At 72.0% G+C, this 57,149-nt stretch carries 48 protein-coding genes and 1 pseudogene (1 of these 49 running past the window's edge); 17 read left to right on the forward strand and 32 right to left on the reverse strand.

The genetic code is table 11. From position 1 onward, the window contains the following. Positions 1-847 precede the first annotated feature (847 nt). The 5 genes and pseudogenes from IG88_RS0128000 (at position 848) to IG88_RS0128020 (ending at position 8,712) form a co-directional block, all read left to right on the forward strand. A complete protein-coding gene (locus IG88_RS0128000) occupies positions 848-2,020 on the forward strand; it encodes an LCP family protein (protein WP_031046962.1) in 1,173 nt (390 codons plus the stop codon). Between the two features lie 267 nt (positions 2,021-2,287). Then, a pseudogene (locus IG88_RS39180) lies at positions 2,288-3,665 on the forward strand (LCP family protein); the annotation flags it as partial. A gap of 148 nt (positions 3,666-3,813) precedes the next feature. Beyond that, positions 3,814-5,535: an LCP family protein gene (locus IG88_RS0128010; protein ID WP_031046966.1), complete on the forward strand. Its 1,722-nt coding sequence runs from the start codon at positions 3,814-3,816 to the stop codon at positions 5,533-5,535. 208 nt (positions 5,536-5,743) lie between these two features. Continuing rightward, positions 5,744-7,342: an LCP family protein gene (locus IG88_RS0128015; protein ID WP_234332335.1), complete on the forward strand. Its 1,599-nt coding sequence runs from the start codon at positions 5,744-5,746 to the stop codon at positions 7,340-7,342. Next, positions 7,252-8,712 carry an LCP family protein gene (locus IG88_RS0128020; protein ID WP_234332336.1) on the forward strand — a complete coding sequence of 487 codons (1,461 nt, stop codon included), beginning with the start codon at positions 7,252-7,254 and terminating at the stop codon, positions 8,710-8,712. Before IG88_RS0128015 ends, IG88_RS0128020 begins: the two co-directional genes overlap by 91 nt. A 6-nt stretch (positions 8,713-8,718) precedes the next feature. Here the strand turns inward: IG88_RS0128020 and IG88_RS0128025 are convergent, their stop codons facing one another. Next, on the reverse strand, positions 8,719-9,774 hold the full coding sequence (locus IG88_RS0128025) for a glycosyltransferase family 2 protein (RefSeq protein ID WP_031046972.1): 1,056 nt from the start codon (positions 9,772-9,774) through the stop codon (positions 8,719-8,721). A gap of 285 nt (positions 9,775-10,059) precedes the next feature. Between IG88_RS0128025 and IG88_RS0128030 the strand changes: the two genes are divergently transcribed. Continuing rightward, positions 10,060-11,436, forward strand: a complete 1,377-nt coding sequence (locus IG88_RS0128030; protein WP_031046975.1) for an LCP family protein — start codon at positions 10,060-10,062, stop codon at positions 11,434-11,436. Between the two features lie 29 nt (positions 11,437-11,465). Here the strand turns inward: IG88_RS0128030 and IG88_RS0128035 are convergent, their stop codons facing one another. Continuing rightward, a complete protein-coding gene (locus IG88_RS0128035; RefSeq protein ID WP_199807511.1) occupies positions 11,466-12,743 on the reverse strand; it encodes an LCP family protein in 1,278 nt (425 codons plus the stop codon). A gap of 119 nt (positions 12,744-12,862) precedes the next feature. Between IG88_RS0128035 and IG88_RS0128040 the strand changes: the two genes are divergently transcribed. Continuing rightward, entirely contained in the window at positions 12,863-13,429 is a 567-nt protein-coding gene (locus tag IG88_RS0128040; RefSeq protein WP_031046983.1) for an acyl-CoA thioesterase, read from the forward strand. Positions 13,430-13,462: 33 nt separating this feature from the next. On the opposite strand, the gene IG88_RS0128045 is transcribed toward IG88_RS0128040, so the two are convergent. Together IG88_RS0128045 and IG88_RS0128050 are read right to left on the reverse strand one after the other, a co-directional pair. Then, positions 13,463-14,503 carry a vWA domain-containing protein gene (locus tag IG88_RS0128045; protein WP_031046986.1) on the reverse strand — a complete coding sequence of 347 codons (1,041 nt, stop codon included), beginning with the start codon at positions 14,501-14,503 and terminating at the stop codon, positions 13,463-13,465. A gap of 142 nt (positions 14,504-14,645) precedes the next feature. Beyond that, positions 14,646-15,803: an acyl-CoA dehydrogenase gene (locus IG88_RS0128050; RefSeq protein WP_031046989.1), complete on the reverse strand. Its 1,158-nt coding sequence runs from the start codon at positions 15,801-15,803 to the stop codon at positions 14,646-14,648. 180 nt (positions 15,804-15,983) lie between these two features. On the opposite strand from IG88_RS0128050, the gene IG88_RS0128055 reads away from it, so the two are divergent. Continuing rightward, on the forward strand, positions 15,984-17,327 hold the full coding sequence (locus IG88_RS0128055; RefSeq protein ID WP_031046991.1) for a UDP-glucose dehydrogenase family protein: 1,344 nt from the start codon (positions 15,984-15,986) through the stop codon (positions 17,325-17,327). 137 nt (positions 17,328-17,464) lie between these two features. Here IG88_RS0128055 and IG88_RS0128060 read toward each other — a convergent pair whose 3' ends face one another. From IG88_RS0128060 to IG88_RS0128075, 4 genes are all read right to left on the reverse strand, one after another. After that, positions 17,465-18,595 (reverse strand): dipeptidase, encoded by a 1,131-nt coding sequence (locus tag IG88_RS0128060; RefSeq protein ID WP_031046993.1) that lies wholly within the window; start codon positions 18,593-18,595, stop codon positions 17,465-17,467. 120 nt (positions 18,596-18,715) lie between these two features. Then, positions 18,716-19,894, reverse strand: a complete 1,179-nt coding sequence (locus IG88_RS0128065; protein WP_031046995.1) for a dipeptidase — start codon at positions 19,892-19,894, stop codon at positions 18,716-18,718. Between the two features lie 56 nt (positions 19,895-19,950). Further along, positions 19,951-20,493, reverse strand: coding sequence for a 5-(carboxyamino)imidazole ribonucleotide mutase (purE, locus tag IG88_RS0128070; RefSeq protein WP_031046997.1), 543 nt, complete (start codon positions 20,491-20,493; stop codon positions 19,951-19,953). Beyond that, positions 20,490-21,629: a 5-(carboxyamino)imidazole ribonucleotide synthase gene (locus IG88_RS0128075; protein ID WP_199807512.1), complete on the reverse strand. Its 1,140-nt coding sequence runs from the start codon at positions 21,627-21,629 to the stop codon at positions 20,490-20,492. The genes purE and IG88_RS0128075 overlap by 4 nt, the downstream gene beginning before the upstream one ends. A 165-nt stretch (positions 21,630-21,794) precedes the next feature. Between IG88_RS0128075 and IG88_RS0128080 the strand changes: the two genes are divergently transcribed. Next, positions 21,795-22,367, forward strand: coding sequence for a GtrA family protein (locus tag IG88_RS0128080; protein ID WP_037836872.1), 573 nt, complete (start codon positions 21,795-21,797; stop codon positions 22,365-22,367). Between the two features lie 14 nt (positions 22,368-22,381). Here IG88_RS0128080 and draK read toward each other — a convergent pair whose 3' ends face one another. After that, positions 22,382-23,656: a two-component system sensor histidine kinase DraK gene (draK, locus tag IG88_RS0128085; RefSeq protein ID WP_031047003.1), complete on the reverse strand. Its 1,275-nt coding sequence runs from the start codon at positions 23,654-23,656 to the stop codon at positions 22,382-22,384. 49 nt (positions 23,657-23,705) lie between these two features. Then, on the reverse strand, positions 23,706-24,383 hold the full coding sequence (locus IG88_RS0128090) for a response regulator transcription factor (RefSeq protein WP_019329973.1): 678 nt from the start codon (positions 24,381-24,383) through the stop codon (positions 23,706-23,708). Between the two features lie 553 nt (positions 24,384-24,936). On the opposite strand from IG88_RS0128090, the gene IG88_RS0128095 reads away from it, so the two are divergent. After that, positions 24,937-26,433 (forward strand): MFS transporter, encoded by a 1,497-nt coding sequence (locus IG88_RS0128095; protein ID WP_031047006.1) that lies wholly within the window; start codon positions 24,937-24,939, stop codon positions 26,431-26,433. Positions 26,434-26,901: 468 nt separating this feature from the next. Here IG88_RS0128095 and IG88_RS0128100 read toward each other — a convergent pair whose 3' ends face one another. Then, positions 26,902-27,447 (reverse strand): ATP-binding protein, encoded by a 546-nt coding sequence (locus IG88_RS0128100; RefSeq protein ID WP_031047009.1) that lies wholly within the window; start codon positions 27,445-27,447, stop codon positions 26,902-26,904. A 196-nt stretch (positions 27,448-27,643) separates the two neighbouring features. After that, positions 27,644-28,021 (reverse strand): STAS domain-containing protein, encoded by a 378-nt coding sequence (locus IG88_RS0128105; RefSeq protein ID WP_031047012.1) that lies wholly within the window; start codon positions 28,019-28,021, stop codon positions 27,644-27,646. A gap of 240 nt (positions 28,022-28,261) precedes the next feature. Between IG88_RS0128105 and IG88_RS0128110 the strand changes: the two genes are divergently transcribed. Further along, on the forward strand, positions 28,262-29,188 hold the full coding sequence (locus IG88_RS0128110; protein ID WP_031047015.1) for an RNA polymerase sigma factor SigF: 927 nt from the start codon (positions 28,262-28,264) through the stop codon (positions 29,186-29,188). An 81-nt stretch (positions 29,189-29,269) separates the two neighbouring features. Here IG88_RS0128110 and IG88_RS0128115 read toward each other — a convergent pair whose 3' ends face one another. The 5 genes from IG88_RS0128115 to hutU are packed head-to-tail and all read right to left on the reverse strand — an operon-like array spanning position 29,270 to position 35,125. After that, a complete protein-coding gene (locus IG88_RS0128115) occupies positions 29,270-29,602 on the reverse strand; it encodes a hypothetical protein (protein WP_031047018.1) in 333 nt (110 codons plus the stop codon). A 36-nt stretch (positions 29,603-29,638) separates the two neighbouring features. Next, complete coding sequence (gene hutI, locus IG88_RS0128120; RefSeq protein WP_031047020.1) at positions 29,639-30,814, reverse strand: imidazolonepropionase; 1,176 nt, start codon at positions 30,812-30,814, stop codon at positions 29,639-29,641. 50 nt (positions 30,815-30,864) lie between these two features. Then, the gene (locus IG88_RS0128125; protein ID WP_031047022.1) at positions 30,865-32,214 is read right to left on the reverse strand and encodes a formimidoylglutamate deiminase; all 1,350 of its coding nucleotides are present in this window, start codon (positions 32,212-32,214) and stop codon (positions 30,865-30,867) included. Next, positions 32,211-33,428, reverse strand: a complete 1,218-nt coding sequence (locus IG88_RS0128130) for an allantoate amidohydrolase (RefSeq protein WP_031047025.1) — start codon at positions 33,426-33,428, stop codon at positions 32,211-32,213. Before IG88_RS0128130 ends, IG88_RS0128125 begins: the two co-directional genes overlap by 4 nt. Further along, positions 33,425-35,125 carry a urocanate hydratase gene (hutU, locus tag IG88_RS0128135; protein ID WP_051852102.1) on the reverse strand — a complete coding sequence of 567 codons (1,701 nt, stop codon included), beginning with the start codon at positions 35,123-35,125 and terminating at the stop codon, positions 33,425-33,427. The genes IG88_RS0128130 and hutU overlap by 4 nt, the downstream gene beginning before the upstream one ends. A 180-nt stretch (positions 35,126-35,305) precedes the next feature. On the opposite strand from hutU, the gene IG88_RS0128140 reads away from it, so the two are divergent. Continuing rightward, positions 35,306-36,679: a diaminopimelate decarboxylase gene (locus tag IG88_RS0128140; RefSeq protein ID WP_037836882.1), complete on the forward strand. Its 1,374-nt coding sequence runs from the start codon at positions 35,306-35,308 to the stop codon at positions 36,677-36,679. Positions 36,680-36,806: 127 nt separating this feature from the next. Here IG88_RS0128140 and IG88_RS0128145 read toward each other — a convergent pair whose 3' ends face one another. Together IG88_RS0128145 and IG88_RS0128150 are read right to left on the reverse strand one after the other, a co-directional pair. Next, a complete protein-coding gene (locus IG88_RS0128145; RefSeq protein ID WP_031047034.1) occupies positions 36,807-37,394 on the reverse strand; it encodes a hypothetical protein in 588 nt (195 codons plus the stop codon). Positions 37,395-37,488: 94 nt separating this feature from the next. Then, positions 37,489-38,349, reverse strand: a complete 861-nt coding sequence (locus tag IG88_RS0128150) for a MurR/RpiR family transcriptional regulator (RefSeq protein WP_031047038.1) — start codon at positions 38,347-38,349, stop codon at positions 37,489-37,491. A 163-nt stretch (positions 38,350-38,512) separates the two neighbouring features. Here IG88_RS0128150 and IG88_RS0128155 point away from each other — a divergent pair, with 163 nt between their 5' ends. Then, positions 38,513-38,938 (forward strand): hypothetical protein, encoded by a 426-nt coding sequence (locus IG88_RS0128155; protein WP_031047042.1) that lies wholly within the window; start codon positions 38,513-38,515, stop codon positions 38,936-38,938. Between the two features lie 366 nt (positions 38,939-39,304). Here IG88_RS0128155 and IG88_RS0128160 read toward each other — a convergent pair whose 3' ends face one another. Further along, positions 39,305-40,690, reverse strand: a complete 1,386-nt coding sequence (locus tag IG88_RS0128160; RefSeq protein WP_031047046.1) for a cystathionine beta-synthase — start codon at positions 40,688-40,690, stop codon at positions 39,305-39,307. A 167-nt stretch (positions 40,691-40,857) separates the two neighbouring features. Here IG88_RS0128160 and IG88_RS0128165 point away from each other — a divergent pair, with 167 nt between their 5' ends. The 3 genes from IG88_RS0128165 to IG88_RS0128175 all read left to right on the forward strand — a co-directional run bounded on the left by IG88_RS0128165 (position 40,858) and on the right by IG88_RS0128175 (position 44,480). Beyond that, positions 40,858-41,898, forward strand: a complete 1,041-nt coding sequence (locus tag IG88_RS0128165) for an SGNH/GDSL hydrolase family protein (RefSeq protein WP_031047049.1) — start codon at positions 40,858-40,860, stop codon at positions 41,896-41,898. A gap of 280 nt (positions 41,899-42,178) precedes the next feature. After that, positions 42,179-43,399: an acetyl-CoA C-acetyltransferase gene (locus IG88_RS0128170; protein WP_031047052.1), complete on the forward strand. Its 1,221-nt coding sequence runs from the start codon at positions 42,179-42,181 to the stop codon at positions 43,397-43,399. Positions 43,400-43,679: 280 nt separating this feature from the next. Continuing rightward, positions 43,680-44,480, forward strand: a complete 801-nt coding sequence (locus tag IG88_RS0128175; protein ID WP_037836875.1) for a hypothetical protein — start codon at positions 43,680-43,682, stop codon at positions 44,478-44,480. Positions 44,481-44,505: 25 nt separating this feature from the next. On the opposite strand, the gene IG88_RS0128180 is transcribed toward IG88_RS0128175, so the two are convergent. Further along, positions 44,506-44,817: a hypothetical protein gene (locus IG88_RS0128180; RefSeq protein ID WP_199807513.1), complete on the reverse strand. Its 312-nt coding sequence runs from the start codon at positions 44,815-44,817 to the stop codon at positions 44,506-44,508. Positions 44,818-44,919: 102 nt separating this feature from the next. Here IG88_RS0128180 and IG88_RS0128185 point away from each other — a divergent pair, with 102 nt between their 5' ends. After that, a complete protein-coding gene (locus tag IG88_RS0128185; protein WP_031047071.1) occupies positions 44,920-45,150 on the forward strand; it encodes a DUF4287 domain-containing protein in 231 nt (76 codons plus the stop codon). A gap of 108 nt (positions 45,151-45,258) precedes the next feature. Here the strand turns inward: IG88_RS0128185 and IG88_RS0128190 are convergent, their stop codons facing one another. The 11 genes from IG88_RS0128190 to IG88_RS0128240 form a co-directional block, all read right to left on the reverse strand. Beyond that, entirely contained in the window at positions 45,259-47,475 is a 2,217-nt protein-coding gene (locus IG88_RS0128190) for an FG-GAP-like repeat-containing protein (protein ID WP_051852103.1), read from the reverse strand. A 162-nt stretch (positions 47,476-47,637) separates the two neighbouring features. Continuing rightward, entirely contained in the window at positions 47,638-48,555 is a 918-nt protein-coding gene (locus IG88_RS0128195) for a Bax inhibitor-1/YccA family membrane protein (protein ID WP_031047077.1), read from the reverse strand. A gap of 170 nt (positions 48,556-48,725) precedes the next feature. Continuing rightward, the gene (locus IG88_RS0128200) at positions 48,726-49,895 is read right to left on the reverse strand and encodes a 4-hydroxybenzoate 3-monooxygenase (RefSeq protein ID WP_031047079.1); all 1,170 of its coding nucleotides are present in this window, start codon (positions 49,893-49,895) and stop codon (positions 48,726-48,728) included. A 194-nt stretch (positions 49,896-50,089) separates the two neighbouring features. After that, positions 50,090-51,439 carry an ammonium transporter gene (locus tag IG88_RS0128205; RefSeq protein WP_031047081.1) on the reverse strand — a complete coding sequence of 450 codons (1,350 nt, stop codon included), beginning with the start codon at positions 51,437-51,439 and terminating at the stop codon, positions 50,090-50,092. Between the two features lie 23 nt (positions 51,440-51,462). Beyond that, the gene (locus IG88_RS0128210; protein WP_031047083.1) at positions 51,463-52,404 is read right to left on the reverse strand and encodes an urease accessory protein UreD; all 942 of its coding nucleotides are present in this window, start codon (positions 52,402-52,404) and stop codon (positions 51,463-51,465) included. Between the two features lies 1 nt (position 52,405). Beyond that, a complete protein-coding gene (gene ureG, locus IG88_RS0128215) occupies positions 52,406-53,026 on the reverse strand; it encodes an urease accessory protein UreG (protein WP_030404357.1) in 621 nt (206 codons plus the stop codon). Between the two features lie 157 nt (positions 53,027-53,183). Next, positions 53,184-53,888: an urease accessory protein UreF gene (locus tag IG88_RS0128220; RefSeq protein WP_051852104.1), complete on the reverse strand. Its 705-nt coding sequence runs from the start codon at positions 53,886-53,888 to the stop codon at positions 53,184-53,186. Positions 53,889-53,958: 70 nt separating this feature from the next. Beyond that, positions 53,959-55,683, reverse strand: coding sequence for an urease subunit alpha (gene ureC / locus IG88_RS0128225; protein ID WP_031047087.1), 1,725 nt, complete (start codon positions 55,681-55,683; stop codon positions 53,959-53,961). A gap of 1 nt (position 55,684) precedes the next feature. Then, entirely contained in the window at positions 55,685-56,107 is a 423-nt protein-coding gene (locus tag IG88_RS0128230) for an urease subunit beta (RefSeq protein ID WP_031047089.1), read from the reverse strand. After that, entirely contained in the window at positions 56,104-57,069 is a 966-nt protein-coding gene (locus IG88_RS0128235; protein WP_234332337.1) for a sirohydrochlorin chelatase, read from the reverse strand. Before IG88_RS0128235 ends, IG88_RS0128230 begins: the two co-directional genes overlap by 4 nt. A gap of 3 nt (positions 57,070-57,072) precedes the next feature. Further along, positions 57,073-57,149, reverse strand: partial view of an urease subunit gamma gene (locus IG88_RS0128240; protein WP_030404362.1) — the 3' end only. The gene runs 229 nt beyond the window's last position; the window shows 77 of its 306 coding nt (coding positions 230-306); the start codon falls outside the window, past its right edge; the stop codon is at positions 57,073-57,075.

A 57,149-nucleotide genomic window follows, 5' to 3' on the forward strand; every position in this document is an offset into this window, starting at 1 on the left:
CGGGTGGGCGGGCCCGTGCCGACTTGTACTCCTTGTCTGTGCCGACGTGGGTGGGGTGGGACGCGTGGCCCGGCGCTGACGGGGTGCCGCCTGCGCCCACCCGTGCCGCCCCAGGCGGCACGAATGCCCGCAGTCCGGAGGGCGTCACGAACGCCGGCAGCCCGGAGGGAACCGCGCGATTGCCCACAGCGGGGAGGGAACCGCACGATTCCCACAGCCCGGAGGGAGCGACGCGCACACCCGCAGCCTGCGGAGCCTCACGAACGCCCGCAGCCTGGAGAGGACCGCGTGACTACCCACGGCCCGGAGGCGGCAACGCGCACCATCCTCGACCCGGAGGACGCGGCGCGCACACACGCAACCCACAGGACGCGGCACGCACACACGCACCCACAGGACGCGGCACGGACACCCGCAACCCACAGGACGCAGCGCGGACGCCCGCAGCCTGGAGGGCCTCACGAACGCCGCAGCCTGAAGGGGACCGTGATTACCCCCAGCCCGATGGGACACCGCGCACACCCGCAGCCCGGAGGCCGCGCACAGCCCCCACGCCCTGGGGTGCGGTGTGGGTGCGCGCGGGCTTGAGGGAGCGACGTCAAGCACAGGCAGGCTGGAGGGAGCACCGCCAAGCACACGCAGGCCGAGGGAGCAGCGGCAAGCGCACGTGAACTGGAGGAAGCGGCGCCAAGCACACGCAGGCCGAGAGAGCACCGCCAAGCACACGCGAGCCGAGGGCCGTGTGACACGTTCGGGTTAGTTCCGTGCTGGGTCCCGGGCTCCCCCGGGGCATGGTCGTAGGAGCGCGCGGGTGTGGACGGAGGCTGGCGTGGGCGGTGATGCGGGTATGGCGGCCTCCGGCGGGGAGGCGGGGGGCGGGGCGTCCGCGAGCGGTGGGGGGCTGAAGCGGCGGCGGCGCAGGCGGCGGCTGCGGATCGCCGGGATCGCGGTCGTCGTACTGGCCGGGGCCGCCGCGGGCGTCGGCTGGGCGGTGTACGCCAAGCTGAGCGGCAACATCACGGCGGACGAGGCGGCCGCCGCAGAACTCGCCCGGTACGAGAAGGAGCGGCCGGCCTCCCAGGCGCGCGGCGCGCAGAACGTCCTCCTGATCGGGTCGGACTCGCGGTCCGGAAACGGCAACTCCCGCTACGGACACGACTCCGGAACCGAGCGGTCGGACACCACGATCCTGCTCCACCTGGCCGCCGGCCGGGACAGCGCCACCGCCGTCTCCCTCCCCCGCGACCTCATGGTGAACGTCCCCGGCTGCCACCGCCCCGACGGGTCCCTCACGAAGCCGGCGTTCGCGCAGTTCAACTCCGCCTTCGCGGCGGGCGGTTCGGCGTGCACGATCCGTACGGCGGAGAAGCTGACCAGCATCCGGATCGACCACCACGTGGTCGTCGACTTCGAGGGCTTCAAGGAGATGGTCGACGCGCTCGACGGCGTCGAGGTGTGCCTGCGCGAACCGGTCGACGACAAGGACGCCGAGCTGAAACTGCCCGCGGGCCGGGTGACGCTCGACGGGGAGCAGGCGCTCGGGTACGTCCGCGCCCGCAAGTCGCTCGGCGACGGCAGCGACACCGACCGGATGAACCGGCAGCAGCGTTTTCTGGGGGCCCTCGTGAACAAGGTGCAGAGCAACGGCGTACTGCTGAATCCGGTGAAGCTGTACCCCGTTCTCGACGCGGCCACGTCCTCGCTCACGACGGACCCGAAGCTGGCGAGCCTGCGCGGCCTGTACGACCTCGTGCGCGGGCTGCGCTCGATTCCCACCGAGCGTGTGCAATTCCTGACCGTCCCCCGGGAGTCGTACGCGGGCGACGCCAATCGGGACCAGCTCGTGCAGCCCGACGCCGGAAAGCTCTTCGCCCGCCTGCGGACGGACGAGCCCGTGACGATCACGGCCGCCCGGCGGGACCCGGCAGGCGGTACGGGGAATTCCGGGGAAGCCCGTACCCCCGAATCCCCGGCACCGACGTTCAGCGGGAACACCGCCGACGAGGACATCTGCGGGTAAAGCGCATTCCAAGAAGGGGCAACTCCGAGTGCAAGATGACATGCGCGAGCGGACAATTGTCCGAGAAATGCGCCGGATTGCCCAGTTGTAAGGTTCGTGGAATGCGTCACTGCCGTCGCCCTGCGCCCAACGGGGCGGTTAATGTGAGCGATCCGGTGTGCCCGGCCGCGGACTTCTGCCCTGGCCACGCACTGAACTGACGTGAGCGAGACCGGGCGCCCGGTGGGGAGGGGCGCCGCGTGGCCCCGACGGAGGATTCGGACAACCGTGGACGCGCAAGGCCGTGGGCAGGCGGAGGGCATCGACCCCGCAGACCAGTGGGTGCTCAATCCGGACACCGGTGACTACGAACTGCGACTGCCCTCTTCCGCACCGCAGTCGCCCGTCCCCGGCCCCCGCCGGGCCGCCCCCGCCCCGGAGCGCGAGGTCCCCGCACCGCGCAGGCGCCGTACGACGCCCGAGGAGCCGCCGCCGGGACGGCGCGACCGCCGGCGGCCGGCGAAGAAGGCGGCGAAGAAGAAGTCGAGGGCCAAGAAGATACTGCTGTGGACCGGCGGCACGATGGCGTTCGTCGTCCTCGCCGTCGGCGCGGCCGGGTACCTCTACCTCCAGCACCTCAACGACAACATCGACTCCCTCCCCGACGACGGCGCGAGCACCGGTGGGTTCCGCAAGGACCAGGCGATCAACATCCTGCTGATCGGCACCGACAAGCGCACCGGTTCGGGCAACGAGGGCTACGGCGACAAGGGCAGCGCCGGGCACGCGGACACCAACATCCTGCTGCACGTCGCCAAGGACCGCTCCAACGCCACCGCGCTCAGGGACCGTCACCGAGCTGACCGGGGTCAAGCCCGACAACTTCATGGTGGCCGACTTCAACGCGGTCAAGACGCTGACCTCGGCGGTCGGCGGGGTCGAGGTCTGTCTCGCGAAGGACATCGACGACCCCGACTCGCACCTGAACCTGCCGGCGGGCAAGCACACCATCGAGGGCGAGGACGCGCTCGCCTTCGTCCGCACCCGGCACTCCGTCGGCTTCGGCGGCGACCTGAGCCGTATCGAACTCCAGCAGCAGTTCCTCAGTTCGCTGATGCGCAAGCTCAAGTCCAACGACACGCTCACCAGCCCGACGAAGATGGTGAAGCTGGCCGAGGCGGGCACCAAGGCGCTGACCGTCGACGCCAAGCTGGACGACATCGGCAAGCTGAAGGACCTCGGTCTGGAGCTGGGCAAGCTCAACATCAAGAACCTGACCTTCGCCACGGTGCCGGTCAAGGACAACCCGGCCGAGAAGACCCCGGTGACCGTCGTCCTCAAGGACGGGGACGCCCAGCAGGTCTTCGACATGGTCAAGAACGACGTCTCCTTCACCGAGGTCAAGCAGAAGGAGAAGGAGAAGCAGAAGAAGGAGGACGCGGCCGTCGCCGCCCGTCTGGAGGGCGAGAAGTCCGAGCCCGCCGAGGTCCGCGTCCGCATCCTCAACGGCGGCGCCTCCTCCGGCAGCGCGGGGCGCGAACTGACCTACCTCCAGAACGAGGCCGGGGTCACCAAGTCCGAGAACGCGGGCAACGCCCCGGCCGACATCGCCAGGACCACCCTGGAGTACGCCCCCGACCAGGCCGACCAGGCCCGCGCCCTCGCCGTGACAGTACGACAGTCCGTCGGCCGAACGGTCCTTCGGTGAACAATCCACCGTCCTCCGTACAGCCAACGACGGGCTTCGTACGTCCAACTGTGCGAACAGGTCGCGTGCCGCAGCGTGTTCGCGGGCCCGAGGGTGGGAGAGGGACATGACGCAGAGCAGTGTGCGCGGGGAGGCGACGCGACCGGAAACGGTCCGGCACGCCCGCGGCCGCCGGTCGGGACGCGGCGGCCGGGACGCGGACGGCACGGGTGCGGCCGGGCAAGGAGACCCCGGCGGGCCGCGGGGCGGCGGAGGCGGACACGGCAGGCGCTCCGGCCGGCGGCCCGGACGCGGGCACCGGGTGCTGAGGTGGTCCGCGACCACTCTCGCGGTGGTCGTCCTGGGCACGGCCGGCGCCGGATACCTCTACTACCGGCACCTGACCGCCAACATCGACAAGGGCGAGCGCAGCAGCGGCGACTCCAAGGCGCACAAGGCCGAGCCGAACGCGGCCGGACAGACGCCGCTGAACATCCTGCTGCTCGGCTCCGACAGCCGGGCCTCCGCCGCCAACGTGGCCCTCGGCGGCGGCAGGAACCACCGCGACAACCCGCCGCTGGCCGACGTGCAGATGCTGATCCACCTGTCCGCGGACCGCAGGAGCGCCTCGGTGGTGAGCATCCCCCGGGACACCCGGGTCGACATCCCCGCCTGCAAGGACCCCGACACCGGGGAGAAGTTCCCAGCGACCAACGACATCATCAACACCTCGCTGGCCCGCGGCGGCGCCGGCTGCACCCTGGCCACCTGGGAGAACCTCACCGGCGTCTACATCGACCACTGGCTGACGATCGACTTCGCGGGCGTCGTCTCGATGGCGGACGCGATCGGCGGGGTCGAGGTCTGCGTGAACCAGAACGTGTGGGACCGCCCGCTGCCCGGCGTCCCCGGCGGCTCGGGCCTGAAGATGACGGCTGGCGCGCACAAGGTCGAGGGCGAGGAGGCGCTGCAGTGGCTGCGCACCCGGCACGCCTGGGGCAGTGACCCGCTGCGGGCCCGGGCCCAGCACATGTACATGAACTCGATGATCCGCACGCTCAAGGACCAGAACGTCTTCACGGACGCCGGACGGCTGATGGACCTCGCCGAGGCCGCGACGAAGTCGCTGACCGTCTCCGAGGAGGTCGGCACCCCCAAGAAGCTGTACGACCTGGGCATGCAGCTCAAGACGGTGCCCACGGACCGCATCACCATGACGACGATCCCCACCGTCGAGGACCCGCAGGACAGGAACCACCTGCTGCCGGCCGAGGACGCCGACAGGATGTGGGCGATGCTCCGCGACGACGTCTCCTTCGACGACAAGGGGAAGCGGGACGGGAAGGGCTCCGCCAAGAGCGACGGGGAGGGCGCGGCCGGGGACGGTTCCGCCGGGGCGGGCGGCGCCGTCGAGCCCTCCGACGAGCCCGCCGCCGATGCCGAGATCGGCGTCCTGGTCCAGAACGCCACCCGCTCCGCCACCCTCGGTCCGGTCCCGGGCCGGGCCGGCGCGGTCGCGGGGACACTGGTGGACAAGGGCTTCGTGAAGGCGGCCAAGGACACCTCGGCGGCGCTCTCCGAGGAACGGACCGTCGTGCGCTACCCGAGCGACGGGCTGGCGGGCGACGCACGGCGGGTCGCCGAGGCGCTGGGCATCCCCGCCAACGCGGTGCGCAAGAGCGCGGACGTGTCCGGGATCACTCTCGTCGTGGGAGCTGACTGGCGCGACGGCGCGTCCTATCCGAAGCAGAAGACACCCGAGGCCGGGGACCTTCCGGAGAACAGCGACGCCATCAACGGCTCGGACACCGGCAAGTGCATGGACGTCTACAAGCCCTACCGATGGTAGGAGTTCACGAAAATAGGAGGGAATGCCCTGTTGTAGGGGTGACGTTCGTGACACCAGTGTCGTTCGACGCCGAACCGGGCGGATAGTGTGAGCGCTCCAGTGCCGCCTGCCGCGAGGTCCGCCCTGGCGTCGTGCACTAGTTGGCTTTTCATACCGTGCGCCTTCAAGGGAAGGTGCCGCGTGGCCCCCGACGGAGGATTGGGAGACCGTGGACGCGCAAGGACGTGGGCGGGCAGACGACGTGGATCCCGCAGACCAGTGGGTGCTGAATCCGCGTACCGGTGAATACGAACTGCGGCTGTCCCCCTCCGCGCCCTCCGCGCCGGAGCCGTCCGTCCCCGGCCCCCGCACGGCGGGCCCCGGCACGGCGGGCAGCCGCCGCACGGCCGCTCCGGGCCGCGAGGTGCCGCCCCAGCGGCGCCGCCGCCCCGCGCCCGAGGAGCCGGTGCCCGGCCGCCGCGGACGCCGGCCGGAGAAGAAGAAGTCCCGGGGCAAGAAGGTCCTGCTGTGGACCGGCGGCACCATGGCCTTCGTCGTCCTCGTGGCCGGCGTGGGCGGCTACGTCTACCTCAAGCACCTCGAGGGCAACGTCTCGACGACGGACGTCGGCACCGCCGGAAGCAGCAGCTTCAAGAAGGACGAGGCCTTCAACATACTCATCATCGGCACCGACAAGCGCACCGGTGAGGGCAACGAGGGCTACGGCGACAAGGGCAGCGCCGGGCACGCGGACACCAACATCCTGCTGCACGTCGCCAAGGACCGCTCCAACGCCACCGCGCTCAGCATCAAGCCGGACCACTTCATGATGGCCGACTTCAACGCGGTCAAGACGCTGACCTCGGCGGTCGGCGGCGTGGACGTGTGCGTGGAACACGCCGTGGACGACCCGAAGTCGCACCTCAAGCTGCCCGCGGGCGAGTCCACCGTCGAGGGCGAGCAGGCCCTCGCCTTCGTCCGCACCCGGCATGCCTTCGGCAACGAGGGCGACCTGGACCGCATCAAGGTGCAGCAGCAGTTCCTGGGCTCGCTCATGCGGAAGATGTCCTCCAGCGACACCCTCACCAGCCCCACCAAGCTGGTGAAGCTCGCCGAGGCCGCGACCAAGGCCCTCACCGTGGACAGCGCCATCGGCAACGTGGGCACGCTCAAGGACGTCGCCCTGGAGCTGAAGAAGGTGCCGCCGAAGAACATCACGTTCACCACCGTGCCGGTGCTCGACAACCCGGCCGAGAAGGTCAAGGCGACGGTGGTCGTGAACGAGGCGAAGGCCCCCCAGGTCTTCGACATGATCAGGAGCGACATCTCCTTCACCGAGGTCGAGCAGAAGAAGAAGGCGAAGCAGAAGAAGGAGGACGCGGCCGTCGCCGCCCGCCTGGAGGGCGAGAAGTCCGAGCCCGCCGAGGTCCGCGTCCGCATCCTCAACGGCGGCGCCCCCTCCGGCAGCGCGGGACGCGAACTGACCTACCTCCAGAACGAGGCAGGGATCACCAAGTCCGAGAACGCGGGCAACGCCCCGGCCGACATCGCCAGGACCACCCTGGAGTACGCCCCCGACCAGGCCGACCAGGCCCGCGCCCTCGCCGCGCGTCCGAGCGCGAGAAGCACGTCCGGGAGGACGCCGACGAGACCGCCGACGAGGCCGTCGACGGCACCGGGGACGGCACGGAGGGAGCCCGTCCGCGGCGGCGCCGCCGCGCCCTGCGCTGGACGGCGGTGCTGCTCGCCGCGGTGCTGGCCGGTACGGCCGGGGCCGGTTACCTCTACTACGAGCACCTCAACGACAACATCCGGCAGGACGCCCTGAACCTGGGCGACAGCAAGGTCGCCGCGCCGACACCGAACGCGGCCGGGCAGACCCCGCTGAACATTCTCGTCATCGGCTCGGACGCCCGGGACAGCGAGGAGAACCAGCAACTGGGCGGCGCCCGCGAGACGTTCGGCTCCACGCCGCTGGCGGACGTGCAGATGCTGGTGCACCTGTCCGCCGACCGCAGCAACATGTCGGTGGTCAGCATGCCGCGCGACACCCTGCTGGAGATACCCAAGTGCACCGACCCGGAGGACGGCACGGTCTACCCGGCCAGCGAGGGCCGGGTGATGACCAACCAGAGCCTCGGCCACGGCGGTCCGGGCTGCACGGTGGCCACCTGGCAGGAGCTGACCGGCATCCACATCGACCACTTCGTCATGGTCGACTTCGCGGGCGTGGTCTCGATGGCCGACGCCGTGGGCGGCGTCCCGGTCTGCGTGGACGCCAACATCCACTCGCGCGACGGCGAGGGCCACGGTTCCGGCCTGAAGCTGGAGAAGGGCACCCACCCCGTCAAGGGCGAGCAGGCCCTGCAGTGGCTGCGCACCCGGTACGGCTTCGAGGACGGCAGCGACCTCGCGCGGGCCAAGGCGCAGCACATGTACCTCAACTCGATGGTGCGGGTACTGCGGGAGAACGCGACCCTCAGCAGCCCGAACAGGCTGCGCAGGCTCGCCGAGGAGGCCACCGAGGCGCTCACCGTCGACCCGGCCCTGGACTCCGTCAAGAAGCTGTACGACCTCAGCAACGAGCTGCGCACGGTGAAGCCCGAGCGCATCACCATGACCACGATGCCCAACCGGTACGTGGGCGCCCGCGTCGAACCGACCGAGGACGCCGAGCAGTTGTTCCGGCTGGTGCGCGAGGACATCGCCCTGGACGGCAAGGACACCAAGGACGCCAAGGAGAAGCCCGACGCCGAGCCGGAGCCGCCCGCCGACCCGGCCGCGCCCGACGACGAGCTGGCGGTCCAGGTCCGCAACGGCACCCGCACCAACGAGCTGGGCACCGCCCCCGGGCGCGCGAACGCGATCGCCGGGCTCCTGGTGGAGCGGGGCTTCACGAAGGCCGTCGCGGACCCCTCGGTGCTGCCCAGCGAGGACCGCACGGTGATCCGCTACCCGAGCGCCGACCTGGAGGGCGACGCACGGCGCGTCGCCAAGTCCCTGGGCATCCCGGCGAGTTCGGTGAAGCGGTCGACGGACGTCTCCGGCGTCACGCTCGTCGTGGGCGCCGACTGGCGCGAGGGCACGGCCTACCGGGAGCCCGGGAGCGACGACAGCACCCCCGAGTCGGCCCAGGCCCTCAACGGCGCCGACGACAGCGCCTGCATGCACGTGAACCCGGGGTTCACCTGGTCCTGAGCGGCGTCAGCGCGCCCCGGCGGCGTCCGTGGCGTCCGCGTCCGGCCGCACCGCCGGGCGCCGCGAGGCGATGACCTTCCTGGCCAGCGACTTCGGACTGGTCAGGAAGCCCCAGCCCCACGACATGTGCATGGTCGCCAGCGCCACCGGGATCTGCGCCCGCGCCTTCAGCCCGAGCCCCTTGCCTGCGGGCAGCGAACCGGCCACGATCGCCGCGAGGTAGCCGCCGGGCACGACGAAACCCCACGGGGTCAGCGCGGCGCCCACCACGACACCGGCCGCGATGGCGCACACGGCGGCCGGCGGGGCGAGGTAGCGCAGGTTGATGGAACCGGAGTGGTAGCGGGCGACGACGTGGCGCCAGCGGCCGTAGTCCTTGTACTGCTTGGCCAGCGCCCGCACGGACGGCCGGGGGCGGTAGGACACCTTCAGCTCGGGCGAGAACCAGATCAGGCCGCCGGCCTCGCGGATGCGGAAGTTCAGCTCCCAGTCCTGGGCGCGGATGAACTCCTCGTTGTACCCGCCCTGCCGCTCCAGCGCCTCGCGGCGGAAGACACCGAGGTACACGGTCTCGGCGGGCGCCGCCCGGCCGCCGGTGTGGAACGCGGCGTTGCCCACGCCGATCTTCGACGTCATCGCGGCGGCGACGGCGTCCTCCCAGGCGTTCTCCCCCTCGGCGTGCATGATGCCGCCCACGTTCTGCGCGCCGGTCTCCTCCAGGAGCCGTACGGCCGTGGAGATGTAGTTCGGCGACAGCATGCCGTGGCCGTCGACGCGGACGACGACGGGGTGGCGGGAGGCCTTGATCGCGGCGTTCAGCGCGGCGGGCGTGCGGCCGGTGGGATTCGGCACGGTGTGCACGCGCGGATCCTCGGCGACGAGCTCGGCGGCGATCTCTTCCGTACGGTCCGTGGAGGGACCGACGGCGATCACGACCTCCATCTCGCCGGCGTACTCCTGGGCGAGGATGGCGCGGACGGCGCCGCGCAGGTGCCGCTCCTCGTTGAGGACGGGCATGATCACGGAAACGGCGGGCAGCCGCACGTCGGACTTGGCGTTCATCGGTGCTCACGTTACCGCGAACGGGGGACACGGGTGCGCGCCGCGGGGGTCACAGCACCGGTCAGCAGATCGTATGGGCCTACGGTGCTGACGAATCCCACGTCCGGCCTCACGCTCCACGCCCAGGGGCCCGTCCCCGCGGAGGTGTCCCCCTTGTCCACGCCGCCCCGCTCGTCCCGGGTCCCGGCCTCGCCCGGCCGGGGCGGACCACGGCCGCAGCGCGCTCCCGGACCGCCCCGGCGCCCGCCGAGGCCCCCCGTACGGCGGAAGAAGCCGCGCTGGGCCATGCGGGCGGTGACGGCGCTGTCGGTGGTGGTCCTCGGGTCCGCCGGGATCGGGCACGCGGTACTCAGCGGCCTGGACGACGACATCTCGCGGGTCGACGCGTTCAAGGACATGAAGAACCGGCCCAAGGCGGGCGGCGGCATGAACGTCCTGCTGGTCGGCACCGACGGGCGGGACAGCATCACCGAGGAGGAGCGGCGCACGTACCGGCTGGGCGGCGCGCCCTGCCACTGCACCGACACCGTCATGATCGTGCACATCTCGGCGGACCGGGAGCGCGCGAGCGTGGTCAGCCTCCCGCGCGACTCGTACGCCGAGACCCCCGGCCACACCGACCGCACCACGGGCGAGCACCACGAGGGGCACCCGCTCAAGCTGAACGCCGCCTACGCCGAGGGCGGCCCGCAACTGACGGTCCGCACCGTGGAGCACATGACGCACGTGAAGATCGACCACTATCTGGAGGTCGACTTCACCAGCTTCATGAAGACCGTCGACGTCCTCGGCGGCGTGAAGATCTGCACCGTCCAGCCGCTCAAGGACAGCTACACCGGGCTCGACCTCGCCCCGGGCACCCACACGCTCATGGGCGGGCAGGCCCTGCAGTACGTGCGCTCCCGCCACCTCGACGGCGCCTCGGACCTGAGCCGGATGAAACGCCAGCAGCGCTTCCTGGCCGCCCTGATCGACCGGGCGACCTCCTCGGGCATCCTGCTGAACCCCCTGAAGTTCCGTGACGTCACCCGGGCCGTGCTGGGCTCGGTCCGCGCCGACCAGGGCTTCGGCACCGACGAGCTGCTGACGCTGGGGCGGGCGATGCGGAACTTCTCGCCGTCGTCGTCCGAGTTCACCACCGTGCCGATCGGACAGATGGGATACGCCGTCAAGGGCGTCGGATCGACCCTGAAGTGGGACCCCGTGAAGTCGAAGCGGATCTTCGACGCCCTGCGCGAGGACGAGCCGCTGTCCGCGCCGAAACCGAAGCCGAAGGGCCCGGCACCGGTACGGGTCCCGGTGGACCCGCAGCAGATCCGCGTCCAGGTGGAGAACGGCACCCGCACACCGGGCCTCGGCAAACGGGTGGACGACGCGCTGGCCGCAACCGGCTTCCGCACCACCAAGGCGCCGCGCAACGCCACCGGCCCCGCGGCCGGGCGGACCGTGGTCGCCTACGACCCCCGCTGGGACCAGTCGGCGAAGTCGCTGGCCGCCGCCCTGCCCGGCAGCGAGCTGAAGCCCGTCGAGGGGCAGGGGGCGACGCTGAAGGTGATCGCCGGGGCCGACTTCGAGAAGGTCGTCAAGGTACGCCCGGCCGACCCGCCGCAGGAGTCGGGCACGGTGGTGCGGGGCGACGAGGTGGTCTGCGGCAAGGAGTGAGGCGCGCCGGTCCGCCGCCGCGCCCCCGCTCAGTTGCCGGAGACGGTGACCTTCTCGTCGTTCTTCAGCTCCTGCACGAGCTTCTTCACCTTGGCGTCGTCCCACTTGAGGTTGCCGCCGACGCTGCCGGAGATCGGCATGTTCATCGAGGTGCCGTCGCCGCCGCTGACGCTCTTCATCGCCCAGAACATGCTCGCCAGGTCGAACAGGCCCATGTCCTTGTCTACGATGAGGGAGTCCAGGCCGGCCCCCATGGTCGGGTACAGCTTGAACGGGTTGAGGACCGTCGACGGGGTGGCCACCTGGCTCGCCAGCGCGGACAGGAACTTCTGCTGGTTCTTGGTGCGGTCCAGGTCGGAGCCGGCCAGCGCGTACCGGGTGCGGACGAAGGCGAGGGCCTCCTGGCCGTTGAGGGTCTGCTTGCCCTTCTTGAGGTCGGCGCCGGACTTCTTGTCCTTGATGTCCTGCGGGATGTCGATCTCGACGCCGCCGACCGCGTCCACGATGTTCGCGAAGCCGCCGAAGCCGATCTCGACGTAGTGGTCCAGGCGCAGACCGGTGTTGTACTCGACGGTGCGCACCAGCAGTTCGGGGCCGTCCTCGGCGTAGGCGGCGTTCAGCTTCGTACGCCGGCCGGTGGCCGCGTACTTCTTGCCGGACTCGGAGCCGACGAAGCTCGGGATCTCCACGTCCGAGTCGCGGGGCAGGGAGATCAGCGTCGACCCGCTGTCCCCGGTGTGCAGGATCATCATCGAGTCGGTGCGCTTGCCCTCGGCGTAGCCGGTGTGCAGGTCCTTCATCTCGTCCTTGGACATGCCCTCGCGGCTGTCCGACCCGACGATCAGGTAGTTCGTGCCCTCGCCGGCCTCGGGCCGGTCGATGACCTTGGACAGGTCGACCTCGCGGTTGAGCTTGGAGTCGGCCCAGAAGTAGGTGCTGACGGTGGTGACGACCAACACGGTCACCACCGTGATCGCGGTCCACTTGATCCGGCGGCGCCAGTTCGGCGCGGGCCTGCCCTGCGCCCGGCCGCCGGGGCCGTGGCCGGCGCCGCTGCCCCCGTAGACCTGGCCGGTGTTGTAGCCGCTGTCGTAGCCGTCGCCGCCGTACCCCTGGCCGTCGGTGTACGACGGCTGCTGGGGCACCCCGGCGCCGTACGGCGGGGCCGACGGGCCCGGGCCGGGCGGCGTCGCACCGCGGCGGACCTGACGCATCACGCGTGCGCTCTCGGGCCGTGCGCTCGCGCTGCCGCGCCCGTATCCGCCGCCGCGGTTGTCACCGGACCATCCCTCGGGCCAATCATTCATGCGCCCAGTGTGCCGGGCTGCCCTGTGGGCGGTACAAGGTATGTCGGGAAATCAGGGCAGCGCTGTTGCGAACCCGACACAAAACCACGTCCGTGTGACCCCGGCATAAGGTGGACGGCATGACAGACCAGGCACAACAGGCCTCGGCCGCACACCCGGCGCCCCCGGAGATCCCGGGCAAGCCGACCTCGGCCTCCCGCACCACCCTCAGCCACATCATGACGCACGGCGACACCAACCTTCTGGGCACCGTGCACGGCGGCGTGATCATGAAGCTCGTCGACGACGCCGCGGGCGCCGTGGCCGGACGGCACTCCGGCGGACCCGCCGTCACCGCGTCCATGGACGAGATGGCGTTCCTGGAACCCGTCCGCGTCGGCGACCTCGTCCATGTGAAGGCCCAGGTCAACTGGACCGGCCGCAGCTCCATGGAGGTGGGCGTCCGGGTCATGGCCGAGCGCTGGAACGAGTCCACCCCGGCCACCCAGGTCGGGTCGGCCTACCTGGTCTTCGCCGCGGTCGACGCGGACGGCAAGCCCCGCACGGTCCCGCCGGTGCTGCCCGAGACCGAGAAGGACAGGCGCCGCTACCAGGAGGCCCAGATCCGCCGCACCCACCGCCTGGCCCGCCGCCGCGCGATCATGGAGCTGCGCGAGCAGCGGGCGGCGGAGGGCTTCGAGGACTGACCGGCCGGGACGACCGGCCGGCCGGGGCGCCGGTCAGAGCATCAGCAGCAGCCGTGTGTTCGGCACGAGCTTGCGGTTCACGCTGGTGCTCTGCACGAAGATCGTGAACTCGTCGTTGTGGTCCGGTTTGATGCGGACCTCGACGTCCGGCAGACCGAGCAGGGCCCGGGCCTCGGGCCCGGTGTACACCCGGTCCGTCTTCTTCTCCAGCACCGATATCTGCTTCTTCGGCTGGACCTTCTCCGACTTGCTGAGCTGGTAGAAGGCGCCGCCGGTGCGGTAGGTGTGCCCGCTCTCGACGACCCACTCCCGGATCGCCACGTCGCGGGGCACGTCGATGAGCCGGTACTTCGAGGTGTCCACCGGGGTGAGGCCGGCCGCCCTGACGGTGTCCTTGTTGACCGTGTCCGCGCCGGTGGAGAACACGGTCCGCGAGCCCCGGATGCCCCTGGTGCGTCCCACCATGAACTTCTCGGTGGCCTCCTGGATGACCTGTCCGGCCTCCTCCAGGCCCTGGGTGCTCGTGGCGTCCCAGATCGCGATGTTGTCCTTCGGGAAGCCGTACTGCATGGCCTCGCGCTTGCCCATCTGGTCGGGGACGAGGACGGCCAGCGTCCAGTTGTCCTCCTGCGTCTCGATCATCGAGGACACGGCCCGGACCAGGGCCCGCGGGTCACGGGCGGGGGCGTCCGGGCAGCGGTGGCTCACGTTCTCCTGCCCGTCGGTGAGGACGAAGGTGAGGAAGCTGTGGTCGCCGTAGAGCTGGGCGGTCTGCGCCAGCTCGTGCTGCGACTTGAGCGTGGCCGCCAGCAGCGCCGTCATGCCGCCGACCCGGTACATCTCCTTCAGCGAGGGCATCCGCAGCACGTCCTTGTCGTAGATGACGCACTCCACCTGGTCGGCGAAGACGTACACCGTGACGCGGGTCTCCTGGTCCAGCTCCTGCGAGCGGCGGGCCAGGTAGGCGATCTGCTGGTCGGCGACCTCGACCACCTTGTGGCTCAGGCGGCGCATGGACGAACTGGCGTCCAGCACGAGAGCGACGTGGTTGATGTAGTTCTGGCTTGTGGACATGGCGGCTCCCCCTCTTACCGATGGCCGTTCACCGGCTTCCCGACTCGATGGATCCACCGTCTCACCCGCCACTGACAACGGGTCACGACGAGCGAGGGGCGCCCGGCCCGCGGACGCCCCTCGCCGTACGACTCCCCCGCCGCTACGGCAGGTTGCGCGCCATCACGATCCGCTGGACTTGGTTCGTACCCTCATAAATCTGGGTGATCTTGGCGTCGCGCATCATGCGCTCCACCGGGTAGTCGCGGGTGTAGCCGTAGCCGCCGAGGAGCTGGACGGCGTCCGTGGTGACCTCCATGGCCACGTCGGAGGCGAAGCACTTGGCGGCGGCGCCCTGGAAGGTGAGGTCGCCGTCGCCGCGCTCGGACTTGGCGGCCGCGGCGTAGGTGAGCTGGCGGGCGGCCTCGATCTTCATGGCCATGTCGGCGAGCATGAACTGGATGCCCTGGAAGTCGGCGATCGGCTTGCCGAACTGCTTGCGCTCCCGGACGTAGCCCTTGGCGTAGTCGAGGGCGCCCTGGGCGATGCCGAGGGCCTGGGCGGCGATGGTGATGCGGGTGTGGTCCAGCGTCTTCATCGCCGTGGCGAAGCCGGTGCCCTCCGCGCCGATCATGCGGTCGGCGGGGATGCGGACGTTGTCGAGGTAGACCTCGCGGGTCGGGGAGCCCTTGATGCCGAGCTTCTTCTCCGGGGCGCCGAAGGAGACGCCCTCGTCGGACTTCTCGACGACGAAGGCGGAGATGCCCTTGGAGCGCTTGGTGGGGTCGGTGACGGCCATCACCGTGTAGAACTCCGACTCGCCCGCGTTGGTGATCCAGCGCTTGACGCCGTTGAGCACCCAGAAGTCGCCGTCGCGGACGGCCTTGGTCTTCATGCCGGCCGCGTCGGAGCCCGCGTCGGGCTCGGAGAGGCAGTAGGAGAACATGCCCTCGCCCTTGGCGAGCGGGGCCATGTACTTCTTCTTCAGTTCCTCGGAGCCGGAAAGGATCACGGGGAGCGAGCCGAGCTTGTTCACGGCCGGGATGAGGGAGGACGACGCGCAGACGCGGGCCACCTCCTCGATCACGATGACCGTGGCGAGCGCGTCGGCGCCCGCGCCGCCGTACTCCTCGGGGACGTGCACCGCGTGCAGGTCGTTCGCGGTCAGGGCGTCCAGCGCCTCCCGCGGGAAGCGGGCCTCCTCGTCGACCGCGGCGGCGTGCGGCGCGATCTTCGCCTCGGCCAGCGAGCGGACGGCGTCGCGGAGCATGTCGTGCTCCTCCGACGGGCGGTACAGGTCGAAGTCAGCCGATCCGGCCAAGGTGTCTCACGCTCCAAAACGCTGTGATGCTGGGCACGCTAACTACCGTTAAGTAACCCAAATTTTAGAGCCCGCCCGCGTTCGTGGATAGGTGAGCTTGACGACAGCCGACCGAAGGGTTCTTCCCGCGCCCCCGATATGCTCGGGCGCGCACCCACGCCGTACACCCCTGGAGCACCCATGGCCCTGAAGATCACCGTGATCGGTACCGGTTATCTCGGCGCGACGCACGCGGCGGCCATGGCCGAACTCGGTTTCGAGGTGCTGGGTCTGGACGTGGTGCCCGAGAAGATCGCGATGCTCCAGCGGGGCGAGGTCCCGATGTACGAGCCGGGGCTGGAGGAGCTGCTGCGCAAGCACGTCGCGGGGATCGAGGGCTCCAGCGGGCGGCTGCGCTTCACCACCGACTTCGCCGAGGTCGCCGCCTTCGGCGACGTGCACTTCCTGTGCGTGAACACCCCGCAGAAGCACGGCGAGTACGCCTGCGACATGTCCTACGTCGACTCCGCGCTGGCCTCGCTGGCCCCGCACCTGACCGGCCCCGCGCTGGTCGTCGGCAAGTCGACGGTGCCGGTGGGCTCCGCCGACCGGCTGGCCGCCTACCTGGCCGAGCACGCGCCGGCCGGCCACCGGGCCGAGCTGGCCTGGAACCCGGAGTTCCTGCGCGAGGGCTTCGCCGTCCAGGACACGCTGCACCCGGACCGGATCGTGGTCGGCGTGCGCAGCGAGCGGTCGGAGAAGCTGCTGCGCGAGGTGTACGCCACGCCGGTCGCGGAGGGCTCCCCCTTCGTCGTCACCGACTTCCCGACCGCCGAGCTGGTGAAGACCTCGGCGAACTCGTTCCTCGCCACCAAGATCTCGTTCATCAACGCGATGGCGGAGGTCTGCGAGGCCGCCGACGGCGACGTCGCCAAGCTGGCGGAGGCCATCGGGTACGACGACCGGATCGGCCGGAAGTTCCTGCGGGCCGGGATCGGCTTCGGCGGCGGCTGCCTGCCGAAGGACATCCGCGCCTTCATGGCCCGCGCGGGCGAGCTGGGCGCCGACCAGGCGCTGACCTTCCTGCGCGAGATCGACTCGATCAACATGCGCCAGCGCGGCCAGATGGTGGAGCTGACCCGGCAGGCGCTGGGCGGCGGCCCGCTCCTCGGCAAGCGGATCGCGGTGCTCGGCGCCACCTTCAAGCCCGACTCGGACGACGTGCGGGACTCCCCCGCCCTGAACGTCGCCGGTCAGGTCCACCTCCAGGGCGCCCAGGTGACGGTGTACGACCCCAAGGGCATGGCGAACGCCCGCCGGCTCTTCCCGACGCTCGGCTACGCGGACTCGGCGCTGGAGGCGGTGCGGGGCGCGGACGTCGTGCTGCACCTCACCGAGTGGCGGGAGTTCCGCGAGCTGGACCCGCAGGTCCTGGGCGAGGCGGCGGCGGCCCGGGTGATCCTGGACGGCCGCAACGCGCTCGACCCGACGCTGTGGCGCAAGGCCGGCTGGACCTACCGGGCGATGGGCCGCCCCACCGCCTGACGACGGCCGGACGGGGACGCCGGTTCGGCCGAGGCTCAGTCGGCCGAACCGGCGTCCGTCCGTATTGTGCCGCAGGACACGCCCGGGCGGCCGGTGAAGCGGGCGGTGTTTACGAGTCCTTGGCCCGGCGCCGCAGCTCAGCCGTCCAGGTCGCCGATGGACGCCGTGGACGGCTCGCGGCGCTGCTGGGCCGCCTTCGCGGTGAAGGCCGCGGCGCGCAGGACGCGCTGGAGGTTTCCCCAGGTCAGCAGCGCCACGTCGGCCTCGTCCCAGTCGCGGCGGAACAGTTCGGCGACGAGCCGGGGGTAGCGGGAGGGGTCGCCCAGCTCCAGCGGGTGGGCGGTGCCGGTGTCGTAGGTGCCGGACAGGCCGACGCTCCGCGGGCCGGCCACCGCGCGGACGTGGTCGAGGTGGTCGGCGACGTCCCGGACGGTCGGCCCGGTCTGCTCGGCGGTCAGCGGCACCATGCACAGGCCGCCGGCCGCGCCCAGCTCCACCAGCAGGTCGTCGGGGAGGTTGGCCGGGTGCGGGCGCAGGGCGCGGGCCGCGGAGCGGGTGAACAGCGCCGGTGCCTTGGACACGGCGAAGGTACGGCGGACGGTCTGGGCGCAGGCGCCGGAGAGGTCGGCGAGGACACCGAGGCGGTTCATCTCGCGGACGACCTCCTCGCCGAACCGGGTCAGCCCCGTCTCGCCCGCCCAGGAGACCCCGGACAGCGTCAGGGCGCGCAGGCCGAGGGCGTGCAGGGAGCGCAGGATGCCCAGGCGGTCGCCGATCGCGGCCGCGCCCGCGGGACCGGGCAGCACGGCGATCCGGCCGCAGTTGCGCGCGTCGATGATCTGCCCCGCGTCGCTGGCCAGGCGCAGCCCCTCCGGGTGGGCCCGGGCGACGGTCTTGACCAGGTCCAGTCGCTCCAGCGTGGCGCCGACCGCGCGGTCCCCGGCCACGGACTCCGGCAGGTGCAGCGACCACAGCAGCGCCCCGACACGCCCCTCCCGCAGCCGCGGCACGTCCGTGTCGACGGCGCTCTCGCCCAGCTCCAGGTCGTACCAGGGCAGGTTGCCGAGCACGCCGGGCAGCCCGTTGCAGCCGTCGGCTACGGGGTGGGCGGCCAGTACGGCGAGCGCCCGGGCCAGCGGCTCGTCGCCGGGGTCGGTCACGGGCGCGCTGGGCTCCGGCGCGATGGCCTCCGCGGCGAGCGGCACGGGCAGGTCGTCGAGCCCACCGGCCTCGGTACCGGTGTGCAGGTCGTCCTGGAGATCTGCCATGGCGGTGCTCCGTACGGTCGTCGTGCGATACGGCCACCGTCGCACGGAGCTGGAGGCGCTTCCTGGCGGGTGGGGCGTTCGGGGGTACGGCGCCCCACCCGCCGGCGGGAAGCGGGCGGCTCAGCCGTCGAGCTGCTCGATGGTGGCGTTGGACGGCCCCCGCGTCCGGCGCAGGCTCCGGGCCACGTCCTCGGCGGCGTCCAGGACGCGGACCGCGTTCTTCCAGGTGAGCTTGGCCAGGTCGGCCCGGGACCAGCCGCGGTCGAGGAGTTCGGCGACGAGGTTCGGGTAGCCGGCGACGTCGTCGAGGCCGTCGGGGGTGAAGGGGGTGCCGTCGTAGTCGCCGCCGATGCCGAGGTGGTCGACGCCGGCGACCTCGCGCATGTGGTCGAGGTGGTCGGCGACCGTGGACACGGTGGCGACGGGGCGCGGGACGCGCTCCTCGAAGGCGGCGTGCACCTTCATCGCCTCGGGGCTGGAGTCGAGGTGGTGGAAGCCGTGCGCGCGCATGTTCTCGTCGGCCTCGGCGGTCCAGTCCACGGCGGCCTGGAGCACGAACTTCGGCACGAACGTCACCATCGCCATGCCGCCGTTGGCCGGCAGCCGCTCCAGGACGTCGTCGGGGATGTTGCGGGGGTGGTCGCACACCGCGCGGGAGGACGAGTGCGAGAAGATCACCGGCGCGGTGGAGGTGTCCAGCGCGTCGCGCATCGTCGTCGCCGCGACGTGCGAGAGGTCGACCAGCATGCCCTCGCGGTTCATCTCCCGCACGACCTCGCGGCCGAAGGCGGACAGGCCGCCGACGCCGGGCTCGTCGGTCGCCGAGTCGGCCCACGCGACGTTGTCGTTGTGCGTGAGCGTCATGTAGCGGACGCCCAGCGCGTACAGGGCGCGCAGGGCGGCCAGCGAGTTGTCGATGGAGTGGCCGCCCTCGGCACCCATCAGGGAGGCGATCCGGCCCTCGGCGCGGGCGGCCTCCATGTCGGCGGCGGTCAGCGCGGCGCGCAGTTCCCCGGGGTGGCGGGCGATGAGCTGCCGTACGCAGTCGATCTGCTCCAGCGTGGCGGTGACCGCGTCCGGCAGGTCGGAGCGGACGTACACCGACCAGTACTGCGCGCCGACGCCGCCGGCCCGCAGCCGGGCCAGGTCGGTGTGCAGGTACGCGGACTGGTCGGCGGCGATGTCCCGGGCGTCGAGGTCGTAGCGGACCTGCTCGCGCAGTGCCCAGGGCAGGTCGTTGTGCCCGTCGACGACGGGGAACTCGCGCAGCAGCTCGCGGGCCCTCTCCAGCGATGTCATCCGCGTCCCTTCCGTCACTTCTCGTCGGTCACTTTCCGTCGGTCACTTCTCGTCGGTCACTTTCCGAAGCCGAAGCCGGCCGTCGAGCCCGCGACCTTGTTGCGCAGCCGCTTGCCCTTCTCGGTGGCCTGGTCGTTCAGCTCCTGCTGGAACTCGCGCATCCGGCCGAGCAGCTCCTCGTCGTGGGCGGCGAGGATGCGGGCGGCCAGCAGACCGGCGTTGCGGGCGCCGCCGACGGAGACGGTGGCGACGGGGACACCGGCCGGCATCTGCACGATGGACAGGAGGCTGTCCATGCCGTCGAGGTACTTCAGCGGCACCGGCACGCCGATGACCGGCAGCGGGGTGACGGAGGCGAGCATGCCGGGCAGGTGGGCGGCGCCCCCGGCCCCGGCGACGATCGCCTTCAGTCCGCGTCCGGCGGCCTGCTCGCCGTACGCGATCATCTCGTGCGGCATGCGGTGCGCGGAGACGACGTCGACCTCGTAGGGGATCTCGAACTCGTCGAGCGCCTTGGCGGCGGCCTCCATGACGGGCCAGTCGGAGTCCGACCCCATGACGATGCCTACGACCGGGCTCACCGGGCTGGCCTGGCTCATTCGGTGATCGTCCCTCTCAGGTAGCCGGCAGCGTGACGGGCGCGCTCCAGCACGTCGTCGAGGTCGTCGCCGTAGGTGTTGACGTGGCCCACCTTGCGGCCGGGCTTCACGTCCTTGCCGTACATGTGGATCTTGAGCTGGGGGTCGCGGGCCATGCAGTGCAGGTACGCGGAGTACATGTCCGGGAAGTCGCCGCCCAGGACGTTGACCATCACGGTCCACTTCGCGCGCGGGCGCGGGTCGCCGAGGGGGAGGTCGAGGACCGCGCGGACGTGGTTGGCGAACTGCGAGGTGATCGCGCCGTCCATGGTCCAGTGGCCGGAGTTGTGCGGGCGCATCGCCAGTTCGTTGACGAGGACGCGGCCGTCGCGGGTCTGGAACAGCTCGACGGCGAGGTGGCCGACGACGCCCAGCTCCTTGGCGATGCCGAGCGCCATCTCCTCGGCGCGCAGGGCCAGCTCCTCGTCGAGGCCGGGCGCCGGGGCGATCACCGTGTCGCAGACGCCGTTGACCTGCTGGGACTCGACGACGGGGTAGGCCACCGCCTGGCCGTGCGGGGAGCGGACGACGTTGGCGGCCAGCTCGCGGACGAAGTCGACCTTCTCCTCCGCCAGCACGGGCACCCCCGCGCGGAAGGGCTCGGCCGCCTCCTCCGCGCTGTCCACGACCCATACGCCCTTGCCGTCGTACCCGCCGCGGACCGTCTTGAGGACCACGGGGAACCCGTCGCCCTCCGCCGCGAAGGCGGCCACGTCGGCCGGATCGCTCACGATCCGGTGCCGCGGGCAGGGCACTCCGATCGCGACGAGTTTCGCCCGCATCACGCCCTTGTCCTGGGCGTGCACGAGCGCCTCGGGGCCGGGGCGCACGGGGATGCCGTCCGCCTCCAGGGCCTTGAGGTGCTCGGTCGGCACGTGTTCGTGATCGAAAGTGATCACGTCACAACCGCGCGCGAACTCCCGCAACGTGTCCAGATCGCGATAGTCGCCGACGACGACTTCGTTCACGACCTGCGCCGCAGAGTCCTGAGGAGTGTCACTGAGAAGCTTGAACCTGATGCCGAGCGGGATGCCCGCCTCGTGTGTCATACGAGCGAGCTGGCCACCGCCGACCATACCGACTACCGGGAACGTCACACCCCTAGCGTATCGGCCGTGCGGAGCCCACCTGTTTACCGGCCGTTTCCCGCCGTTCCCCGCCCCCGTCGCGGCCGTCGTGGGTCCGTCCGCAGGAAGATCGCGGGTGCGGGTGGTTAGCATGAGCGGATTGACGCCAACCGACGGACGGGGGCCTGCACGACCATGGGACATGGTTCCTCGGGTGCTCAGACTGCTCCCGCCACGCCCCGCGCTCCGCGCGACGGAGTGCGGGGGAGGATCGGCCGGTTCCTCGCCGAGGTCGCGAAGTTCGGCGCGGTGGGCGGCGCGGGGGTGCTGGTCAACCTCCTCGTCTTCAACTTCGTGCGCCACACGACCGACCTCCAGGTGGTGCGCGCCAGCATCGTCGCCACGATCGTGGCGATCGTCTTCAACTACGTGGGCTTCCGGTACTTCACCTACCGCGACCGCGACAAGAGCGGCCAGACCCGCGAGATGTCACTGTTCCTGCTGTTCAGCGCGGTCGGGCTGGTGATCGAGAACGGCGTGCTCTACACGGCGACGTACGGGTTCGGCTGGGACAGCCCGCTGCAGAGCAACATCTTCAAGTTCCTCGGCATCGGCCTGGGCACGCTCTTCCGCTTCTGGTCGTACCGGAGCTGGGTGTTCCGCGCGCTGCCCGCCCGTGAGCCGGTGACGCGGGCGGAGACCTTCCTGGAGCACGAGGCCCCGGCCGCGCTCCCCCACCCGGACGGCGCCCCCGCGGGCCGCCGCTGACCGGCTCCCCGCGCTCAGCGCACCGTGCGTCCGCCGTCCTCCGGGGGCTTCTTCGGGGGATGCGTACGGGACAGGAACAGCCCGAAGACCGGCGGACGTCCCTGGAGCAGCTCCAGCCGTCCGCCGTCCGCCTCGGCCAGGTCGCGGGCGACGGCGAGGCCGATGCCCGTGGAGTTGCGTCCGCTGATCGCCCGCTCGAAGATCCGCGCCCCCAGGTCGGCCGGGACGCCGGGCCCCTCGTCGGTGACCTCGACCACGGCCTGGTTCCCGGTCACCCGGGTCCGCAGGGCGACGGTGCCGCCGCCGTGCATCAGGGAGTTCTCGATCAGCGCGGCCAGCACCTGCGCCACCGCGCCCGGCGTGCCCACGGCCGTCAGATGGCGTTTGCCGGAGCTGACGATGGCCCGCCCCTCGCTGCGGTAGGCGGGGCGCCACTCGGCGATCTGCTGCTGGATGACGTCGTCCAGCTCGAAGGTGACGGCGGAGCCGCTGCGCGGGTCGCGGGAGTTGGTCAGCAGCCGGTCCACGACGTCCGTCAGCCGCTCGACCTGCGACAGCGCGATCGTCGCCTCCTCCTTCACGGTCTCCGGTTCGTCGGTGAGGGTGATCTCCTCCAGCCGCATGGACAGCGCGGTCAGCGGCGTACGGAGCTGGTGCGAGGCGTCGGCGGCCAGGCGGCGCTCGGCGGTCAGCATCCGGGCGATCCGCTCGGCGGAGGAGTCCAGGACGTCGGCGACGCGGTCCAGCTCGGGGACGCCGTACCGCTTGTGCCGCGGGCGGGGGTCCCCGGAGCCGAGGCGTTCGGCGGTCTCGGCGAGGTCGGTGAGCGGCGAGGCGAGACGGTTGGCCTGCCGGATCGCCAGCAGTACGGCGGCGATCACCGCGAGCAGCGCCACCAGGCCGATGATCAGCAGGGTCCGCCCGACCTCCCGGGTCACCGAGGACCTGGGCTCCTCGACGAGGACGGTCTCGCCCTCCTCACCGGTGGCCCGGCCCCGCAGGACGTCGCCGGACGGCTTCTCGCCGACCTCGACGACCGGCTCGCCGGGGATGCGGATGACGGCGTACCGGGCGTCTCGGATCTGCTCCCGCAGGAAGTGCTCGTCGACGGTGCCGGTGCCGATGAGCCGGCTGTCCACGATGCTGGCCAGCCGCACCGCCTCCAGGTCGACCCGTTCCTGCGCGGTGCTGCTGATCGTGCGGGTCTCGACGATGACGAGGGAGACGCCGAAGACGGCGATCACCACGAGCACCACGGCGAGCGTGGACTGGATCAGTCGACGGCGCATGTCCTCTTACCCGGAAGACCCTTCGGAGTCCGCTCGGTCCCCTCGGGGATCAGTTCTTCTCGAAACGGAAGCCCACGCCGCGCACGGTGGCGATGTAGCGCGGGTTGGCCGCGTCGTCGCCGAGCTTCTTGCGCAGCCAGGAGATGTGCATGTCGAGGGTCTTGGTCGACGACCACCAGGTGGTGTCCCAGACCTCGCGCATGAGCTGGTCGCGGGTGACGACCCGGCCGGCGTCGCGCACCAGGACCCGCAGCAGGTCGAACTCCTTCGCGGTGAGCTGCAGCTCCTCCTCGCCCATCCAGGCCCGGTGCGACTCGACGTCGATGCGCACGCCGTGGGTGGCGGGCGGCTGCGGCGGCTCGACGGCACCGCGCCGCAGCAGGGCCCGGACCCGGGCCAGCAGCTCGGCCAGGCGGAAGGGCTTGGTGACGTAGTCGTCGGCGCCCGCGTCCAGACCCACGACGGTGTCCACCTCGTCGGCACGCGCGGTCAGGATCAGGATGGGAACGGCGTGGCCCTCGGACCGCAGCCGGCGGGCGACCTCGAGACCGTCCATGTCCGGCAGGCCGAGGTCCAGCACGACCAGGTCGATGCCGCCCTGCAGCCCCGCGTCGAGTGCGGTGGGTCCGTCCTCACGCACCTCGACCTCGTACCCTTCCCTGCGCAGTGCGCGGGCCAGCGGCTCCGAGATGGAAGCGTCGTCCTCGGCGAGCAGTACACGGGTCATGAGCTGATGGTAGACCGCTCGGAGCAACGCCCGGGCAAGATCGCGCCGAGGTCCTCCCGCCCACGTGACACCTGTGCACGGCCTGTGGGCCGGGCACCGGCCGGCCGGGCCCCGGCCCCGCGCCCACCCCCGCCTCGGAACCTGCGGCTGTGGGGTGCCATCCTGTAATAAACCTTCGAAAGATCGTTCGCGGTTCCGCAATTACCTGTGATCCGTGTCTCAAGCCCTTCCATATCGTGCGGTGTCCTGCCGTATGGTGAATCAGCGCCTGTAGTACCCAGAGGACCTTTGGCGAACGTTTCGACGCTAAGGGTCCTTTTGTGTGCGGGCCGGCCCCCACGGCCGGCCTTGAAAGGAATGACCTGTGGCCGGGCCTCACCGCGTGCAGTGACGCGCGCAGAGGCGTGGATCCCGGTGGCCGCCGCCCACCGCTTCGCAGTCCGGAGCGGAATCCCTCAGGCGTGGGACGGGCGGAGAAGGCTCGCCGGTGCCGGCCGCCCCCCACCGGGCGCGCATCGCCTCATGAGCGCGTCCCGACCAGCAAGGAACGACCATGGCGTCCAGCCTGACGAAGGACTCGGTCACCCCGGGCACCCCCGGAACCGGGAAGACCTTCTTCGGCCACCCCCGCGGACTGGCCACACTCTTCATGACCGAGATGTGGGAGAGGTTCTCCTACTACGGCATGAGGGCTCTGCTCCCGCTGTACCTCGTCGCCCAGGGCGGCCTCGGCCTCAACGCCGGCACCGCGACGGCGATCTACTCGGTGTACCTCTCGCTGGTGTACCTGCTCACGATGCCGGGCGGCTGGTTCGGCGACCGCGTGTGGGGGCCGCGCAAGACCGTCGCCATCGCCGGCGGCGTGATCATGCTCGGCCACCTCACGCTGGCGCTGCCGTCCGCCGGCACGTTCTACGCGGGCCTCGGTCTGGTCGCCATCGGCTCGGGTCTGCTCAAGGCCAACATCTCCACGATGGTCGGCCAGCTCTACGACGGTCCCGACGACCCGCGCCGCGACGGTGGCTTCACCGTCTTCTACATGGGCATCAACCTCGGTGCCTTCGTGGCGCCGCTGACCATCGGCACCATCGGCGAGAGCGTCAACTGGCACCTGGGCTTCGCGCTCGCCGCGGTCGGCATGGGCCTGGGCGTGCTCCAGTTCCTGATCGGCAGCCGCCACCTGGCCCCGCACTCCAGCGTGGTCCCCAAGCCGCTGTCCGCCCAGGAGAAGTCCTCGACGCTGCGCAAGGCCGCGTTCTGGGCCGCGCTGGCCGTCGTCTTCTACGCGGTGGTCGGCTTCTCCGGCCACTACACCCTGAACTGGATCCTGGTCCCGCTGACGCTGCTCGGTGTGATCATCCCGGTGCTGGTGCTGACCAACATCAAGCGTGACAAGTCCCTGGACCGCGCGGAGCAGTCCAAGATGTCGGCGTACATCTGGTTCTTCGTCGCGGCGGCCGTGTTCTGGATGATCTACGACCAGGGCGGCTCGACCCTGTCGCTGTTCGCCGACTCCTCGGCCGACAACAGCGTCTTCGGCTGGACTTTCCCGGTCTCCTGGTACCAGTCGGTCAACCCGGTCATCATCATGGCCCTGGCCCCGGTCTTCGCCACGCTGTGGATGGCGCTCAACCGCCGGGGCAAGGAACCGAGCACGGTCGTCAAGTTCTGCGGCGGCCTCGTCCTGGTCGGCGCGTCCTTCTTCCTCTTCCTGGCCCCGCTGGGCATCGCGGAGGGCGGCCACAAGGCGGCGGCCATGTGGCTGGTGGCGATCTACTTCGTCCAGACCTGCGGTGAGCTGATGCTCTCCCCGGTCGGCCTGTCGGTGACGACGAAGATGGCGCCGGTGAAGTACGCCTCGCAGATGATGGGCGTCTGGTTCCTGGCCGTCACCGCGGGCGACGCCACGACCGGCCTGCTCTCCATCGCCGGCGTCGACCTCAACAAGACCGGCATCGTCGCCGCGGAGGCGACGCTCGCGGTGATCGCGGGCGTGGCGATCTGGATGTACCGCAAGCGCGTCAAGCAGCTCATGGGCGACGTGCGCTGAGACCGGCGGACGGCTGCCTCGCGAGGAGGGCCCCCTCATCCAGCCCGGATGAGGGGGCCCTCCTCGTCTTCTTCACGTCGGCCGGGGGAAGTCCAGGGGCCTCGCGGGAGCTGAGCCTCCGGGGGCGGGCCTCACGGACTTCGACCGAGCATCCCCCCGTGCAAGCACCACGGCCCACACGGAGTCCGGACCAAGTCCCAAGGGCAGCCGCCACGCGGTCCACGGAGCCGGGCAGTGCGCGGGTACAACCTCGCGGCGACGTCGCAGGCACGCACGCACACGGAGATCCGGGGCTGGGTAACGGGAAACAGCGCCCTCCTGGTTCACCAGGACAGACGGTGGGCGGGCGCAACTCCGCCCCGGCGCCGCGGGCGCGAACCGGCGCCCGGCTGGTCCGCCGAGACGGGCGGTCGGGGCGGGCGGAGCGCGCAGGGCGGCCCCGCGCGTGCGCCGCGGGCTGCCGCGGGGCTACGCCGGAGCGCCCAGCTCCGCCCAGACGCGCTTGCCCGCGACCCCCGGGGTCCGCACGACGCCCCAGTCCAGGCACAGTCGCTGCACGATGAACATGCCGTGGCCGCCGGGACGCCCAGCGCGGTGCGGGGTCCTCGGGGCCGGCTGTCCCGTACCGCGGTCGGAGACCTCCAGCCGGATCACCTTCTTCTCGCAGGTGATCCGCAGCTCGTCCGGCCCCTCGGCGTGCAGGCAGGCGTTGGTGACCAGCTCGGACACCACGAGCAGTACGTCCTCGGCGGCGGCCCGCTGGTCCGCGGTGGCGGACGGCAGCCAGCCCCAGGCGTACAGCGCCTCACGGGTGAAGTCGCGGGCCAGCGGAACGACCCCGCTCGCGTCCTCGAAGCTCAGCCGGCGGGCCTGCCGCCCACCGCCCTCCGGGGAGGACACGGACGCCGCCCCGGGAACCCCCGAGGAAGGCACCGGCGCGGACGCGGGCGCCCCGGAAGCGCCGCTGGGCTCCGGACCGCGGTCGCCCGGCGAGTAGGGCCGGGTGGTGCTCATCAGCGCTTCACCTCACCGATTCACCAGTTCACGTTTCAAAGTCGTCGTCAGCAATGTCGTACACAGCCGGTTCAGGGTGTCTCCTGCCCGACCGGACCGTGCGAACACCCTGTATTCGCCACGAAACCCGGAGCGGCGCGAAAACACCCGCCCCGGGAAACGCACGAGCCCCTCCGCCGGCCGGACAAGGACCGGCTCAGCCGGACTCGTCGGCCAGGGCGGCCGCAAGCGTGTCATGAAGGGTGAAGACCGCTTCGGCCCCCGTGATCTCGAAGACCCGGGCCACCACCGGCTGCATGGCCACCAAGTGCACTCCGCCCCCCGCCGCCTCTGCCTTCAGACGCGCCCCGAGCAGGACGTTGAGTCCCGTGGAGTCGCAGAACTCCAGTCGTGAGCAGTCCACGACGAGCCGGTTGAATCCCTTGGCGAGACAGTCCTCCAGCGGCTCGCGCAACAGCTCGGCGGTGTGGTGATCCAGCTCACCCGCCGGGGTCACGACGGCACTGGGGCCCTCTTCCCGCACCTCGACCAGAAGCCGGCCCGACTGGGCCTGGCCGACCGTCCCGCGGTCCATGCCGTTTCTCTCTCCCGAGGTCGTGACTGCCTGCTGACGCCCTCGAACACTACGCCTTCCCACCGCACTCCGACACCCGAACAACCGCACACAAACGGACATACCCCCACATAACACACTTGCGGTCAGCTCGGTAAACCCGGTAGGGCTAGTAGGACACGTAAACCGACACGGCCGGCTTTGGAGGCGCCGCACACCGCAGTGCACGTATTTGGCTTCGGCAGCCGTATGCCGAGAACGATGGAGGACATCATGTCACCCCGGCTCGACGCATCGCGTACCCACCAAGCGACGTCGACACTCCCTCCGGAACATCTGGATCCCATCGAGCAGCAGGAAGCGGTCGTCGACCACGACGACGCACTCGCCGGGCTTCCGGACATCCCCGCGTACGACGAGGTCGCTCCGGCGGACGCCAGGGCGCTGTCCAAGACCCTCTTCGAGCGGCTGGAGTCGCTGGAGGAAGGCACCCATGAGTACGCGTACGTACGCAACACGCTCGTCGAGCTGAACCTCGCGCTGGTCAAGTTCGCCGCCTCCCGCTTCCGCTCGCGCAGCGAGCCGATGGAGGACATCATCCAGGTCGGCACCATCGGCCTGATCAAGGCGATCGACCGCTTCGAGCTGTCGCGCGGGGTGGAGTTCCCCACGTTCGCGATGCCGACCATCATCGGTGAGATCAAGCGCTTCTTCCGCGACACCTCGTGGTCCGTGCGCGTGCCGCGCCGCCTCCAGGAGCTGCGGCTGGACCTGGCGAAGGCCGGCGACGAACTGGCCCAGCGCCTCGACCGGGCCCCCACGGTGTCCGAGCTGGCCGAGCACCTCGGCCTGTCCAAGGACGAGGTCGTCGAGGGCATGGCGGCGTCCAACGCCTACACGGCCTCCTCGCTGGACGCCCAGCCGGAGGAGGACGACGCGGAGGGCGCGCTCGCCGACCGCATCGGCTACGAGGACCACGGCCTCGAGGGCATCGAGTACGTCGAGTCGCTGAAGCCGCTCATCGCCGAACTGCCCTCGCGGGACCGGAAGATCCTCTCCCTGCGTTTCGTCGCGGGCATGACCCAGTCGGAGATCGGCGAGGAGCTGGGCATCTCCCAGATGCACGTCTCGCGGCTGCTGTCGCGCACACTCGTACGGCTGCGCAAGGGGCTCACGGTCGAGGAGTAGTCCCCGGGCCCCGACCGGGTGTCCCTTGCCCTCAAGGGGGGTGGTCCGAAGCCGGGCCGCCCCCCTTCGGGCTGCCGTCCCTCACAGAGAGCCGACGACCATCGCGGCCGTCGGCCACAACGGCACCAGGACGCACAGCAGCCAGAACGAACGCGGAGCGAGGGAGGTCCGGCGTCGCAGCGGTTCATTGACCAGCCACCAGATGAGGCCGAACAGCACGACCACCGGGAAGACGACCACCAGCATGGGCAGCATGCCGTCGTTCTCCGTCGGGTTGCGCATGGGCCCGCCGTACTCGGCCAGCGGCCCGTTCGCCAGCACGTACCAGACGAGGTAGACCGGCACCACGGCCGGAACGCCGAGCAGCAGGTTCACCAGGAACGGCGCTCCCCACGCCCGCCAGTGCCTCGCCATCCGCCCCGTCCCCCTCCCCCGCCGACGCCCGTGCGCTCACACCCTACGCACGCCCCGCCGCCACACCCCCGCGACCAGCGGAACGCCGGGCCGGTAGGCCAGGTGGACGTGGCTCGGGGCGTCGAGCAGCGTCAGGTCGGCGTACGCGCCAGGGGTGAGGCGGCCGACGTCGTCGCGGCGCAGGGCGGCGGCTCCGCCCGCGGTGGCCGCCCAGACCGCCTCGTCCGGCGTCATCCCCATGTCCCGCACCGCGAGCGCGACGCAGAAGGGCACGGAGGACGTGAAGGACGAGCCGGGGTTGCAGTCGGTGGACAGGGCGACCGTGGCACCGGCGTCGATCAGGCGCCGCGCGTCCGGCCACTGGGCGCGGGTGGAGAACTCGGCGCCGGGCAGCAGGGTCGCCACCGTACGGCTGTTCGCGAGGGCGTCCACGTCGGCGTCGGTGAGGTGGGTGCAGTGGTCGGCGCTGGCGGCGTCGAGTTCGACGGCGAGCTGCACGCCGGGGCCGTGGGAGAGCTGGTTGGCGTGGATGCGGGGGTGCAGGCCCTTCGCCCGGCCCGCGGTGAGGATCGCGCGGGCCTGGTCGCCGTCGAAGGCGCCCTTCTCGCAGAACACGTCGATCCAACGGGCGTGCGGGGCACAGGCGTCGAGCATCTCGCCGGTGACGAGGGCGACGTAGGCGGCGGGGTCGTCGGCGAGTTCGGGGGCGACGATGTGGGCGCCGAGAAAGGTGACCTCGTCGGTGTGGCGGGCGGCGACGCGCAGGGCACGGGACTCGTCGGCGGTGGTCAGGCCGTAGCCGGACTTGGTCTCGAAGGTGGTGGTGCCCTGCCGCAGCGCCTCGGCGAGGTAGCGCGTGAGGCCGGCCTCCAGTTCCGCGTCGCTCGCGGCGCGGGTGGCGGCGACGGTGGTGCGGATGCCGCCGGCGCTGTAGGGGCGGCCGGACATGCGGGCGTTGAACTCCTCGGTGCGGTCGCCCGCGAAGAGCAGGTGGGAGTGGGAGTCCACGAAGCCCGGGAGGACCGCCCGGCCGCCGGCGTCGACCCGGTTGTCAGTGGCGGGTGCTTTGCTTGATTCACCGGTCCACGCGACGCGGTCGCCCTCGATGACGACGGCCGCGTCCCGGACCAGACCGAGCGGGGAGTGGTCGCCGAGGGAGGGGTCGTTGGTGACGAGTGCGGCGATGTTGGTGATGACGGTGCTGCTGCTCATGGGGTCCCTGGTGTCCTCGTGGGGGCGGGGGCGGGGGCGGGGTCCGGTCGTCAGGCGCGCAGGGCTTCGACGGCCCGTGCGAGGGCCTGCGGCACGTCCGGCACGAGGGCGTGCGCCCCGTCGCGCACGACGTACCGCCCGCCCACGACCGTGTGCCGTACGTCCGCTGCCGTCGCGGCGAATACGGCCGTCTCGGCGCCGAGCCTGGGCAGTGGCCCCGCCGTTCTGACCGAGTCCAGCGCGATCGTCGTGAGGTCGGCGCGGGCCCCGGTCTCGATGCGGCCGGTGTCGTCCCAGCCGAGTGCGGCGTGGCCGTCGGCGGTGGCGGCGCGCAGCAGGGCCGCGGCGGTCCAGTGACCGCGGGCGCGGGTGCGCAGGCGCTCGTTCAGCTCCATGGCGCGCGCCTCTTCCAGCAGGTCGACGACGGCGTGGCTGTCGGAGCCGAGGGAGAGCGGCGACCCCGCCCGCTGGAGCGCGGCCGCCGGGCCGATGCCGTCGGCCAGGTCCCGTTCCGTGGTGGGGCACATGCAGGTGCCGGTGCGGCTGCCGCCGAGCAGCGCGACGTCCTCGTCGGTGAGGTGGGTGTTGTGGACGCCGGTGGTGCGGGGGCCCAGCACGCCGTGGTCGGCGAGGAGCCGGGTGGGGGTGCGGCCGTGGGCCCGCAGGCAGGCGTCGTTCTCGGCGGTCTGCTCGGACAGGTGCACGTGCAGCGGGGTCCGCCGCTCCTCGGCCCACTGCGCCACGGTCGCCAACTGGTCCGCGGGCACGGCCCGTACGGAGTGGATCGCGGCCCCGATCCGTGCGTGATCCCGTTCCTTGAGAACTGAACAGCGTTCGGCCCAGCGTTCCGCCGTGCCGTCGGAGAAGCGGAGCTGGTGGGTGTTGGGGGGCTCGCCGAAGCCGGAGGACAGGTAGCAGGTGTCGAGGAGGGTGATGCGGACACCGGCTTCGGCGGCGGCCCCGATCAGCGCCTCGCCCATCGCGTTGGGGTCGGCGTAGGGCGAGCCGCCGGGGCCGTGGTGCACGTAGTGGAACTCGCCGACGGTGGTGATGCCGGCCAGGGCCATCTCGGCGTACACGGCGCGGGCGAGGGCGTGGTAGGTGTCCGGGGTCAGCCGGTCGGCGACGGAGTACATGACCTCGCGCCAGGTCCAGAAGGTGCCGGAGCCGACCTGGACGGTGCCGCGCAGGGCGCGGTGGAAGGCGTGCGAGTGGGCGTTGGCCAGCCCCGGCAAGGTCAGTCCGCGCAGGATCTCGGCGCCGGGCGGCGGGGTGGGGGCGCCCTGGTGCACGGCGGTGATGCGGCCGCCTCGTACGTCCACGGCGACGCCCGGCTCGACGTGGGTGCCGAGCCAGGCGTGCTCCAGCCAGTACGTGCGGGTCTGCTCGGTGGGGGTCACGTGCAGGCCAGCCCTTCCAGTACGTCGGCGAGTGCGGTCACCCCGGCCACGCAGTCGTCCTCGGCGGCGTGCTCGGCCGGGGAGTGCGAGACGCCGGTGGGGTTGCGCACGAACAGCATGGCGGTCGGGACGCGTTCGGCGAGGATCCCGGCGTCGTGTCCGGCGCCGGTGCCGAGGACGGGGACCCTCAGTTCCGTCTCCGTGCCCAGGATGCGGGCGAGTTCGTCGCGCAGGGCGTGGTCGAACTCGACGACGGGCGTGAAGGACTCGCGCACGACGTCCAGGTCCGCACCGTGGGCGGCGGCGTACTCGCGGGCCGCCTTCTCGATGCCGGTGACGACGGTGTCCAGGCTCGCCTGGTCGGCGGCGCGGGAGTCGAGCCAGCCGCGCACCAGGGAGGGGACGGCGTTGACGCCGTTGGGCTCGACGCCGATCTTGCCGAAGGTGGCGACGGCACCGGCCGCCTCGGCCTCGCGGCGGGCGGCGAGCACGGTCTCGGCGTACGGCAGCATCGGGTCGTGCCGGTCGGCGAGGCGGGTGGTGCCGGCGTGGTTGGCCTCGCCGCGGAAGTCGAACCGCCAGCGTCCGTGCGGCCAGATGGCGGAGGCGATGCCGATGCGGTCGCCGGTCAGGTCGAGGGCGCGGCCCTGTTCGACGTGGAGTTCCACGAAGGCGCCGATACGGGCGAGGCGTTCGGGGTCCGGACCGAGAGTGTCGGGGTCGTACCCGGCGGACTCCATCGCCTGCGGGAGGGTGATGCCGTCGCCGTCGGTGAGGCGGTGGGCCTGCTCCACGGTGAGCGCGCCCGCGGTGAGGCGGGAGCCGACGCAGGCGAGGCCGAAGCGGGCGCCCTCCTCGTCGCCGAAGTTGACGATGCCGACCGGCCTGGTGAACCGCGCTCCCTTTCCGCGCAGTTCGTCCAGGGCGGCGAAGGCGGAGACCACGCCGAGGGGCCCGTCGAAGGCGCCGCCGTCGGGCACGGAGTCCAGGTGGGACCCGGTGACGACGGCGTTCCCGGCTGCGGGGTCGCCGAGCCAGGCCCACTGGTTGCCGTTGCGGTCGGTCTCGAAGGCGAGGCCGCGTGCCTCGGCCTGCTCCTGGAACCAGGTCCGGCAGTCGGCGTCGGCGCCGGTCCAGGCGTAGCGGCGGTAGCCGCCGGAGGCGGAGCTGCGGCCGACCGGCAGCAGCTCCGCCCACATGCTGTGGAAGCTCACGCGCCGTCACCCTCGGCCGTCGCGTCGCTCACGGGCGCCTGGTCACCCTCGCGCATGGGCACCCGCACGCCCCGTTCCCCGGCCACCGACTCGGCGATGTCGTACCCGGCGTCGACGTGCCGGATGACGCCCATGCCGGGGTCGTTGGTGAGGACGCGGCGGATCTTCTCCCCGGCGAGCGGGGTGCCGTCGGCGACGGTGACCTGCCCGGCGTGCAGGGAGCGGCCCATGCCGACGCCGCCGCCGTGGTGGAGGGAGACCCAGGAGGCGCCGGAGGCCACGTTGACCATGGCGTTGAGCAGGGGCCAGTCGGCGATGGCGTCGGAGCCGTCGAGCATGGCCTCGGTCTCGCGGTACGGGGAGGCGACGGAGCCGCAGTCGAGGTGGTCGCGGCCGATGACGATCGGGGCGGCCAGCTCGCCGCTCGCGACCATGTCGTTGAACCGCTCGCCGGCCTTGTCGCGCTCGCCGTAGCCGAGCCAGCAGATGCGGGCGGGCAGGCCCTGGAAGTGGACGCGCTCACCGGCCATCTTGATCCAGCGCGCCAAGGACTCGTTCTCGGGGAAGAGGTCGAGGATCGCCTTGTCGGTCCTGGCGATGTCGGCGGGGTCTCCGGACAGGGCGGCCCAGCGGAAGGGGCCCTTGCCCTCGCAGAACAGGGGGCGGATGTAGGCGGGGACGAAGCCGGGGAAGGCGAAGGCCCGGTCGTAGCCGGCGAGCTGGGCCTCGCCGCGGATGGAGTTGCCGTAGTCGAAGACCTCGGCGCCGGCGTCCTGGAAGCCGACCATGGCCTCGACGTGCCGGGCCATGGACTCGCGGGCGCGGGTGGTGAAGCCGGCCGGGTCCTTGGCGGCGGCGTCGGCCATGTCCTCGAAGGCGATGCCGGCGGGGAGGTAGGCCAGCGGGTCGTGGGCCGAGGTCTGGTCGGTGACGATGTCGATCGGGGCGCCCATGGCGAGGAGCTGCGGGACCAGCTCGGCGGCGTTGCCGAGGACGCCGACGGACAGCGGCTCGCGCCGGTCCCGTGCCTCGGTGGCCAGCCGGAGGGCGTGGTCGAGCGAGTCGGCCTTCACGTCGAGGTAGCGGTGCTCGATGCGGCGGTCGATGGCGCGGGGATCGCAGTCGACGCAGATGACGACGCCGTCGTTCATGGTGACCGCGAGGGGCTGGGCGCCGCCCATGCCGCCGAGGCCGGCGGTGAGGGTGATGGTCCCGGCCAGCGTGCCGCCGAACTTCTTCGCGGCGACGGCGGCGAAGGTCTCGTAGGTGCCCTGGAGGATGCCCTGGGTGCCGATGTAGATCCAGGAGCCGGCCGTCATCTGCCCGTACATGGTCAGGCCGAGGGCTTCCAGACGGCGGAACTCCTCCCAGTTGGCCCAGTCGCCGACCAGGTTGGAGTTGGCGATGAGGACGCGCGGGGCCCACTCGTGGGTCTGCATGACGCCGACCGGGCGGCCGGACTGGACGAGCATCGTCTCGTCCTGCTTGAGGGTGCGCAGGGTGCGGACCATCGCGTCGAAGGAGCGCCAGTCGCGGGCCGCCTTGCCGGTGCCGCCGTAGACGACGAGCTTGTCGGGGTGCTCGGCGACCTCGGGGTCGAGGTTGTTCTGCAGCATCCGCAGGGCTGCCTCCTGCTGCCAGCCCAGGGCACTCGGCGTCGTCCCGCGTGGGGCGCGGACAGGGCGGGGTCCGGACATGGTCTGCCTCCTGGTGCTTGGCTCCCGGCGGATGTTGCTACGGATATTCACATCCTCGCTTCGTGAATAGAGCTAGTCAACAGGGTCGTGCCCCGCGCGGCGCGCGTGCGAGTGTGGGGAGGGACGTGTCGGGCAGGCAGGCAGCGACGGTATGGAGGCGGCGTGAGCGAGGACACGGACATGAGCGGCGACGGCGGCGCGCAGCGGGCGGTACGGCGGGACCGGGCGGTGCGGGCGGCCGTGGAGCAGGGGCTGCTGGGGCCCGGCACACCGATCGTCGGGCTGCTGGACGTCACCGGGATACGGGAGTCGGCCGCGGCCCTGCGTTCGGCGTTCGAAGCGGTGACGGCGCCGGGGACCCCCGTGCTGCACGCCTTCGCGGTGAAGGCGTGCCCGCTGGTGCCGGTGGTGCGGCTGCTGCACGAGGCGGGCATCGGCGCCGAGGTCGCGAGCCCGGGCGAGCTGGCCCTGGCGCGGGCGGCGGGGGTGCCGGCCGGGCGGACGGTGCTGGACTCGCCCGCCAAGACGCCGGACGAGCTGCGCGAGGCCCTGGCGCTGGGCATCGCCCTCAACGCGGACAATCCCCAGGAGCTGGAGCGCCTCGACGGCCTGGTGTCCCGGGGGACCAGCGCCTCCCCGCTCGGCATCCGGGTCAATCCGCAGGTCGGCGGGGGCTCGATCGAGGCGCTGTCCACGGCGACGGCGACCTCGAAGTTCGGGGTGGCCCTGCGCGACGAGGGGGCGCGCGAGTGGGTGGTGCGGGCGTACCTGGACCGGCCGTGGCTGACCCGGCTGCACGCGCACACCGGGTCCCAGGGCATCCCGCTGGCCCTGATGGCCGAGGGGGTGCGGGAGGCGTACGCGCTCGCCGAGGAGATCAACGAGCGGGCGGGCCGCAGGCAGGTCGACACGCTCGACATCGGCGGCGGCCTCCCGGTGAACTTCGCGTCGGAGGAGACGGCGCCGACGTACGCCGCGTACGCGCGCGTGCTGAACGAGACGGTGCCGGGACTGTTCGACGGGCGGTACGGGCTGGTCACCGAGTTCGGGCGGTCGCTGCTGGCCAAGCACGGCACGGTCGTGGCGCGCGTGGAGTACGCCAAGAGCGCCGGCGGGCGGCCGGTCGCGGTGACGCACGCGGGCGTGCAGGTCGCGACGCGGACGGTGTACGCGCCGCAGGCGTGGCCGTTGCGGATCGCCGCGTACGACGGCAAGGGCCTGCCCAGGACAGGGCCCGACGTGGTGCAGGACGTGGCCGGTCCGGCGTGCTTCGCGGGGGACCTGCTGGCCGTGGGCCGGGCGATGCCGCTCCTCGCGCAGGGGGACTACGCGGCGGCACTGGACACCGGGGCGTACTACTTCGCGCACCACTACGCCTACAACTCGCTGGCGCGGCCCGCGGTGTACGGGTTCGCCTCGGGCGGCGACGGGGGTGTCGTCTTCGCGCCGGTGCGCAGGGCGCAGACGGTCGAGGAGATCGTGGCCGAGGCGGGTGGGGAGTACGGCGACTCGCTGACCGTCGCGTTCCCCCATGACGATGCGGATGCCTCGTAGGGCGCGCGTCCGTCGTGGGCCGTCGCGCGGTTCGCCCTGCCCCTGAGCGGGCGAACCGCGCGCCCCTGCCTTCCCGTCAGACCGCGCGCCCTGCCTTCCCGTCAGACCGCGCGCCCCCGCCCTCCCGTCAGACCGCCGCCGGCGTCTTCCGCCTCGCGCCGCCCGGGGCGGCGTCGCCCGCCGCGATGCCCGTGGTGCGGTAGCCCTTGACCGCCTTGCCCGCCGGACGGCCGGCGTTGCCCGCGAGCCAGTCCACGCGGACCCACAGCAGGGCGTCGCGGGACTGCTCGCGGCGGCCGATCCAGGCGGACTTGAGCCAGAGCCCGGCGCCGCAGCCCGCCAGCAGCAGTCCGCCCGCGGCGGGGACGGCGAAGGCGCTGCCCAGGGCGGCGAGGAAGGCCAGGAGCAGCCACCAGCGGTGGCCCCGGCGCCAGTTGCGCACGGTGACCCCACGGTCCTGGAGCACGTCGTGCTTGCCCGCTCGGGCGGCCGAGCCGGCCAGGGCGGTGTAGCGCCGCCGGCGCACCCACGCCACGACCGCTGTCGCGACGACGAAGAGGGCGGCACCGGCCAGCACCCCGATCCGGCGTCCGGTGAGTCCGGGCACCAGCACCCCGATGCCCGCCGCGAGAACGCCCAGCCACCACAGCGGTGCGGCACCGGCCCGTACGACCACGGCGACCCGAGCCAGCCCCACCTGTCCTCCGCGCGCCACGTCCTGCCTCCTGTTCCCGTCCGTAGGGTGTCGCAGGCGCCGCACTGTAACGGGGCAAGCTGAGACGAATCTGAGAACCCGTCCGCCGTCCGGGTCACTCCACGAAGAGCCCCCGTGCCGCGGCCTTGGCGTCGAACTCCTCCAGCCGGGCCTGCGCGTCCGGCAGGTCGTCGCACATCGCCTCCAGCAGCACCCGGCCGAGCAGCATCGGCGCGCAGGCGGTGTCGAAGGCGAGGCCGGTGCCGACGGCGGCGGGCAGCAGCAGGTCGGACACCTTGGCCACCGGCGCGAACGCGGAGTCGGCCACGGTGACCACGGTGAGCCCCGCCTCCTTGGCGTGGGCGAGCGCCTCGACGACCTCGCGCGGGTGCCGGGGAAGGGCGAAGCAGAGCAGGGTCCGCGCCCCGGCCCGGGCGGCGGCGTCGATGCGGTCGTGGAGCATCGTCCCGCCCTCGCCGAGGAGCCGGACGTCCGGGTGGACCTTCGCGGCGAAGTAGGCGAAGCCGTGCGCCTGGGCGGCGGCGGCCCGAAGCCCGAGCACCGGCAGCGGCCGGCTCCCGGCGAGCAGCCTGCCCGCCTCCCGCACCGGCCCGGGGTCGGCCAGCACGTCCGCGAGGTGGCGCAGGTTCTCGATCTCGGCCGCCACGGCCTGCTGGTACTCGTTGACGGCGCCGGTGTCCGGGACGGGTTCCGCGGGGGCGACCTCGCGCAGGTGGCGGCGCAGCGCCGGGTAGCCGTCGAAGCCGAGGGCGACGGCGAAGCGGGTCACGGACGGCTGGCTGACCCCCGCCAGTTCGGCCAGTTCCACGCTGGAGAGGAAGGGCACGTCGGAGGCGCGCCGCACCATGCTGTGCGCGATGCGCCGCTGGGTCGGTGTGAGCCGGTGCCCTTCGAAGAGCGCCTGCAGCCGCGCGGCCGGACCGTCGGCCCCGTTCGTCCCGCCCGTCCCGTTCATGACGTGGTCCCCTCGGCCTATTCAGACGCCCCGGATTCTGCATACCGTTATACAGCGAGGCGGCGGCACGGGCCGACCCGTACCGGCCCGCCCCCGGCCGAAACGGGGGCTGTCCCCAGTGCCCGGGCGGCGTCGGCTGCCTACCGTGGGCCCCATGACGGGAATGGACGCACACGACGCCGACCTCAAGAAGGACCTCGACGCGACCCTGCGGACCCGCAGGGAGCTCGGTGAGGAGTACGAGTCGGCACTGGTCGACTCCTTCCTGGAGAAGGTCGACCGGCGCATCGACTCGGCGGTGGACCGCCGGGTGCGCCGGCAGCTCGCCGAGCAGCAGATGACGGCAGCCCGGGACAGCCGTTCGCCGACTCCCACGGACTCCTTCGGCGAGCGCTTCGGCTTCGGGATCGTCTCGCTGGTGCTGGCGATCCCGCTGTCCGCGATCGGCGGCGGCGTGGCGCACCTGCCCGGGATGCTCGTCGCCTGGGCCGGCATCGTCGGGGTCAACGTCGTCCAGGCCGTCCGCACCAACCCGGGCCTGTTCGGAGGCCGCCGGGGCGCCGGCCGGGGCGACGCCTGGGAGGACTGAGTCCCCGGAAGGGGAGGGGGAAGGACTGCGCGGGGACCGCCGCACCCCCATCACTGGGGGGCGGGACGACGGCGGTCCCCGCGGGGGACGCGCGCGGTGCCGGGCCTCGCGGCCGGGCGGCGCGTCCGTGGCGTCCTTGGAGGTCCGGGAGCCGCTCCGGAAGGTCCGTGACGCCGTTCGGCGCCGGCGGGGCCGGGGAGCCGCTCCCTTCCCTGCCGACACCCCGTACTCTGCCGGTCCCGTGTTAAGCGACTGCTGCGCGCACGTGACGTGCGCGTTCCACTTCCGCGAAGTCCGCGAGCGTCGTGAGGACCACCGGACCTGCGACGCGTCCCCCCGGCCCTGCCTGCCCCTGGCCAGCCGGTCCTACTTGCCCTTGGCCAGGAAGGACAGCAGGTCCTGCCGGCTCACCACGCCGGTCGGCTTGCCCTCGACGAGGACGATCGCCGCGTCGGCGCCGCCGAGCACCGACATCAGGTCCGCGACCGGCTCGCCGGAGCCGACCTGGGGCAGCGGGGCGGACATGTGCTTCTCCAGCGGGTCCTCCAGCGAGGCGCGCTTGGCGAACAGCGCGTCCAGCAGCTCGCGCTCCACGACCGAGCCGACGACCTCTGCGGCCATCACGTCCGGGTGCCCGGCGCCGGGCTTGACGATCGGCATCTGCGAGACGCCGTACTCGCGCAGCACCTCGATGGCCTCGCCGACGGTCTCGTCCGGGTGCATGTGGACCAGGGAGGGGATGTGGCCGCCCTCCTTGTGGTTCAGCACCTCGGCGACGCGGGCGCTGGGGCCGGCGTCCTCCAGGAAGCCGTAGTCGGCCATCCACTCGTCGTTGAAGATCTTGCTGAGGTAGCCGCGCCCGCTGTCCGGGAGCAGGACGACCACCACGTCGTCCTCGCCGAGCCGCGCCGCCACCTCCAGGGCCGCGACGACCGCCATGCCGCAGGAGCCGCCCACCAGCAGGCCCTCCTCCTTGGCGAGGCGGCGGGTCATCTGGAAGGAGTCCTTGTCCGAGACGGCGACGATCTCGTCGGCGACCTCGCGGTCGTACGCCGTCGGCCAGAAGTCCTCGCCGACGCCCTCGACCAGGTAGGGCCGCCCGGAACCGCCGGAGTAGACGGAGCCCTCCGGATCGGCGCCGATCACCTTCACCGCGCCGTCACTGGCGTCCTTCAGGTACCGGCCGGTGCCGGAGATGGTGCCGCCGGTGCCGACGCCGGCCACGAAGTGGGTGATCCTCCCCTCGGTCTGCTCCCACAGCTCGGGACCCGTGGAGTGGTAGTGGGAGAGGGGGTTGTTCGGGTTGGAGTACTGGTCCGGCTTCCAGGCGCCCGGCGTCTCGCGGACCAGCCGGTCGGAGACGTTGTAGTAGGAGTCGGGGTGCTCGGGGTCGACCGCGGTCGGGCAGACGACGACCTCGGCGCCGTACGCGCGCAGGACGTTGATCTTGTCGGTGGACACCTTGTCGGGGCAGACGAAGATGCACTTGTAGCCCTTCTGCTGGGCGACGATGGCGAGGCCGACGCCGGTGTTGCCGCTGGTCGGCTCGACGATCGTGCCGCCCGGACGCAGCTCCCCGCTCTTCTCCGCGGCCTCGATCATGCGCAGGGCGATGCGGTCCTTCACCGAGCCGCCGGGGTTGAAGTACTCCACCTTGGCCAGGACGGTCGCCCTGATCCCCTTGGTCACGCTGTTGAGCCGCACCAGCGGGGTGTTGCCGACGAGGCTGATCATCGAGTCGTGGAATTGCACCGTGGTCTCCGGATGCCGCAAAGGAAAGGTCGATATCGGTCCCGCCAGCCTATGGCCTGCCGCCCCGCGCGTGCCCCGTGACGGTCGTTCACCCTGCGTTGAGATTGGGCGACCCTCCGTACGGGGCAAGCAGTGGGTGTACGGGTTTCGGGAGGTGGCGGCGACGTATGACGAGCATGTCGAAGGCGCGGGTGGCCCGGCGGATCGCGGCCGGCGCGGCGTACGGCGGCGGCGGCATCGGACTGGCCGGTGCGGCGGCGGTCGGCCTGGTGGTGGCCGAGGTGCAGCTGGCCAGGCGCCGGGTGGGCGTGGGTACGCCGGACCGGGTGCCGAACGCGCAGGGGCTGTACGGCGGCACCCTGCCCACGGCCGGTGAGCCGCCGCTGCGGCTGGTGATGCTGGGCGACTCCACGGCCGCCGGGCAGGGCGTCCACCGGGCCGGTCAGACGCCGGGCGCGCTGCTGGCCTCGGGGCTCGCGGCGGTGGCCGAGCGGCCGGTGCGGCTGGGGTCGGTCGCGCTGCCGGGGGCGTGCTCCGACGACCTGGACCGGCAGGTGACGCTGACGCTGGCGGATCCGGACCGGGTGCCGGACATCTGCGTGATCATGGTCGGCGCCAACGACGTCACCCACCGGATGCCGGCGACCCGCTCCGTGCGGTACCTGTCCGCGGCGGTACGGCGGCTGCGCACGGCCGGCGCGGAGGTGGTGGTCGGCACCTGCCCGGACCTGGGCACCATCGAGCGGGTGCGGCAGCCGCTGCGCTGGCTGGCCCGGCGGGCCTCCCGGCAGCTCGCGGCGGCGCAGACCATCGGCGTCGTCGAGCAGGGCGGGCGCACGGTGTCGCTGGGGGACCTGCTGGGGCCGGAGTTCGCGCAGAACCCCCGGGAGCTGTTCGGGCCGGACAACTACCACCCCTCGGCGGAGGGGTACGCCACGGCCGCGATGGCGGTACTGCCGTCGGTGTGCGCCGCGCTCGGCCTGTGGCCGGCCGAGGAGGAGCGCCCGGACGCGCTGCGTCGCGAGGGCTTCCTGCCGGTGGCCCGTGCCGCGGCGGAGGCGGCGGAGGAGGCCGGTACGGAGGTCGCCGCCGCGATGCCCACGGGGCCGCGGGGGCCGTGGGCGCTGCTGAAACGCCGCAGGCGGCGCCGCGTACCGGAGGCGGAACCCACCAGCCCGGTGGGGGGTGCCCCCTCTGGGGGAGTCTGAGGACGGGGCCGTTCACACCTGCGGGACCCGGGCGGGCCCCAGACATGCCCGCCCGGCGCCCGGCACACGGCACACGGCGCCCGGCGCCCGGCACACGGCACACGAGGCGCCTCCCCACCGCCGGGCCCGAGAGGCTCCGCCCCACCGCCGAAGGGAAAAGCAAGCGCTTAGACATTTGCGGCCCATGTCACACGCCCAGAGCCGTGACCCGGGCCATACGGACGGGTAACTTCCCAACCAGCCCTGCCCGCCCCGCGTATGCCTCGCCCATGGAGCCGTGATGCCCGAAGCAGTGATCGTCTCTGCCGCCCGTTCCCCCATCGGCCGCGCCTTCAAGGGTTCCCTGAAGGACCTGCGCCCCGACGACCTGGCCGCCACGATCATCCAGGCGGCCCTCGCCAAGGTCCCCGAGCTGGACCCCCGGGACATCGACGACCTGATGCTCGGCTGCGGTCTGCCCGGCGGCGAGCAGGGCAACAACCTCGGCCGGATCGTCGCCGTCGAGATGGGCATGGACCACCTGCCCGGCTGCACCATCACCCGGTACTGCTCCTCGTCCCTGCAGACCTCCCGCATGGCCCTGCACGCCATCAAGGCCGGTGAGGGCGACGTCTTCATCTCGGCCGGCGTCGAGATGGTCTCCCGGTTCGCCAAGGGCAACTCCGACAGCCTGCCGGACACCCACAACCCGCTCTTCGCCGAGGCCGAGGCCCGCACCGCCGAGGTCGCCCAGCAGGAGGGCACCACGTGGCACGACCCGCGCGAGGACGGCCTCGTCCCCGACCCGTACATCGCGATGGGCCAGACCGCCGAGAACCTCGCCCGGGCCAAGGGCATCACCCGGCAGGAGATGGACGAGTTCGGCGTCCGCTCGCAGAACCTCGCCGAGGAGGCCATCAAGAGCGGCTTCTGGGAGCGCGAGATCACCCCGGTCACGCTGCCCGACGGCACGGTCGTCAGCAAGGACGACGGTCCGCGCGCGGGCGTCACCCTGGAGGGCGTGGCGGGCCTCAAGCCGGTCTTCCGCCCCGACGGACTGGTCACCGCCGGCAACTGCTGCCCCCTCAACGACGGCGCCGCCGCCCTGGTGATCATGAGCGACACCAAGGCCCGCGAGCTGGGCCTGACCCCGCTCGCCCGCATCGTCTCCACGGGCGTCTCCGGCCTCTCCCCCGAGATCATGGGCCTGGGTCCGGTCGAGGCGAGCAAGCAGGCCCTGTCCCGCGCCGGCCTGACCGTCGGCGACATCGACCTGGTCGAGATCAACGAGGCGTTCGCCGCGCAGGTCATCCCCTCCTACCGGGACCTCGGCATCCCGCTGGAGAAGCTCAACGTCAACGGCGGCGCCATCGCCGTCGGCCACCCCTTCGGCATGACCGGCGCCCGCATCACCGGCACGCTGATCAACTCCCTCCAGACGCACGACAAGCAGTTCGGCCTGGAGACCATGTGCGTCGGCGGCGGCCAGGGCATGGCCATGGTCATCGAGCGCCTGAGCTGACCCTGAGGGACCGTCAGTAGCGTCCGTCGGACCCTGCGTGACGAGGCGGCCCGGACCCCTGTTCCGGCAGGGGTTCCGGGCCGTTTCGTGACCCAAACTCCCCCAGGATGTGACCTACCTCTCCCGCACCCTTGATTTACGCAGGTCAGACCAGCACCACCCCCACCTTCCGGGCCCAAAGTCCTGTCCGTTTCGTGACGTTACGCACTGACAGGCGGTTAGTCCTCCCTTCAAGCTGATGTAGGAAGTCGGGGGTCGACTTTGAACCGGGAGTACGTCAGTGAGCGCCATGCCGATCGCCCTGCTGCTCACCACGGCCGCCACCGGCGCCGTGGGCGTCGCCGTCCTGCGCAGCATCCTGGTGCTGCGCCGCCAGGTGACCGCCCTGCGCACCGAGCTGGCCGAGAGCCGGGCCAGCGCCGCGCGGGGCCGGGTGCCCGCCGCCCGCACCACCGCCGACACCGAGGAGATACGCGCCGCCGTCGCGGAGGCGCTCGCCGACGAGCGCGAGCGGGAACTCGCCGAGGCGCGGGCCTTCTGGGCCGCCCAGGAGACCCGGGACGCCTCCGACGCGCCCCTGCTGCTCGGCCTGTCCGACAGTGAGCTGTTCCTGCCCCGTCAGGCCGACCTCGTGGGCCTGGAGCCCGCGGTCGAGCCGGTCGCGGACACCGAGGAGCCGTCCGCCTCCGACTCGGGCCCCCGGGAGTCCGCCGAGCTGGCCGCCGCCCGCCGCCGGCACCCCTCGCACCCGGACTTCGTACCGAACACGCCTCCGGCCGTGAACGACCACGACCGCACCGTGGCGGCCCTGGAGGAGCTGGCCGAGTCGAGCGTCGCGCTGGCGGACGTCCGCCCGGGCCCGCTGGGCACCCTCGACGTGTACGTCTTCGCCGACGGCACCACCCTGTGCATGACCCCGGGCCACCGCGAGACCGCGGAGCGCCTGTCCGCCGCGCTGGGCGCGGGCCAGACGCCGTACCTCCTGGGCGGTTCCGGGATCTCCGGCGCCTACACGCTGACCTTCGCCTGCGGGGAGGAGAACGTGTACATCCTGGCGGACCGCGTCATAGCGTCCCTGTAGGAACCGTCGTAGTCACCGGGCCGGGTCAGACCCCGGCCCTTTTGCGGGCCTCCTCCACGAGCCCCGCCGCCTCCTCCACCTGGCTCTCGTCCTCCAGTACGAGGGCCAAGTCGTGTGCGGCGACGGCGATCTGGTCGGCGGCGGCGAACATGCCCGCGTCCGGCATCTCACGGGGCTCGGCCCCCGGCTCCTCCACGCGCTGGGCACGCCGGGCCAACTCCCTGGCCAGCTCCAGCGCCTCCGCGGCGGCACCGCGCTGCAGCCTGCTCTGTGGGGCGGCCCGCAGCCGGTCGGCGAAGTCGTCCACGGCACGGGTCAAAGGCGTCGTATCAACCACGGCGCGAGCGTACGCGGCCCGCCGGGACTGTTGCCAACGGACGAACCCTCGGGCACGGTGACCTGAAGGACCGGCCTACGACCCTTTCACCCGGAGGCGCCGATGTCCCAAGTCTTCTCCGAGGAGACCCATCGCAATCTGCTCGCCCGCATCCCGCAGTGCACCGGCCGTGAGATCTCCGACTGGCTGCGTGCCGTCGAGGACGGCCCCGCCCTCCTCCGTTTCGAGGAGAAGGTGAGCTGGCTCCGCCACGAACACCACCTCGCCTACGGCCACGCGAAGGCGATCGTCCACGAGTACGACCTGAGAAGGGCCGCCCGCAGACTGCTGTGAGCCGGCCCCGACCACGGCACCGGGCGTCCTCGCCCGCCCCGCCGGGTTGTCGTCCCGGCGGGGCAAAGTCGCGCCGGGACGCTCACCGGGCGGCCCGGACCGCCACTGTCATGCGACGGTGTTGAACGTGGTGCCTTCTCCCGCGTACAACGACGTCGCCCGGCGGACGAAGGCGGCGGTGACGGAGCCCGTCGAGTGGTAGAAGTACGTCCCACCGGCCCCGTACGCGATCAGGTCCGGGCGCCCGTCGTTGTCCACGTCCCCTGCGCCGACGAGGTGCGTGTACACGTTCCATCCGCCGCCGACCCGCACGCGGGTGAGGAAGTTGCCCTTGCCATTGCCCTGGTACAGCCACAGGACGCCGTCCTTGTCGCGGGCGACGAGGTCCCCGGCAGCCGTGCCGGCGATGTCCCCGACGGTGGTGATCTCGTTGTAGACGCCCCAGCCGCCGCCGACCCGGGTGCGGGCGGCGAAGGGAGCGGAGGCGGAACCCGTGCCCTTGTAGAACCACAGCACTCCGGCGGTGTCCGCGGCGAGGAGGTCGGTGCGGCCGTCGCCGTCCAGGTCCGAACCGCCGGTGAGCCTCGTGTAGACGTTCCATCCGCCGCCGACCCGGACGCGGGCGGCGAAGGTGCCGTCCCCCTTGCCGAGGTAGTGCCACAACACGCCGGAACCGTCCAGGGCGACCAGGTCGCCGTCCCGGGAGCCCCCGAGGTCGCCGACGGCCTCGATCTGCTTGTACGTGTTCCAGCCGCCGCCGACTCGGGTCCGCTGAGCGGGCGCGACCTGGCCGTCCACAGGCCGGTCCCGCAGGTCGTCGCGCCACAGCACGCCGGACGCGTCGCGGGCGAGGAGGTCGGTGGAACCGTTGTCGGTGTAGTCGTGGGGGTTGGCCGTCCGGTCCACCGTCATCGCGAAGCTCTGCCCGGCGATCTCACCGAGACCGTCGAGCGAGGCCGCCCTCACGTCCACCGTGTACGCGCCGTTCGGTGCGTCCACCCCGGCGATGGTGCCGTCCCAGGTGTAGGTGAAGTCGGTGCCGGTGCCCGGCGCGTCGACGCGCGTGCGCAGTTGCCTGCCCGTGGCGTCGTGCGTGAGGGTGAGGTCCAGTCGGGCGTCGGGACGCGACAGCGTCCAGCCCAGCGTCACCTTGCCGCCCGTCCGGTCGAGATGAGCGACCCCGGGGACGTCGCCCCCCATGATCTCGACGCCGGTCGCCTGCTCCCCCGCGTCCGCCACCTTCGTGACCGTCGGGGTGCCGTCCTGCGCGGCCTCGATCCGGAACAGCCCGTCACCGTCGGCGGCCCGCGCACCCCTCACCACCGCGCTGCCGTCCCCGGCGCCGGCCGAGCCGGAGCCGCTCTCCGCGAGGACACGGGTCTCCCCGCTGGTCAGGGAGACGGCCCGGACGGGCGCCCACGGATTGCCGTACACCAGCCAGTCGCCCACCAGCTCGGTGTACCACTCGTCGCCCCGGGCGCCCAGGACGGTCTGCTTCTCCTCGCCCGTCGCGCGGTCGACGGACGTGACGTACATCCCGGTGCCGGACTTCCAGTCGAGCCAGGCCACCTGTGTGCCGGAGAACATGAGGTGGGTGAAGTCGTAACCGGAGTCGGCGGACGCGTACGTCTCCGACACCGTCGCGGCCGCCAGGTCGACCAGCGCACGGCCACCGGTCCGGGCGGCCGCCGGGCCCGTCTCGTACCCGACGAGGACGGCGCCGTCCCGCACGACGGAACCGGTGAAGTCGGTGGCGTCCGCCGGCAGTCCCGTGACCTTGCGGCTGGTCGTGGTGGTACCGCTCTTGCTCACGATGTGCAGTTCCGCCGAGCCGTCGTCCTTCGTCACCTGCGCGAGCACGCTCGTCGGGCCCAGCACGGCGACATAGTTGCCGCCGAGTGCGCCCAGGTCGATGTCGACACCGGGAGCCGTGGGGTCGGCCATGTTCCGCAGGGTGAGGGAGCGCATCTGGACGATCCAGTTGTCGTCGCCGAGGGCGACCACGTCACCGCCCGAGGAGGCCCACCCGCCGTCCTCGGGGTAGTCGAGCAGGGTCGGCGCCCCGCCGCCGTACGGCCACCAGCGCAGTTCCCGCTCGCCGCCCGACGTGAAGGAGTAGCCGAAGAAGCCGTCGGCGCTCGCGCCGGTGATCTCGACGTCCTTCGGGAAGGCGGAGAGGCCGGCGGACCGGGCGGCCGAGACCGGGACCGAGGCGGCGGCAAGAGCGGAAGGGGCCGAGGCCAAGGTGCCGGCCCCGAGCGAGGTGACGGCAAGGACCGCGAGGAAGGCCGTCGACAGACGGGTCCCGCTGGAACGGAACTGCAAGGTGGACTCCCACGAGAGGTTCGGACACGGAAGCAGTGCGCCCGGATCAGACTCGTGATCGATTCGCATGGTTGTACGTGACGGCCGCACCCACGCGAAGGGCCCCGGGCACGAAGCCCGGGGCCCTTCTCCTGCGCGGCCTTGGGCCGGCGCCGGTGACCGCTAGTCGTTGCTGTTCAGGATCGCGATCAGGCGCAGGAACTCCAGGTAGATCCAGACCAGCGTCAGCGTGAGGCCGAACGCGGCGAACCAGGACTCCTCGCGCGGGGCGCCGTAGGCGAGCCCGTCCTCGACCTGCTTGAAGTCCAGGGCGAGGAAGCACGCGCCGAGGATGACGCCGATGACGCCGAAGACGACACCGAGCGCACCGCTGCGGAAGCCGAGGCCGTCACCGCCGCCGAAGACGGCGAACAGCAGGTTCACCATCATCAGCAGGACGAAGCCGAGCGCGGCGGCCATCACGAAGCCGTAGAAGCGCCGGTTGACGCGGATCCAGCCGGCCTTGTAGGCCACCAGCACGGCGGCGAAGACCGCCATCGTGCCGATCACGGCCTGCATGGCCGCACCGTCGGCGATGCGGTTGTCGACGACGCTGGAGACGACGCCGAGGAAGACACCCTCGAACGCCGCGTACGACAGGATCAGCGCCGGCGTGGGCTTGCGCTTGAAGGACTGGACGAGCGCCAGGACCATGCCGACCAGCGCGGCACCGATACCGATGCCGTACGAGCGGCCGATGTTGGCGTCGTCCACCGGCAGCAGCGCCCACGCGAGCGCGGCCGTCACCACGAGCACGCCGAGGGTGCTCGCCGTACGGATGATGACGTCGTCCATCGTCATCCGGCCGGCGGTGGCGGGCGCCTGCGGCGGCGCGCCGTACTGAAGGTCCTGCTGGGCGTACGGGTTCTGCGCGTACGGGTTGCCGGCGGGCTGGGCGTACGGATTGCCCTGCGCGCCCGCGTACGGGTTCCCCTGCGTGGCGACGGCGGGTCCCCCGGCCTGCGGCGCGGCGTTGAAGCCCGCGTAGCCGTTGTCGCGGCTGAACCCCCGTCGCGAGAAGACCGGGTTTCTGCTCCTCATTTCACTCCTCCATGGCCACACGGCGCAGCCTTGGCTCAAGAGTAATAGAACGGCAAAGGAATGACCCTACTGCTTGAGGAGGATCTTTCCCTCGCCTTGCGACTCAACACGCTACGCCGATCAGTGATTCCCCTCACGCCCGGGGCCGCACCGGCCGCCGGGCGCGCCGCTCAGCCGACCGGGAAGCCGGTGTAGGCCTCGGCGAGGTCGGTCTCGGCGGCACGGGAGGAGGTGATCCGGTCGAGGCGGGCCAGTTGGAGCCGGCCCTCGAACGGGGTGGCGTCCGGGGCGGTGTGCAGCAGGGTCGTCATGTCGTACGAGAACCGCTCGGCCTGCCAGACGCGGCGCAGGCAGGTAGCGGAGTAGGTGTCGAGCAGTTCGTCGGAGCCGGTCGCGGCACGGTGGGCCAGCGCCCGCGCGAGGGTGACCACGTCGCCGACGGCGAGGTTGAGGCCCTTGGCGCCGGTGGGCGGCACGATGTGCGCGGCGTCGCCGGCCAGGAAGAGGCGGCCGTGCCGCATGGGCTCGTGGACGTAGGAACGCATCGGCGTGACCGACTTCTGGGTGATGGGGCCGCGCCGCAGCGTCCAGTCGTCGTCGGTCTCGAAGCGGCGCTCCAGCTCGTCCCAGATCCGCTCGTCGCTCCAGTCGTCCGCGTCGGTGTCCGCGGGGACCTGGAGGTAGAGGCGGGAGACGGACGGGGAGCGCATGGACAGCAGGGCGAAGCCCCGGTCGTGGCGGGCGTAGACGAGTTCGTCGTGCGAGGGGGCGACGTCGGCGAGGATGCCGAGCCAGCCGAAGGGGTAGGTCCGCTCGAAGGTGCGCCCGTCCGGCACGGCCGCCCGGGCCACTCCCCAGAACCCGTCGCAGCCGACGACGTAGTCGCACTCCAGCACGTCCTCGGCGCCCCGGTGGCGGTAGCGGACGCGGGGCCGGTCCGTCCCGGCGCCCTCCACGGCCAGGGCCTCGGCCTCGAACAGCAGCGGCCCGCCCTCCTTGAGCCGGAGGGCGATGAGGTCCTTGCAGACCTCGGTCTGCGCGTAGACCATGACGGACCTGCCGCCGGTGAGCGCGGGGAAGTCCACGCGGTGGCGGCGCCGGTCGAACCGCAGCTCGATGCCGTCGTGGCGCAGCCCCTCGCGGTCCATCCGCTCCCCGGCCCCCGCCTCGCGCAGCACGTCCACCGTGCCCTGCTCCAGGATCCCGGCGCGCTGCCTGCGTTCGACGTAGGCACGGTCGCGGCTCTCCAGGACGACCGAGTCGATTCCGGCGTTGTGCAGCAGCCGGGCGAGCAGCAGCCCGGCGGGGCCTGCCCCGATGATGCCGACGGTGGTGCGCATCGGTCGTTCCCTTCGATCGGCGTCGTTGCCTTGCTCGAACCCACGAGTGTTCGCCTGGTGAAATTTCCTTCACCCTCGATGCGCCGAGTCTCGGCTTCCCACGCACCCCTGTCAACGGGCGAACCGGACATCCTTGCGGAGTCCTTCCTCGGGTCCCCGGAAGGCACGCCTCCCCGGCCCGGCGAGGGCCCGCGTCAGCCCTCCCGGTGTTCCCTCAGCAGCCGCTGGATCTCGGCCAGCGTCTCCCGGTCGGCACCGCCCCGGCCGCCGCCCGTGAGGGCGTCCAGGCGCTCGGCGGTGCGGAAGTCGTAGGCCCGCTCCTCGTCCTGCCCCGGCACGGCGGCGTACGACTCCTTGTCGGCGAAGCCGACGACGACGTCCACGGCCTTGGCGATGATCCAGGTCAGGACGAAGGAGTAGGCGGCCACGGCCAGAACGGCGACGACCTGCTTCCACAGCAGGGAGCCGCCGCCCCCGTAGAAGAGGCCCTCCTTGCCGCTGACCGAGGAGGTGGCGAAGAAGCCGACCATGAGCAGTCCGACCAGGCCCCCCGCGCCGTGCACGCCGACCACGTCCAGGGTGTCGTCGACGTTCAGCCGGTACTTGAGACTGATGGCGAACGCGCAGACGAAGCCCGCGACGAGTCCCGTCACGAGGGCGCCGCCGGGGTCGATCTCCCCGCACGCGGGGGTGATGGCCACCATGCCGGCCACGGCCGCCGAACCCACGCCCATCATGGTGACCCGCCGGGTGCGCCAGTACTCCACCAGCGGCCAGGTGACCATCGCACCGGCCGCGCCGAGCTGGGTGTTGATGAAGGCCGTGGCGGCGGTGCCGGTGTCGCGCACGGCCGACCCCGCGTTGAAGGCCAGCCAGCCGAACCAGAGCAGCGCGACGCCGATCATGACCAGGGGGATGTTGTTGGGCGTCGGCTCCTTGCGCCGGAAGTCCGCCGGGCCCCTGACGACCAGCGCCGCGGCCAGCCCGGCGATGCCCGAGTTCAGCTCCACCGGCAGGCCCCCGGCGAAGTCCAGGGCGCCCAGGTGCTTGGTGATCCAGCCGTACTTCGTGTCGAAGACCCAGTGCGCGATCGGCACGTACACGATCAGCAGCCACAGCACCGAGAAGACCAGCCAGCCCCGCATCGTGGCCCGGCCCGCGATCGAGCCGCTGATCAGCGCCACCGTGACGATGGCGAAGCCCATCTGGAAGGTGGCGTAGACGTAGGTCGGGATGGACCCGGTCAGCGTGTTCGGCCCGATGCCGCGCAGGAAGGCGTGGTCGAGGTTGCCGATGAACCCCGCGCCGCCCACGTCCGGGCCGAAGGCGAGCGAGTACCCGACGATGAACCAGAGGATGGTGACGAAGCACAGCGAGGCGAAGCTCATCTTGAGCATGACCAGGATGTGTTTGGTGCGGACCATGCCGCCGTAGAAGAAGGCCAGGGCGGGGGTCATCAGCAGCACCATGGCCGCCGCGGCCAGCATCCAGGCGGTGTCGCCGGAACTGTAGGCGGGCGGCATGGGGGCGGGCGCGGTGATCACGGCGGTCTCCTCGTGGCGGGCGGCTACGGTTTGCGCAGGTCGGGTGCGGGGTGCCCGGTGAGCAGCCGGCGTACGGCGTCCCACGCGGCGCGGACGGCCTCGGTGAGCCGGGGCTCGTCGTGGCCGAGAACACGCACCCAGGCCCCGCAGTCGTCCGGGAGCACACTCGCCCCGTGGAGGACCTCACGGCCGGTCAGGGACGTGTGCAGGGCGTCGGCGATCTCCTCGGCCGGGCGCCGGCCGCTCACCACGAACAGGGAGGCGACGTGGTCGTGCCCGCCGAAGACGCCGGGGCCGTCCACCCCGCCGTGCCGCTGCGGCGTGAGCCGCTGCGTGTCCACCGCCAGCAGGGTGCCGTCGGGCCGCCGGATCTCCAGGTCGCCGGTGAGGACGGTGTACGCATGCCGTTCACCGCGGGCGATCCGGCCGGCGGTGACGGCCTCCGCGTAGACGACCGTGGCGCCCTCGTCCACGGTGAGCACCACGTCCTGGTGGAAGCGCGCCCCCTGGAAGGGGATGAGCGCATCGGGCAGGTACTCGACGTAGGCGCCCTCGGCCGCGCTCAGCCGCACGAGCTGGGTCGCGTAGTCCTGCTCCATCCGGTAGACCTTCGTGGCCGCCTGCGTCGTGAACAGCGCCTGGGCGCCCGGACCGCACCTCAGGTCCTGGCGGTAGCGGTCGGCCTGGGCGATGCCACCGCCCGTGGCCATCACGTAGGTGCAGGCCATGCCGGGCAGCGCCGGGTCGACGTAGAGCGGGCGCATGATCTCCAGCGGGGTCTTCTGGTACCGCTCGACGAGTTCGGTGCGCTCCCCCCGGCGGACGAAGCCGAGGTCGAGGATGCCGACCTTGGCCGGCGAGCCCGGGCCCAGCGTTTCGGGCGCTGCGGAGAACGCCGACAGCTCCGGGGGGAGCCGCCGGGGCTCGTAGTACTCCGGCGCGAGCCGGTCGCGGACGGCCCGCATGTCAGATCAGGACCTCACGCCGGGACTCGAGGAAGGCGAGGACCTCGTCGACGCCCTTTCCGGTCAGGCAGTCGGTGAGCACCACCGGTCCCTCGCCGCGCACCGTGTGGGCGTCGGACTCCATGACGCCGAGGTCGGTCCGTACGTACGGGGCGATGTCGATCTTGTTGATGACCAGCAGGTCGGAGTCGGTGATGCCGGGCCCCCGCTTGCGCGGCATCTTCTCGCCCTCGGCGGTGTCCAGGACGAAGACGAACACGTCGACCAGAGCCGGGCTGAACGTGAGCGTCAGGTTGTCGCCGCCGCTCTCGTAGAGCAGGACGTCGACGTCCGGGCAGCGTTCCAGCATCTCCGCGCCCGCCGCCAGGTTCATCGTGGGGTCGTCACGGACGGCGGTGTGCGGGCAGGCGCCCGTCTCGACGCCCACGATCCGGTCGGCGTCCAGGACGCCGTCGAGGGTGCGGCGGATGTGCTGGGCGTCCTCCTGGGTGTAGATGTCGTTGGTGATCACGGCCGGCCGGCGGCCCCGTTCGATCAGGATCGGCACGAGGGCCTCGATGAGGGCGGTCTTGCCCGATCCGACGGGTCCGCCGATTCCCACGCGCAGCACGTTGTCCCGCACTTGTCTTCCTCTTCTCGTGGTCACGCCAGCGGCCCTCGCCGTCGGCGGTGGGCCGGTGGTCCGGTTGGTCCGGTTGGTTCGAGTGGTTCCCGGTGGGTCCGGTGGTTTCGGTGGGCCCGGTAGGCCCGGTGGGCCCGGAGGTGCGGCGGTGCGGCGGTCAGCTCGCGAACAGCCGCGCGGGGGCCCGTTCGTGACGGCCCGACATGACGTCCACCGCGTACGTGGTCGCACCAAGGTCGTCGATCCCGCGGTCCAGCGCCTCCCCGGTGGTCTCCTCGATCACCGGGGCTGCCTGTCGCAGCAGGCTCTGGGCCAGCCGGTGGTCGGTCAGCCGCAGCCTGAGCGCCGCCCCGGCGAAGCTGGCGCAGAAGGCGAACAGGTCGGCGGCGACGGCCTGCCGGACGGGAACCCCGGTCGCCGCGTAGACGACGCCCGCCGCGACGGCCTGGGTCCCCGGTGCCCGGCGCTCCCCGACCACACGGTGGTAGTGGGCGATGCCGGGCGCGCCGAAGACCTCGGCAGCGAGGTCCAGCAACTGGCGTCCGGTCCGCGTCGCCGCCTGCCGCATCTCGCGGCCCAGTTTGGTGGCGTGCAGCCGTCGGTCCGTCGCGGCCACCGCGTCCCAGTCGCCGGCCGCGGCGGCCCGGTGGGCCAGGGCCAGCGCGGTGGCGTCGGCCGGGCCGACACCGTGCCGGAGCACGTCGTGCAGCAGCGCGGCCAGGGAGTCGTGGTCGACGGCCCTCTGCTGCACGAAGCCCTCCAGGCCGTGGGAGAGGGTGTAGAAGCCGCTGGGGAACGCCGAGTCGGTCAGTTGCAGGCTGACGAGGAGGTGGTCCAGGACGGTGGCGGGGGACACCATCATCACCGTGGCGTCCGTCGTCCCGTCCTCGGCCACCTCGGCCGTCGTGGTCCTCTCCTCCCGGTACACGGGCTCAGGCGAGGAAGAAGAGCTGGTTGAGGGGGAGCCTCTGGGCCGGGTCGATGGTCGCCACCTTGCCGTCCACCGTGACTTTGTACGTCTCCGGATCCACCTGGATGTCGGGCACCACGTCGTTGCGGATCATGTTGTGCTTGCCGATCGTGCGGGTCTTGCGCACCGGCAGCACCGTGCGCTGCAGGCCCAGCTTCTCCGGCACCCCGGCCGCGATGCCGGCCTGGGACATGAAGGTGACGTGGGTCGACTGCATGGCCTTGCCGTACTGGGCGAACATGGGCCGGTAGTAGACGGGCTGCGGAGTCGGCAGCGAGGCGTTCGGGTCGCCCATCTGGGCCCAGGAGACGATGCCGCCCTTGATCACCATCTTGGGCTTGGCACCGAAGGAGTGCATGGGCCACAGCACGATGTCGGCGAGCTTGCCCGCCTCCAGCGAGCCCATGTGGTCGGAGGTGCCGCTGGCGATGGCCGGGTTGATGGTGACCTTGGCCAGGTAGCGCAGGACGCGCTGGTTGTCGTTGCGCTCGGAGTCCTCGGGCAGCGGGCCGAAGGCCTCCTTGCAGACGTGCGCGATCTGGAAGGCGCGGGTGACGGACTCCCCGACGCGGCCCATGGCCTGCGAGTCGGACGAGATCATGCTGATGATGCCCCGGTCGTGCAGGACCGTCTCGGCCGCGATGGTCTCCGCCCGCACCCGGCTGTCGGCGAAGGCGACGTCCTCGGGGATGTCGTGGCTGAGGTGGTGGCACACCATCACCATGTCCAGCAGCTCGTCCACGGAGTTCTTGGTGTACGGCAGCGTCGGGTTGGTCGACGAGGGCAGGACGTTCGGCTCGCCGGTGACCCGCAGGATGTCGGGTGCGTGGCCGCCTCCCGCGCCCTCGCTGTGGAAGGTGTGGATCGTACGGCCGTCGATCGCGGACCGGGTGTCCTCGAAGAAGCCGCCCTCGTTGAGGGTGTCGGTGTGGATGGCGACCTGGACGTCGTGCCGGTCGGCGACGGCCAGCGCGTTGTCGATGACGGCGGGGGTGGAGCCCCAGTCCTCGTGGACCTTGAGCGCGGCGGCGCCCGCCTCGATCTGCTCGTCCAGCGCCGCGGGCAGGCTGCCGTTGCCCTTGCCCATGATGCCGAGGTTGACCGGCAGGTCCTCGGCCGCCTCCAGGAAGCGGGCGATGTTGTACGGACCGGGCGTGCAGGTCGTGCCGTTGGTCCCGTCCGTCGGCCCGGTGCCGCCGCCGAAGAGCGTGGTGATCCCGTTGCTGAGCGCCTGCTCGCACTGCTGGGGCGAGATCAGGTGCACGTGCGAGTCCATCGCGCCCGCGGTGGCGATCAGGTGCTCACCGGCGATGACCTCGGTGCCGGGGCCGATGACGAGGCGGGGGTCGACGGCGTCCTGGGTCTGCGGGTTGCCGGCCTTGCCGATCCCCGCGATGAAACCGTCCTTGACGCCGATGTCGCACTTGACGACGCCGATCACCGGGTCCAGGACGACGGCGTTGGTGATGACCAGGTCGAGGGCGCCCTGCGCGGCGGTGGCCTGCGGGTCCGAGGCCATGCCGTCGCGCATGGTCTTGCCGCCGCCGTAGACCACCTCGTCGCCGTACGAGCCCTCGCGGACGTCCTTCTCGACCTCGACGACGAGGTTGGTGTCGGCCAGCCGGAACCGGTCGCCCACCGTGGGGCCGAACAGGTCGGCGTACTGCTTGCGGGACAGGGTCGGCATGTCAGTTGGATCCCTTCTTCTTGGACTTCTTGGCGCCGCCCTTGTCCGGGGTCCCGGTGCTGCGGAAACCTCGCTCCAGCGCCCGGCTCACGGCCTCCACCCGGGCCGGGTGCGACTTGACGCTGCCGTTGAGGAGGCCGCTGAAGCCGGTGAGGCGGCCGGTGCCGGCGTAGGTGCACAGCTCCACCTCGCGGGTACCGCCGGGCTCGAAGCGCACGGAGGTCCCGGCGGCGATGTTGAGGTGCATGCCGAGCGTGGCCTCGCGGTCGAACTCGAGGGCGGAGTTCGCCTCGAAGAAGTGGTAGTCCGAGCCGACCTGGATGGCGCGGTCGCCGGTGTTGCTGACCGTGACCTTGAGGGTCCGCCGGCCGGCGTTGATCTCGATCGGCTCGTCGCCGTACTGGTAGCGGGGAGGAAGTTTCATCGAAGGCTCCTGCTGGGTGGGAGAACGGAGGAGGCGGAGGCGGAGGCGGAGGCGGATACGTCGGCGTGGACGGGGGCGCTCGCGGAGGCCGGGGCACCGAACGCCCCGTGGCCGTGCCCGCCGCCGCCCGGTGCGGGATCGTGGCCGTGCGCGTGGCCGCCGGGACCGTGGCCGTGCGCGTGGCCGCCGGGACCGTGGCCGTGCGCGTGGCCGCCGGGGCCGTGGCCGTGCGCGTGGCCGCCGGGGCCGTGGCTGTGCGCGTGGCCGTGGTCGTGGGCCGCTCCGAGTCCCCGGGCCAGCCCGTCATCGCCGTGCCGGTCGAGCCGGTGCCAGGCCGTGCCCACGCGCGCGTCGAGCACGCCCGCCGTCGCGGACGCCGTCAGGAGGGGCCCGCCCGGCTCGCAGTACCCCGGCTCCGGCACCCGCGGGACCGCCCAGGCGGCCGGGAGCAGCGCCACGCGCCCGGCGCCCAGGGCACGGCAGCGCCGAACGCCCTCGTCCGGGTCCGGATCGCCACCGGTGAGGGCGACCTCGACGGTGCGGTGACGGCCGTACTGCCGCACCAGACGCGCGATCCGGTAGAGGTCCGCGTCGACGAACGGGTCGCCGGACGGCGCGGTGACCAGGAGCGCCCGGTCGCCGGGCACGCGCGAGGCCGCCGCCCTGAGCCAGCCGACCAGGTGCTCCGCGGTCCCGAACGGCTCGGCCAGCACGGTCCTCCCGCGCTCCTCGGGGGTCAGGCCCAGCAGGGTGCGGGCGGCGTCGGCGACCAGTTCCGGGTCGCGGCCCAGCGTCATCGGCACCACGCAGACGTCCTCGCCGCGGGAGCGGGAGGCGCGGACGCGGCGGAACAGTTCACGGCCGCCGGTCACGCAGGTGACCCGGCGGTCCAGCAGGTCCCGCAGGGCGTGGCCGCCGTCGCTCTCGTGGCCGCAGACGGCGACCACCGTGCCGGCGCGCACGGATCAGCCGCCGACCGGGTCGTGGCAGGAGACGAGCTTGTTGCCGTCGTCGAAGGTGGCCTCCACCTGGAGCAGCGGCA

The sequence above is a fragment of the Streptomyces sp. NRRL F-5650 genome (assembly GCF_000721365.1).
Lineage (GTDB): Bacteria > Actinomycetota > Actinomycetes > Streptomycetales > Streptomycetaceae > Streptomyces > Streptomyces ardesiacus.

What these genes read in the sequence shown, in the direction of transcription:
- IG88_RS0128000 (WP_031046962.1), top strand. Translation starts at nt 848, where the DNA reads ATGGCGGCCTCCGGCGGGGAGGCGGGGGGCGGGGCGTCCGCGAGCGGT.
- IG88_RS0128010 (WP_031046966.1), top strand. Translation starts at nt 3,814, where the DNA reads ATGACGCAGAGCAGTGTGCGCGGGGAGGCGACGCGACCGGAAACGGTC.
- IG88_RS0128025 (WP_031046972.1), bottom strand. Translation starts at nt 9,774, where the DNA reads ATGAACGCCAAGTCCGACGTGCGGCTGCCCGCCGTTTCCGTGATCATG.
- IG88_RS0128030 (WP_031046975.1), top strand. Translation starts at nt 10,060, where the DNA reads ATGCGGGCGGTGACGGCGCTGTCGGTGGTGGTCCTCGGGTCCGCCGGG.
- IG88_RS0128035 (WP_199807511.1), bottom strand. Translation starts at nt 12,743, where the DNA reads ATGAATGATTGGCCCGAGGGATGGTCCGGTGACAACCGCGGCGGCGGA.
- IG88_RS0128040 (WP_031046983.1), top strand. Translation starts at nt 12,863, where the DNA reads ATGACAGACCAGGCACAACAGGCCTCGGCCGCACACCCGGCGCCCCCG.
- IG88_RS0128045 (WP_031046986.1), bottom strand. Translation starts at nt 14,503, where the DNA reads ATGTCCACAAGCCAGAACTACATCAACCACGTCGCTCTCGTGCTGGAC.
- IG88_RS0128055 (WP_031046991.1), top strand. Translation starts at nt 15,984, where the DNA reads ATGGCCCTGAAGATCACCGTGATCGGTACCGGTTATCTCGGCGCGACG.
- IG88_RS0128060 (WP_031046993.1), bottom strand. Translation starts at nt 18,595, where the DNA reads ATGGCAGATCTCCAGGACGACCTGCACACCGGTACCGAGGCCGGTGGG.
- IG88_RS0128065 (WP_031046995.1), bottom strand. Translation starts at nt 19,894, where the DNA reads ATGACATCGCTGGAGAGGGCCCGCGAGCTGCTGCGCGAGTTCCCCGTC.
- purE (WP_031046997.1), bottom strand. Translation starts at nt 20,493, where the DNA reads ATGAGCCAGGCCAGCCCGGTGAGCCCGGTCGTAGGCATCGTCATGGGG.
- IG88_RS0128080 (WP_037836872.1), top strand. Translation starts at nt 21,795, where the DNA reads ATGGGACATGGTTCCTCGGGTGCTCAGACTGCTCCCGCCACGCCCCGC.
- draK (WP_031047003.1), bottom strand. Translation starts at nt 23,656, where the DNA reads ATGCGCCGTCGACTGATCCAGTCCACGCTCGCCGTGGTGCTCGTGGTG.
- IG88_RS0128090 (WP_019329973.1), bottom strand. Translation starts at nt 24,383, where the DNA reads ATGACCCGTGTACTGCTCGCCGAGGACGACGCTTCCATCTCGGAGCCG.
- IG88_RS0128095 (WP_031047006.1), top strand. Translation starts at nt 24,937, where the DNA reads ATGGCGTCCAGCCTGACGAAGGACTCGGTCACCCCGGGCACCCCCGGA.
- IG88_RS0128100 (WP_031047009.1), bottom strand. Translation starts at nt 27,447, where the DNA reads ATGAGCACCACCCGGCCCTACTCGCCGGGCGACCGCGGTCCGGAGCCC.
- IG88_RS0128105 (WP_031047012.1), bottom strand. Translation starts at nt 28,021, where the DNA reads ATGGACCGCGGGACGGTCGGCCAGGCCCAGTCGGGCCGGCTTCTGGTC.
- IG88_RS0128110 (WP_031047015.1), top strand. Translation starts at nt 28,262, where the DNA reads ATGGAGGACATCATGTCACCCCGGCTCGACGCATCGCGTACCCACCAA.
- IG88_RS0128115 (WP_031047018.1), bottom strand. Translation starts at nt 29,602, where the DNA reads ATGGCGAGGCACTGGCGGGCGTGGGGAGCGCCGTTCCTGGTGAACCTG.
- hutI (WP_031047020.1), bottom strand. Translation starts at nt 30,814, where the DNA reads ATGAGCAGCAGCACCGTCATCACCAACATCGCCGCACTCGTCACCAAC.
- hutU (WP_051852102.1), bottom strand. Translation starts at nt 35,125, where the DNA reads ATGTCCGGACCCCGCCCTGTCCGCGCCCCACGCGGGACGACGCCGAGT.
- IG88_RS0128140 (WP_037836882.1), top strand. Translation starts at nt 35,306, where the DNA reads ATGAGCGGCGACGGCGGCGCGCAGCGGGCGGTACGGCGGGACCGGGCG.
- IG88_RS0128150 (WP_031047038.1), bottom strand. Translation starts at nt 38,349, where the DNA reads ATGAACGGGACGGGCGGGACGAACGGGGCCGACGGTCCGGCCGCGCGG.
- IG88_RS0128155 (WP_031047042.1), top strand. Translation starts at nt 38,513, where the DNA reads ATGGACGCACACGACGCCGACCTCAAGAAGGACCTCGACGCGACCCTG.
- IG88_RS0128165 (WP_031047049.1), top strand. Translation starts at nt 40,858, where the DNA reads ATGACGAGCATGTCGAAGGCGCGGGTGGCCCGGCGGATCGCGGCCGGC.
- IG88_RS0128170 (WP_031047052.1), top strand. Translation starts at nt 42,179, where the DNA reads ATGCCCGAAGCAGTGATCGTCTCTGCCGCCCGTTCCCCCATCGGCCGC.
- IG88_RS0128185 (WP_031047071.1), top strand. Translation starts at nt 44,920, where the DNA reads ATGTCCCAAGTCTTCTCCGAGGAGACCCATCGCAATCTGCTCGCCCGC.
- IG88_RS0128195 (WP_031047077.1), bottom strand. Translation starts at nt 48,555, where the DNA reads ATGAGGAGCAGAAACCCGGTCTTCTCGCGACGGGGGTTCAGCCGCGAC.
- IG88_RS0128200 (WP_031047079.1), bottom strand. Translation starts at nt 49,895, where the DNA reads ATGCGCACCACCGTCGGCATCATCGGGGCAGGCCCCGCCGGGCTGCTG.
- IG88_RS0128210 (WP_031047083.1), bottom strand. Translation starts at nt 52,404, where the DNA reads ATGCGGGCCGTCCGCGACCGGCTCGCGCCGGAGTACTACGAGCCCCGG.
- IG88_RS0128220 (WP_051852104.1), bottom strand. Translation starts at nt 53,888, where the DNA reads ATGATGGTGTCCCCCGCCACCGTCCTGGACCACCTCCTCGTCAGCCTG.
- ureC (WP_031047087.1), bottom strand. Translation starts at nt 55,683, where the DNA reads ATGCCGACCCTGTCCCGCAAGCAGTACGCCGACCTGTTCGGCCCCACG.
- IG88_RS0128230 (WP_031047089.1), bottom strand. Translation starts at nt 56,107, where the DNA reads ATGAAACTTCCTCCCCGCTACCAGTACGGCGACGAGCCGATCGAGATC.